Consider the following 57,199-nt stretch of genomic DNA (forward strand, 5'->3'; position numbering starts at 1 on the left):
GGGCCGGGGTGGGGCCGGGCCCGCGTCAGGTGGTCGGCGGGTGGGTGGCCAGCGCCAGCGCAGAGGTGACGAGGTGGTGGCGCACCTGGTCGGGGCTGATCGCGCCGACGGTCGGCACGCCGGGGGCGGCCTCCTCGACGAGGATGCCGAGCCGCGCGAGCTGGAGTGCGCCGAGGCCGCTGGCGTAGAGGGTGTTGGCGAGCAGCGCGGGCTCGTCGACGTGGAAGTCACCGGTCGCGACGCCGTGCTCCAGCGCGCTGCTCAGCTGGCGCAGGCAGGAGGAGATCCCGCGGCCGAGCCGGAAGAGCGCGCTCTCGCTGATCTCGTCGAGCAGCTCCGCGCCGGTGCGGCGCATCAGTGCCTGCGCGCAGTCGACGAACGCGGGGTGGGCCAGGCCGTAGTCGACGAAGGCGGTCACGATCGCGGCCAGGCGCGCGGGCGCCGCCTCCGCGCCGTCGGCGGCGGCCTCGAGCTCGCCGCGCAGCTCGTCGAGGTAGGAGACCAGCGTCAGCGCGAAGATCTCCTCCTTGCCGGAGAAGTGGCGGTAGACGATCGCCCGGTTGATGCCGACCGCCGAGGCGATGTCGTCGATCTGGGCGTCGCGCACGCCGCGCTCGTCGAAGAGCCGGCGGGTGGCGGCGACGATCTCCTGCTCCCGCGCCCGGCGACGGGCGGCGGCAGCGGAGCGCCGGCCGTCGATGCGCTGGGTGGTCATACCCCGATCGTAGCGAGCGTGCAACTCGGAGTTGCACGGCTGTGACGGATCTGGCGCGACCGCGTCCGGGGACCGTCAACCGCCGGCCGGCACGCCCAGCAGCACGGCCAGCAGCACGGCCAGCAGCACGGTCACCGCGGCGGCGCCGGCCACCAGCACCAGCACGCCCAGGTCGTGCCGCCGGCGCCAGCCCCAGCCGGTCGCCAGGAGCGCGAGGACGAGCCCAGGGGCGGTGGTGCCCGCGCCGCCGACGGCGTTGGTCGCCCAGGTCGTGCCCACCCCCACGGCCAGCGCGACGGCCGCAGCAGTCGCGACCGGCGCCGCGGTCGCAGCGGGGCGCGGCCGACCGCGCATCGTGGTGGCCAGCGCCGCGAGGACGAGCGCCACGCCGGCGTACCAGACCAGGTGCCCGACGGCCTCGTCCCACAGGTGCGCGGTCGGGCCGGGGTCGGTGTTGGCGACGGAGTTCGCGGCGAGGTGGATGCCGTGCCCGGAGGCATACGCGACCGCGCCGCACCCGAGCAGCACCCACTGCCGCGGCGTCGCGCGGGCGGCGGCGAGCGTGGCGGCCGCCGGGGCGAGCACCAGCCAGGGCACGGCGAGGTCGAGCCAGTCGGCCCAGCGGGTGCCCGCGGGTGCCGCGCCGAGGCCGTCGGGCAGCAGGCCCAGGTGGTGGAGCACGGCGTAGGACAGCGCCGTCGTCGCCAGCCACCGGGTGTGCACGAGCCGCATCATGGCGGACGGCACGCCGGGCGCGGCGGCCGGCGCGTGGCTCAGGCGTCGACCAGGGAGGGGTCGACCTCCTGCCAGCGGCCCATCGACTCGTCCCAGAAGACCAGCACGCGGGCGCCGTCCTCGGTGTTGGTGCCGCGGTGCAGGTGGCCGGGCGGCAGCGGCTCGTCCTCGATGTCGGCGTTGGCCTCGTAGCCCGAGACCTGCCAGAACTGCACGTTCCTCATGGGTTCGTCCTCACCCGTCCTCCTCCTCGCTGGGCCGGCCCGTGAGCAGGGCGCGCACGCTGCCGATGGTGTCGATCTCGTCGGGCCGCTTGTCGTCGCGGTAGCGCACGACCCGCGCGAAGCGCAGCGCGACGCCGCCGGGGTAGCGGGTCGAGCGTTGCACGCCGTCGATGGCGACCTCGACGACCTGCTCGGGCCGCACCCGGACGGCGTACGGGTCGCGGGAGGTGGCGAGCCCGAGGAACCGCTCGGTCTGCCAGGCGAGCATCTCGTCGGTCATCCCCTTGAACGTCTTGCCCAGCATCACGAGCTCGCCGGTCTCGGGGTCGCGGGCGCCGAGGTGGATGTTGGACAGCCAGCCCTGCCGCCGCCCCGAGCCCCACTCGACGGCGAGCACGACGAGGTCGAGGGTGAGCACCGGCTTCACCTTGACCCACGCGGCGCCGCGGCGGCCGGCGTCGTACGCCGCGGCGAGGTTCTTGACCACGACGCCCTCGTGCCCGGCGGCGAGCACCTGCGCGACGAACCGATCGGCCTCGTCGACGTCGGCGGTGACCAGCCGGGCGACGCGGTAGCGGTCGGGGACGAGCCGCTCGAGCTCGGCGAGCCGCTCGGTGCCGGGGGAGTCGAGGAGGTCGCGGCCGTCGACGTGGAGCAGGTCGAAGAAGTACGGCGTCACCGCGACCCGGCCGTCGGAGGCCTGGGCGGTGCGCGAGGCGGTCTCCTGGAAGGGCCGCGGCCGGCCGTCGGCGTCCAGCGCGATCGCCTCGCCGTCGAGCACGAACCGCTGCGCCGGCAGCGACCGCGCGACCGCGACCACCTCGGGCAGCCGGTCGGTGATGTCGTCGAGCGACCGGGTGGCGACGAGCACCGCGTCGCCGTCGCGGTGGACCTGGATCCGGATCCCGTCGAGCTTGGTGTCGACGGCGACCTCGCCGCCGCCGGCCTTCGCCATCGCCTCCTCGGTCGAGGTCGCCGAGGACGCGAGCATCGGCAGCACCGGGCGGCCGACCTCCAGCCCGAACGCCGCCAGCGCCTCCTCGCCGCCGGTCAGGGCGGCGACGGCCACGGCGACCGTCGACCCGGCGAGCATCGCGGCCCGCCGCACCGAGGCGAGCGGTACGCCGCCGGCGGCCGCGACCGCCTCCTGCACCAGCGCATCGAGGGCACCCTGGCGCACCTCGCCGGTGACGAGCGCACGCAGCCAGGTCTGCTCCTCGGCCGTCGCCCGGCCGAACACCTCGGCGACCGCGGTCGCCCGCGCGGACTGCGACCCGGGCCCGGCGAGCGCCGCGATCGCGTCGAAGGCCTCGTGCACCCCGGCGACGGTCAGCGACGGCTCGGCCGCCGGCGCGGGGAGCGTGGCGAGCGAGCGCCACACGAGACCGGTGCGGCGCTGGCGCAGCGAGCCGGCGACGTACGACACGACGGTCGAGACCTCGTCCGGGTCGGACAGCTCGAGCCGCGCCAGCAGCTCGGCGACCGCCGCGACCTTGGCCTTGCGGGAGCGGGTGGCGGCGACGGCCTGCGAGGTGGCCACGACGTCGGCGAGGAGCACGGGGCCATTCAACCCAGCCACGCAACACGGAATTCACACAGTCGGTGGTTACCGACGCGTATCCCTCGCGCCGCACCGTCGTTCTCCAGGCAACCCCACACCGCCTCGGGCCCCACCGGGTCCAGCACGAACGTCAGGAATGCCGTGGTCCGCTCGCGCACGTCCGTCGCCGCCGTCATCGGCCTGGCGGCGATCGCCGTCCCCACCCTGTCCATCACCGGCTCCGCCGACGCCACCTCGGCGCCGGCCGCCTCCGCTCCCACCACCACCGGCCCCGTCGCCGGCCTCGTCGGCGACCTCCGGTCGCTGGCGTACGACGCCCGCCGGGCGCTCCCCGACCTCGGGCCGACCACGGCCCAGCGAACAGCCGCCCGCTCCCTGGGCGCCTCGGTCGCGTGGAACCCCGCTGGCACGCCGCGCTCGGTCTGGAAGGACGGCGGCACGCTCACCGGCCCCCGCTCCGGCGACGCGGTCACGATCTCGCGCGGCTGGCTGCGGGAGAACACGGCGGTGCTCGGGATCGACGCCGCCGACGTGGACGCGCTCGAGGTGATCCGCGACCACGAGCTGCCCGGGACAGGCGCGCGGGTGGTCAGCTTCGCGCAGGTCTTCGGCGGCGTCGCGGCCGGCTACGGCGGCGTGCTCACCGTGGTGACCGACCGCGCCGGGCGGGTCGTGAGCTACGCGGGCAACCCGGTCCGGCCCAGCCGGTTGGTCGGCTCCTTCGACCTCTCGCCGGCCGAGGCGATCGGCACGGTCCTCGACGCCGTCGCGCCCGCGGTCGACATGGTCGTCGAGGCGCTGGGCCGCAAGCAGGGCGGTTACGACGTGTACGCCGCCGGCCCGCTCGCCGACGTGCTGCGGGTGCGCCGGATCGCGTTCCCGATGGCCGACGGCGCTCGCGCGGCGTACGCCGTGCTGGTCGTGAAGAGCATGCACGAGGCGTACGTCCAGGTCGTCGACGCCGCCACCGGCGAGCCGCTGCTGCGCAAGTCGCTGGTCCAGCACGCCGAGGGCACCGTCTACGAGAACTACCCGGGCGCGCCGAAGGGCGGCAAGCCGGTCACGAAGTCCTTCGACAAGACCCCGCAGTCGCCCCGCGGCTGGGTCGACCCCACGGGCATCCTCGGCACCGGCATCACCACGCTGGGCAACAACGCCGACACCGCGAACGCGTGGACCGTCCCGCTGGTCCCCGTCGACCAGGCGATCCGCCCGGTCTCGCCGACCGGCACGTTCGACTACGACTTCCCCGACGCCTGGCGCGAGACCAAGGGCGCGACCGGCTCGTGGGTGCGCGACGCGAACGCCGCGGCGGTCAACCTCTTCTACCACCACAACCGGATCCACGACGAGTACTACGAGTTCGGCTTCACCGAGACGGCCGGCAACTTCCAGCTCGACAACTTCGGCAAGGGCGGCCTCGGCGGCGACCTGATCCTCGGCGGGGCGCAGTCCGGCGCGACCGGCCTGACCGACCCGGTCCTCGGGCTCGGCCGCAACAACGCCAACATGCTGACGCTGCCCGACGGCATCCCGGGCATCACCAACATGTACCTGTGGAACCCCGTCGACGACGCGTTCGAGGGTCCCTACCGCGACGGCGACTTCGACGCGACGATCATCCAGCACGAGTACAGCCACGGCCTCTCCAACCGGTACGTCGGCGGCGGCGGCCTCGGCGCGCTCGGCGTCGTGCAGGGCGGCTCGATGGGCGAGGGCTGGGGCGACTGGTTCGCGATGAACCACCTCTTCCGCGAGGGCCTCTCGCGGACCGCCGTCACGGCGGCGTACGTCGGCGACAAGCACCGCGGCATCCGCAACTGGAACTACGCCGAGCACCCGACTACGTACGGCGACATCGGCTACGACACCTCCGGCCCCGAGGTCCACTCCGACGGCGAGATCTGGACCGCGACGCTGTGGGACCTGCGCACCGCGATCCTGCGCAGCGTCGGCGGCGACCAGCGCCGGGCGAGCGACATCGCCGAGCACCTGGTCATGGACGCGATGCCGATCTCGGCGCCCGAGCCGTCGTTCCTCGACATGCGGGACGCGATCCTCAAGGCCAGCCAGCTGCGCTACGGCAAGAAGTACGACGACCTGCTCTGGGCCGTCTTCGCCAAGCGAGGCATGGGCGCCTCGGCCCGCACGAAGGGCGAGGCCGACACCGACCCGCGGCCGGGCTTCGACGTCAAGTCGGCCGCCGCCAACGGCCGCTTGGCCCTGCGGGTCCTGAACGCCTCCACCGGACGCCCGGTCAAGGGCGTGCGGGTGCTGCCCGGCGTGTTCGAGGCCCGCACGACGCCGGTCGACACCACCGACAAGTCCGGTCGCGCCGGCGCCGCGATGACGCCGGGCCGCTACACGCTGACCCTGCAGGCGCCGGGCTTCGGCATCCAGCGGTTCCCGGTCACCGTCCAGCGCGGCCGCACGCTCGACAAGACCATCCGCCTCCGGCCGAACCTCCTCTCGGAGCTGTCCGGCGCGAAGGTGACCAAGGTCAGCAGCGAGAACCCCGCGCTACCGGCGGCCGCGATGTTCGACGACACCGAGGCCAGCGCCTACCAGACCGGCCCGCAGGACGTGGCGTACGTCGACGGCAAGAAGGCCTCGGTGGTCGTCCGGCTGCAGAAGTCCTCGGTCGTCGAGACCGTCAACGTCAGCGTGATGAAGCCGCCGACGCTGCCGCGCTTCGCGGCGGCCGACAAGGTCCGCGTGCAGACCTCCACCGACGGCAAGCAGTGGCGCACGGTCACCACGGCGACGTACTCCTTCAAGCAGCCGCGACCCACCGTCGGCGACCAGATGCTCAAGACCTACGACCTGGAGCGGCCGGTCAAGGCCCGCTTCGTCCGGGTCAGCCCGCTGTCCACCTTCGGTGACGGCGCCGAGAACGCCTCGACCGCGATCATCGGTGAGGTCCAGGTCTTCGGGCGGGCCTCCGGGATCACGCCCACCGAGCCGAAGCCCGACAAGCCGGTCACCACCTCCGGCTCGGTCGCCGTTGGCAACCCGGCGCAGGGCTCGCTCCTCGGGCTCGACCCCTACCGCCCCGGCGTCACCGAGCTGTCGTGGGCCGCGAGCTGCCCGGAGCTGCCGCCGGCCAACGGCTCGGACGCCTGGTTCACCAAGCTGCCGGAGGGCTCGGCGGACGGCAAGCACACGCTGACCTACAGCGGCTCCGTGCCGGTCGGTGAGTGGCTGCTCTACTGGTACGGCCCGGACTGCGCCCCGATCGCCGGCGACTTCGGCTACTTCGACGAGGCGGTCACGATCCCGCCGGGAGCGGCGTACGCCGGGTTCCTGCTGATCTACGGCGCGGGCGCGTCCTTCGACGTGACGGTGCGCGAGCCGCGCTGACCGCGTCCCGTCGCGGTCCCGCTCACATCTCGGTGAAGTCGGCCTCGCGGCCCTCGGCGAACGCGCCGAGGGCCTCGAGGTTGGCCGGGCCGCCCATCAGCTCGGCGAAGGCGGCGTTCTCGCGCTCCCGGGCCGCGTCGATGCCCTCCCGCAGGGGCGCCGTCATGGCGCGCTTGACCGCCACGAGCGACGCCACCGGGCGCGAGGCCAGCACCTCGGCGTGCCGCCGCGCCTCGGGGAGCAGGTCGTCGGGCTCGCAGACCCGCCACACCAGCCCCATCTCCAGCGCCTCGGCGGCGGACACCCACTCCGCCGACAGCAGCATCCAGGCGGCGTCCTGCCGCCCGACGAGCCGGGGGAGCAGGTAGGACGACGCGGCCTCGGGGGCGACGCCGAGGGAGGTGAAGGGGCACTTCAGCCGGGCCGTGGAGGACATGAACGCGAGGTCGGCGAAGCCGAGGATGGTCGCGCCGATCCCCAGGCCCACGCCGTTGACCGCCACCACGAGCGGCTTGGGGAGGTCGACGAGGGCGTCGACCAGCCCGGGGAAGCCGTGCCGGCCGCGCTGGAAGGTCGGGTCGGTGGCGATGCGGTGCATCTCCAGCAGGTCGGTCCCGGCGCTGAATCCCCGGCCGTTGCCGGTCAGCAGGACCACGGCCACGTCCGGGTCCTGCGCCGCTGCCAGCAGTGCGTCGGCGAGCGCGTCGTACAGGGCCTCGTTGAAGGCGTTGAGCGCCTCGGGGCGGTCCAGGGTCAGGGTGCGCACGCGGCGCTCGTCGGAGACCTGCAGCATGGGCGGAACCCTAGCGGCGGGAGGTAGAACGTGTTCTCGTCCGTTGCTGCCTGGGCCGCTGTCGGTACGCCGGGTTAGCGTCGTGCCGTGACGTCCTCGACCCGCGTGTGGCACCCGGACTGGCCCTGTGGCCTGGGGCCGATGCGGCTGCTCAAGCGGGGCGGCGGGGACCCGACGTACCGCGTCGACGCGCACGGACGGCACTGGCGCGGCATCCGCACGCCCACCGGCCCGGCGACGCTCGCGCTGCACCTCGCCGCGGGCGAGGGCGCCGTGCACGCCGAGGCCTGGGGGCCTGGCGCGGAGTGGGCGCTGGCCTCGGTGCCGGACCTCCTCGGTGCGGGCGACGACTGGACCGGCTTCGACCCGCGCCACCCGGTCCTGGTCGCGGCCCGACGACAGCACCCGCACGTACGGCTCGGGCGGACCGGCCTGGTGATGGAGGCGCTGGTCCCCGCGATCCTCGAGCAGAAGGTGACCGGGCAGGAGGCGTTCGCGGGGTTCCGCATGCTCGTGCGGAGGTACGGCGAGCGCGCACCCGGCCCCGGCCCGGAGCGCGACCTGTGGGTCCAGCCGACGGCCGAGACGATCCGGCAGGTGCCGTCGTGGGAGTGGCTGCGGATGCACGTCGACCACGCGCGCTCGCGGGCGCTCGTCACCGTCGCCCGGGTCGCCGATGCCATGGAGCGGCTCGTCGTCCTGCCCGGCGACGAGGTCGAGCGACGGCTGTGCGCCATCCCCGGCATCGGGCGCTGGACGGCCGCGGAGGTGCGGCAGCGGGCCCTCGGCGACCCCGACGCGGTGTCCTTCGGCGACTACCACGTGGCCAAGGACGTCGGCTGGGCGCTCACCGGCACCCCCTTCGACGACGCCGCGATGGAGGCCTACCTCGAGCCCTGGCGCCCGCACCGCCAGCGGGTCGTCACGCTGCTCTACCTGGCCGGCCACCGGCGCCCCCGCCACGGCGCGCGGATGGCGCCGCGGACGCACCTGCCGGCGCGGGTCACACGTACCTGATCGCGACCGCCGCCGCCTCCGCGACCGCCGACTCCGGCACCTCGCCGTCGGCGTGCTGGGACCGGACCAGGACGGCCAGCACCCAGGGGTCGCGCCCCGGCGGCCAGAGCACGGCCACGTCGTTGACGGTGCCGTGCCCACCAGTGCCCGTCTTGTCGCCGACCCGCCAGCCGGCCGGCACCGCCGCGCGGATCCGTGCGTCGCCGGTGGTGGCGTCGACCATCAGCCCGGTCAGCAGGTCACGGGCGCCCTCCTCCAGCGCGCCGCCCAGCAGGAGCGCGGCGTAGGTCGACGCGAGCGCGGCCGGCGAGGTCGTGTCCCGCGGGTCGCCGGGCACGTGCTCGTTGAGCGCCGGCTCCCAGCGGTCGAGGCGGGTGATGTCGTCGCCGAGGGCGCGCAGGTACGCCGTCACCGTGGCCGGGCCGCCCAGCTCGGCGAGCAGGGCGTTGGCTGCCTCGTTGTCGCTGTCGCGGACCGCCGCGGTGATCCACGCCCGCATGCGGGGGTCCGGCGCTCCGTCGCGGGCGAGCAGCGCCGCCGCCACGAGGGGCTTGACGGTGGAGCAGAGCGCCAGGCGGGTGTCGGCGCGGTGGGCGAGGAGCAGCCCGGTCGTGTCGGCGGCGGCCAGCCCGACGACGGCGTCGTGCTCGTCCTCGATGCGGCGCAGCTCCTCCCGGCCGGCGCCCAGCGCGGGCGCGCCCACAGGTGGTTCCCGCCGAGGCGACGGCGAGGGCGACGGCGACTTCGACGGCGACTTCGACGGCGACTTCGAGGGCGAGGCGGGGGCCGGGTCGTCGGAGCCGCAGGCGGCGAGCGCGGTCAGGCCGAGACCGAGCAGCGCCGAGCGTCGTGCCAGGAGGGACCTCACGGACCCATCCTCCCGGTGGCCGCTCGGCCCGGTGCTCCCGGGCGACCGGACGGTGCGCCCCTACACTCCGCTGCGTGCCGATCCGCCAGGAGCTCCTCGACCTGCTCGCCCGGCGGGCGCTGACGGAGGACGCGGCGCGTCCCGAGGCCGTCGCCCGGCTGCACGCCCGCGGCGGGCGCACCGCGCGGGAGAACGTCGCCGCGCTCGTCGACCCCGGCAGCTTCGTGGAGTACGGCCGGTTCGTCACCGCCGCCCAGGAGGGACGGCGCGACCTCGACGACCTCCTCGACCGGACCGTCGCGGACGGCATCGTCGGCGGGCTCGCGACCGTCGGTGGACGCCAGTGCGCGGTGCTGTCCTACGACTACCTCGTCATGGCCGGCACCCAGGGCATGCGCGGCCACCGCAAGACCGACCGGCTCCTCGACGTGGTCGAGCGGCTCGAGCTGCCGACCGTCTTCTTCGCCGCCGGAGGTGGTGGCCGGCCCGGCGACTCCGACATCCCGCTGGTGTCCGCGCTCGACGTCACCACCTTCGCCGCGTGGGCGCGGCTCTCGGGACGGGTGGCGCGGATCGCGGTCGTCGACGACAACTGCTTCGCGGGCAACGCCGTCGTCGCCGGGTGCGCCGACCTCGTCGTGGCCACCGAGCGGGCCTCGCTCGGCATGGGCGGGCCGGCCATGATCGCCGGTGGCGGGCTCGGCGACGTCGCCGCCGAGGACGTCGGGCCGATCGACGTGATGACGGCCAACGGCGTCGTGGACGTGGTCGCCGAGGACGACGAGGTGGTCGAGGTCGCGCAGCGGCTGCTCGGCTACTTCCTCGGCCCGGTCGACGAGTGGACCGCCCCCGACCAGGCCCCGCTGCGCGACGCGGTCCCCGACGGCGAGCGGACGGCGTACGACGTCGAGCCGGTCGTGGAGACGTTGTGCGACGTCGACAGCGTGACCGTGCTCCGGCCTTCGTTCGCCCCCGAGCTGCTCACCGCACTCGGTCGCATCGAGGGCCGGACGGTCGGGGTGCTCGCCAACGACACCCGCCACATGGCCGGCGCGATCACCGCGGACGCCGGCGACAAGGCGGCACGCTTCCTGCAGCTGTGCGATGCCCACGGCTTCCCGGTCGTCTCGCTCGTCGACACCCCCGGGATGATGGTCGGACCCGACGCGGAGCGGACCGGGCTCGTGCGGCACACCTCGCGCCTGCTCGTGGTCGGGGCGCAGCTCACGGTGCCGCTCGTCGGCGTGGTGCTGCGGCGTGCGTACGGGCTCGGCGCCCAGGCGATGCTCGGCGGCAGCACCCACGAGCCGCTGCTGACCCTCGCCTGGCCCGGCGCGCACCTGGGCGCCATGGGCCTCGAGGGCGCCGTGCGGCTCGCCATGCGACGCGAGCTGGAGGCGATCGAGGACGACGCCGAGCGCGAGCGGACCGTGCAGGAGCTGACCGCCTTCGCACGCAAGCGGTCCTCGGCGCTCAACGTGGCCCGCCACTTCGAGATCGACGACGTCATCGACCCGGCCGAGACGCGGCACCTCCTCGCCCGCGTCATCGACGCCGCCGCCCGCGACGACCGGCTGGTCGGCTCCCGGCGGTCCGTCGACACCTGGTAGGCCCGCGTTCCGCCGGTCCTGTGGATGGCCGGCTGCGCCTGTCCGCGGCTCGTCCTAGGGTCACCGGCGTGCCCGAGCCGACGCCTCCCGACGCCGGGATGCTGCGCGCCTCGACCATCGACGGCGTCCGCGCCGCGCTGTCCGCCGCGCTCGATGCACCGTCCGGACTGGATGACGCCGAACGGGTGGACTCCATCACCGCCCTGGAGGACCTGGTCCGGGTCGCGACCGCCGCCCAGGCGGCCCTGGCCCGCGAGCTGGACGCCTCGCAACGCGCCGCGCAGGCCGGGGCCGGGGTGCCTCCCGCCCGCCGCGGCCGTGGGGTCGCCGCGCAGGTGGGCCTGGCCCGCAAGGAGTCCCACCACCGCGGCCAGCGCCACCTCGGACTGGCGAAGGTCGTGGCCGCCGAGATGCCGCTGCTGTGGGCGGCGTGGCGGCAGGGGAAGGTCACCGAGTACGGCGCCACCCTGGCCGCCCGCGAGACCGCCTGCCTGGAGCTGGAGGACCGGCGCGAGGTCGACCGGCTCCTGGCGTCCGACCCCGAGGCGCTGGACCGGATGAACGATCGCGACATCGCCTCGGCGTGCCGACGGCACGCAGCGCGCCTGGACGCCGCCGCGGTCGTGCGCAGGCAGCGGCAGGCGACGGCGGACCGACGCGTGACGATCCGACCCGCGCCGGACGCCATGGTCTACCTGACCGCCCTGCTGCCCGCGGCGGAGGGAGTCGCGGCGTACGCAGCGCTCGTCAAGGCCGCCGACCGCGCCCGGGCGGACGGCGCGGACGACCGCGGCAAGGGCCAAGTCATGGCCGACACCCTGGTGAGCAACGTGCTCGGTGGTCACGAGGCCAACGGCGGTCCGAGGATCGAGCTCGGTCTCGTGATGTCGGACCAGGTGGTGTTCGGGGAGTCCGACGAGCCGGCCCACGTCGACGGCTTCGGGTGGGTTCCCGCCGAGCTGGGCCTGGAGGTCCTGGCAGGCGCGCTCAGCAGGGGCGACGAGGTCTGGCTGCGGCGGCTGTACGCCGGCCCGCAGACCGGCGAGCTCGTCGCGATGGACTCCCGGGCCCGGAGGTTCCCCCGGGCGCTCGCCCGCCTCATCCGCCTCCGCGACCAGGTGTGTCGCACCCCGTGGTGCGGTGCACCGATCCGGCACCAGGACCACGCCCGGTCCGTCGCCGATGGCGGGGAGACGACCGGCCGGAACGGACAGGGCCTGTGCCAGGCCTGCAACCACGCGAAGCAGGCACCGGGATGGGAGGCCGAGCCGTCCGACGACGGTGTCGAGACCACCACGCCGACCGGGCACCGACATCACAGCCGGCCCCCCACCCTGGTGACCGTCCGCCGGGGGCCACCGATCCGCCTCGAGTTCGTCCTGGCCACCTGACCCGGCGAGGGCCCCTCGTGGGTCAGCCCCGGCGACGGTCCGGCTGGACGCGCAGCGCGCCCAGGGTCGTCGCGAGCATCTCGTAGTGACCGACCAGCATCAGCAGCTCGATGCAGGTCGGCTCGTCGAGCTCGGCACGCAGCTCGGTCCACGTCGCGTCCGAGAGGTCGCGGGTCGTGTGGAGCTCGTCGGTCGCCCGCAGGAGCAGCCGTTCGCGAGGCGACCACCCCGGGGCTTCCGGCCCGTCCGAGACCCGGTCGATCTCGTCGTCGCCGAGCCCGGCACGACGCCCGAGCCCGCGGTGCTGCGTCGCCTCGTACTCGCTGCCGGTCAGGTGCGCGACCCGCAGGATGACCAGCTCGGTCTCGCGACGGGGGAGCCGGCCGCCGGGCATCATCCGGCCCGCGAAGTGCAGCCAGCCCCGGAACAGCCGGCGGTGCCGCCCAAGGGTCAGGAACACGGCCGGCGGTTCCGTGCCGGAGACCCGACCGGCGAGGTGGGCGAAGGCCCAGGTTGCCAAGCCGACGTCGCGTCGGGTGCCGGGCGTGATCCGCGCGCTCATGCCGCCTGCTCCGACCGGTGCGCCTGCTCGACGGGCGGCGGCGCCGTCGTGACATCTGGGCTCATGATCCGCATGAGCATCCGGTACCCCGCCCGCGTCGGCGCGGCAGGTCCGCGCAGGCGGTCGGCGCCCTCGCGCGGCGCGCCGCACCGCCGGTGTCGCGCCGAGGTGCGGACGTGGTAGCCAGGGCTCGTGACCGCGACCCTCCTGGACAAGCTCCGCACCGCCGACCGGGCCACGGCCGACCGGTTCTTCGCCGAGACACCCGCCGAGGAGCTCGTCGCCGCGGTAGCCGCAGCCGATGACGACCAGCTGCTGCAGCTGATCGGCCAGGAGGAGGTCCGCGCCGCGGCGGTGCCCGGCATCCTCCGGCGGATGGAGGAGTACGCCGACGCCGACCGCCTCGCGGCGGTGTCCGGCATGGTGCGCTTCGACCTGCGGCGCAACGGCCGGTTGCTGGAGAGCCACGCGATCCGGCTCGACCACGGCACGGTCGGGCTGGTGGTCGACCCGGAGGCCGCAGCCGGCGCAGACGTCGTGCTGACCACGAGCCTGCTGCGTTTCGTGCGGCTCGTCTCGGGCCAGCGCAACGCGGGGCTGGAGTACCTCTGCGGCGGGCTCGACGTCGAGGGCGACGCGCTGCTGGCGCTCTCCGTCGGAGCGGTGTTCCGCGTGCCGGGCCACACCGGCGCCGCGGTCGACCCGACCGCCCTGGACCCCGACGCGGTGGCGCGAGCCGTGGGCGAGGCGAGCACCGACCACCTGCGTCGCGTGATGGCCGGTGGTTTCCGTCCGATCGTGCTCGAGGAGGTCTTCCGCCGGCTGCCGTCGTTCGTCGACGGTCGCAGGGCGGCGCGGCTCGACCTGACGGTGGGCTTCCGGCTCGGCGGCGGCCCGGGGGAGCCGGACCGCTACGTCGTCGCGCTTCGCGAGGGCGCGGCCGTCGTCACGCGCGGCGACGAGGGCCACCGCGACGCGACGATCGTCTGCGAGGCCCACGACTTCCTGCGCCTGGCCACCGGCCACCTCGGCGCCGTCGCCGGCGTGCTGAAGGGTCGGCTGGGGGTCAAGGGGGACAAGTCCAAGGCGCTGCAGCTCGCCTCGGTGATCCAGTTCCCCGCCGGCGCGGACGCCTGAGCGGCCGGGCGAGCAGGAGGAGAGCCGGTCAGAGCAGGGGGCGCAGCGGGCGCAGCAGCGACTCGGTGAACCGGCGGTGCAGGTCGCGTGCCTCCCACTCGCCGCTGGTCAGCTCGATGGAGTTCGACTCGTCGACGAGGTGGATCTCCTCGAGCGTCCGGGCGAGGGCGCCGTCGATGATCTCGACGTTGATCTCGTAGTTGCCCTGCAGGCTGAGCCGGTCGATGTTCGCGGTGCCGACCGTCGACCAGGTGCCGTCGACGGTGGCGGTCTTGGCGTGCACCATCGCGTCCTTGAACCGGAAGATCCGCACGCCCGCGTCGAGCAGCTGGGAGAAGTAGCCGCGCGAGATCCAGTCGGCGACGACGTGGTTGGACTTCAGCGGCACCAGCAGCCGGACGTCGACCCCGCGGCGCGCAGCGTCCTTGAGCGCGTCGACCAGCTGCTGGTCGGGCAGGAAGTAGGCCTGGGTGATCCAGATGTTGCGGCTGGCGCGGTTGAACGCCTCGAGGTACATGCCCCGGATGGGGAACATCCACAGCCGGGGGATGTTGCGCTGGAACCGGATCATCGGCTCCCACGTCGACGCGGTCTCCAGCAGCAGCGGCCGCTCGCTGTGCCCGATCCTGCGGCGGCGGTGCAGGTTCCAGAAGTCGGCGAAGGCGCGCTTGAGGTCCCAGACGCCGGGTCCGGTGATCCGGACGTGGGTGTCGCGCCACTCGGTCTCGTACGCCGCACCGACGTTGTAGCCCCCGACGAACCCGACCGCGTCGTCGACGACGAGCACCTTGCGGTGGTCGCGCCCGTAGCGGCCGAGGTCGAAGAAGCGCCAGCCGGCGCCGTACACCGGGTAGCGCAGCACCTTCAGCGACGGCGGGAACCGCTTGAACCTGGGCGAGACCACCAGGTTCGCGAAGCCGTCGTAGATGCAGTAGACGTCGACGCCACGCGCCGCCGCGTCGACGAGCGCCTGCTTGAACCGCTCGCCGACCGCGTCGCCCTTCCAGATGTAGGTCTCGAAGAGCACCTGTCGCTTGGCGCCGGCGATCGCGGCGAGCATGTCCTCGTAGAGGTCCTTGCCGTAGGTGTAGACGGTGACCTCGCCCTCGCCGACCGCGACCGGCGACGGCGGGGTGACGGGGAACGGCTTGGGCTTCTTGCCGCGGCGGCGGTAGGAGTCGACCAGTGACATGCCGATGGCGAGCGCCAGCTGGACGCCGAAGACGGTCATCAAGGTGACGCGGAGGTACCGGAGCAGCCGCTCGATCACGAGCTGGCGGCGGACGGTCACGAGGCCCAATCTAGGGCACCGGCGCCCGGTCCGCGTCGGCGGGAGCGGCGCCGGGCCGGCACTGTCGGCGGGCCCGCGTACGCTCGAAGCCATGCGTCCAGTGACCGATCTCGAGCGCCGTGTCGCCCCGTTCCAGGTGGTCTCCGACTACCAGCCCTCGGGGGACCAGCCGGCCGCGATCAAGGAGATCACGAAGCGGATCAAGGCCGGCGAGGAGGACGTCGTGCTGCTCGGCGCCACCGGCACCGGCAAGACCGCGACGGTCGCCTGGGTCGCCGAGCAGGTGCAGCGGCCGATGCTGGTCATGCAGCCCAACAAGACGCTGGCCGCGCAGTTCGCCAACGAGCTGCGGCAGCTGTTCCCCGACAACGCGGTCGAGTACTTCGTCTCCTACTACGACTACTACCAGCCCGAGGCGTACGTCCCGCAGACCGACACCTACATCGAGAAGGACTCCTCGATCAACGAGGAGGTCGAGCGACTGCGGCACTCCGCGACCAACAGCCTGCTGACCCGCCGCGACGTCATCGTGGTCAGCACGGTCTCCTGCATCTACGGCCTCGGCACGCCGCAGGAGTACGTGGACCGGATGATCCGCCTCAAGGTCGGCGAGGAGCACGACCGCGACTCGATCCTGCGCCGGCTGGTGGAGATCCAGTACACCCGCAACGACATGTCCTTCACCCGCGGCACCTTCCGCGTCCGCGGCGACACCCTCGAGATCTTCCCGGTCTACGAGGAGCACGCGGTCCGCATCGAGTTCTTCGGCGACGAGATCGAGCGGCTGATGACGCTGCACGCGGTCACCGGCGAGGTGCTCACCGAGGACGAGGAGCTCTACGTCTTCCCCGCGACCCACTACGTCGCCGGCCCCGAGCGGATGGAGCGCGCGATCAAGGGGATCGAGCTCGAGCTGGAGGACCAGCTGGCGAAGTTCGAGCGCGAGGGCAAGATGCTGGAGGCCCAGCGGCTGCGGATGCGCACGACGTACGACATCGAGATGATGCGGCAGGTCGGCTCCTGCTCGGGGATCGAGAACTACTCGATGCACATCGACGGCCGCCCGCGCGGCTCGGCGCCCAACTGCCTGCTCGACTACTTCCCCGAGGACTTCATGCTCGTGGTGGACGAGTCGCACGTGGCGGTGCCGCAGATCGGCGGCATGTACGAGGGCGACATGTCGCGCAAGCGCAACCTCGTCGACCACGGGTTCCGGCTGCCCAGCGCGATGGACAACCGCCCGCTGCGGTGGGAGGAGTTCCTCGACCGGATCGGCCAGACGATCTACCTCTCCGCGACGCCGGGCGACTACGAGCTGGACAAGGTCGGCGGCGACGTCGTCGAGCAGATCATCCGCCCGACCGGGTTGGTCGATCCCGAGGTCGTGGTGAAGCCGACGAAGGGCCAGATCGACGACCTCATCCACGAGATCCGGCTGCGCGTGGACCGCAACGAGCGTGTCCTGGTCACCACGCTGACCAAGAAGATGTCCGAGGACCTCACCGACTACCTCCTCGACGCCGGCATCCGCACCCGCTACCTCCACTCCGAGGTCGACACCCTCAAGCGGATCGAGCTGCTGCGCGACCTCCGGCTGGGGGAGTACGACGTGCTCGTCGGCATCAACCTGCTGCGCGAGGGCCTGGACCTGCCCGAGGTCTCGCTGGTCTCGATCCTCGACGCCGACAAGGAGGGCTTCCTCCGGTCGGACAAGTCGCTGATCCAGACGATCGGCCGCGCGGCGCGCAACGTGTCGGGCCAGGTGCACATGTACGCCGACAAGATCACCCCGTCGATGGAGAACGCCATCGACGAGACCAACCGCCGTCGCGCCATGCAGATCGCCTACAACACCGAGCACGGGATCAACCCGACCCCGCTGCGCAAGAAGATCGCCGACATCACCGAGATGCTCGCCCGCGAGGACGAGAGCACCCAGGCGCTCCTGGAGACCTGGGCCGGCACCGAGGCCAAGGGCCGCGCCGGCGGCGTCAAGACCAAGCAGCCCGTCCCGGCGCTGGGCAAGGAGTCGGCGGGCAAGCACGCCAAGGACCTCGCCGGCATGCCGAGCTCGGACCTCGCCCAGCTCATCCAGGACCTCACCGACCAGATGCGCACGGCGGCGGCCGAGCTGCAGTTCGAGCTGGCCGCGCGCCTGCGCGACGAGATCTCGGAGCTGAAGAAGGAGCTGCGGCAGATGATGGAGGCAACGAGGTAGTGGAGGAGCCGCGCCTGCGCACCTCGGTCCTTGTCTGGGGCGTCGGCCTCCTGGTCTACCTGCTGGCGGTCTTCCACCGCTCCTCGCTGGCCGTGGCCGGCCTGGCGGCCTCGGAGCGCTTCGACATCTCCGCCTCGCAGCTGGCGACGTTCACCATGCTCCAGCTGCTGGTGTACGCCGGCATGCAGGTGCCCGTCGGACTGCTCGTCGACCGCTGGGGCTCGCGCAGCGTGCTGCTGACCGGGCTGGTCACCATGACGCTGGCCCAGGTGGGGTTCGCCCTCGCCACGACGTACCCCCTCGCCCTCGCGGCCCGGGCGCTCGTCGGCGTCGGCGACGCGCTCACCTTCATCTGCGTGCTGCGCCTGGTGACCAGCTGGTTCCCGCTGCGGCACATCCCGCTGGTCAGCCAGCTCACCGGCACGTTGGGCCAGCTCGGCGCGGTGATCTCCGCGGTGCCGATGACCTGGGCCCTGCGCGACCTCGGCTGGACGACGGCGTACCTCGGCGCGGCCGCGCTGGGCCCGGTGCTCATGGTGGCGCTGCTGCTCGTCCTGCGCGACACCCCCACCCGGCGCAACCTGCGTGGCGAGCCGATGTCGCTGGCGGCGGTCCGGCGCAGCCTGGCCGCGTCGTGGTCGGAGCCGGGCACCCGGCTGGGGTTCTGGATGCACTTCTCCACCCCGTTCAGCGGCAACGTGCTGGGCCTGCTGTGGGGCTACCCGTTCTTCGTCCGCGGCGAGGGCCTGTCGCCGGCGGTCGCGAGCACGCTGCTGACCGTGGTCGTGGTGGCCGTGATGGCCTCGGGCCCGGTGCTCGGCTGGCTCGTCGGCGTCCACCCGTGGCACCGGTCCTCGATGGTGCTCGGCATCGTGGGCGCGATCGCCACGGCGTGGACCGTCGTGCTGGCCTGGCCGGGGGAGGCACCCCTGCCGGTGCTGGTCGTGCTCGCGCTGGTCGTCGGCGTCGGCGGGCCGGCGTCGATGGTCGGCTTCGACGTCGGCCGCACGTCGAACCCACCGGAGCGGCTCGCCAGCTCCAGCGGCCTGATCAACCAGGGCGGCTTCATCGCGAGCCTGGTTCTCGTCGTCGCGGTCGGCGTCGTCCTGGACTGGCGGACCCCGACCGGCTCGGACTACACGCCCGAGGCGTTCCGGTGGGCGATGAGCACGCAGTACGTCCTGTGGGCGCTGGGCGCCTCGCAGGTCTGGCGCTACCGCCGGCTGGCGCGGCTCACCACCACCCGTGAGGCGCTGACCGCCTCGGTCCGGGGCCGTCCCTGACCACCTGCCTACAAGGTATAGGGTGAAACCTATGTCAGTTAGGAAGGGCCTCAGTGCCGACCGCGTGGTCGTCGCAGCCGCCGAGCTCGCCGACGACGTCGGCCTGGCCGAGGTGACGTTGTCGACGCTCGCGCGTCGCTTCGAGGTGAAGCCGGCCAGCCTGTACTCCCACGTCGCGGGCTCCGACGACCTGCGGACCCGCGTGGCGCTGCTGGCGCTGGCCGAGCTCGCCGACCACGCGGCGGACGCCGTCGCGGGACGGGCCGGCGGGGACGCGCTGCGCGCGATCGCCGACGTCCACCGGGAGTACGCCGCCACCCACCCCGGCCGGTACGACGCCGCCCGCCTGCGCCTGGACGCCGCGACGGCCGCGTCGAGCGCCGGACCGCGGCTGGCCGCGATGATGCGGGCGGCGCTGGCGGGCTACCGCCTCGGCGAGCCGGACGAGACCCACGCGGTCCGGCTCGTCGGCAGCGTGGTGCACGGCTTCGTCGACCTCGAGCGGTCCGGCGGCTTCGACCACAGCGCACCCACCAGCGAGGAGACGTGGCACCGGGTGCTGGACAGCCTGGACGCCACGTTCGCCGGCTGGAGCGCCTCGTGAGGCCGGTGACCGAGCGCGAGGTCCGCGCGTCGTTCGTCAACGCCAGCCGGGGCGAGGCCAGCCGCCTGCGGCTGCCTGACCTGGCCGACCAGCCCTGGGACGACCTGGACTTCCTCGGCTGGGTCGACGAGCGAGCGCCCCTCCAGTGCTACGTGGTGCTCGCGCCCGAGGACGGCGAGGCGGTCGGCATCCAGCTGCGCCGCTCGCAGGGCGGTGCGGGGCCGCGGCGGGCGCGGATGTGCTCGCTGTGCCTGACCACGCACCCTGGCCAGGGCGCTGCGCTGCTCGTCGCGCCGCGGGCCGGCCGGTCCGGCCGGGACGGCAACTCCGTCGGTATCGACGCCTGCGTCGACCTGGCCTGCTCGGCGTACGTCCGGGGGCTCAGGCCACTGCCGGCGCTCATGCGGGTGCCCGAGACGCTCTCGACCGAGGAGCGCGCCGCGCGGCTGCGGCGCAACCTCGAGACGTTCGTGGCGCGGGTGCGGGCGTCGGCCTGAGCCCCTAGGGTCGCGGGCGTGGACGTCGAGCGGATCCAGGCCCACTGCCTGGCCAAGCCCGGTGCCTGGCCCGACGACCCCTGGGGCCACGAGCACCCGGTGATCAAGGTCGGGTCGGCCGACCGCGCGAAGATCTTCGCGTTCCTGCGCGAGGACGGCGTCGGCGTCAAGGCGGGCACCCGCGAGGTCGCCGACGAGTGGCTGGACCGGCACCCGGGCCACGCCCGGGTGATGGCCTACATCGGGCGCAGCGGCTGGAACGACCTGTCCTTCGAGATCCCCGACGACGAGCTGCTCGAGGCCGTCGACGAGTCCTACCGGCTCGTCGTCGAGGGCCTGCCGCGCAAGCACCGCCCCGACGGCTGGGACGCCTGACCGACGCGCCCACCCGACGGCGCACCAGCACCGGGCCGGCACCGGCCGGCCCCGGGCTGGCACAGGCCCGGCTACCGGGGGATGACGGAGAACAGGAACTTCCTCCGCACCATCAACCAGATCGCCAGCATGACGACGGTGTGCACGAGCGTGCCCTGCCAGACGCTGCCCCGGTCGAGGCCGGGGATGTTGCCGACGGCCAGCGCGAAGAACACGTGGACGATGAAGACGTAGAGGCTCGCGGCGCCGAGCGGGATCCACAGCCAGCCGACCACCTTGTCGATCGGCTTCCAGCAGGTCGTCAGCACCGCGTGGGCCACCACGACCATGAGCGCGAGGTCGACCAGGCGTCCGGGCTGCAGGAAGATCCGCGTGTAGGCGTGGTCGTAGAGCCACCCGTAGGAGCCGTCGGGGAACGGTGTCGCGGCGAGCCCGAAGCGGTGCCCGGCCCACAGCCACACCAGCGCGGCGGCGTACCCCACGACGAGCACGCCGCAGCCGACCTTGCCCGGCCGGGTGGTCAGCGCGCGGGTGATCTGTCGCCGGTAGTGGCCCACGACGAGACCGTGGGCGAACGGCAGCTGCCAGGTCAGCAGCGGGAAGACGTCCTCGAACTGCGAGGGGAACCAGTGCGGCTCCTCGATCGCGCCGTAGACGAACGCCGCCCAGGACAGCGCCAGCAGCACCCACCACAGGCCGCGCCGGACCAGCCACATCATCGCGGGGAGCAGCAGGCTCAGCACGACGAAGAGCCCCATGATGTTGAAGACCCACGGCCCCATCTCCAGCAGCAGGAGCTGCTTGACGGCGTACCACGGCGGTGGGTAGTCGAAGAGCCGCGCGGCGTTGGCGTAGAGGTCGTAGACCTGCCCCTGGACGGCCGTGCCGTCCTCGCCGGTGCCGCGGTCGGTGAAGGTCGTGATGTCCGTGGCGTCCACGAACGGCAGCAGCCCGAGCAGGTAGACGACGAGCACGACGACCAGGGCGACGAGGTACTGCTTGCGGGCGCGCTTGAGCATCGTCACCGCGGTCGCCCACTCGCCGAACCGGCGCACCGTCGGCGCGTAGATCATGCCGAGCACGATCCCCGACAGGAGCACGAACATCTCCGCGCCGGTGATCGCGCCGATCGCGTTGAGGCTGACGTAGGAGTACGGGCTGGCGACCTCGATGTGGGTGAAGACGACGGTGAGGATGATCCAGCCGCGGAACAGGTCGAGCCGCCGGTCGCGGGGGTCGTGCTCGTCGGGGTAGCGCCACGACGGCACGTAGCGGCCGACGAGGCCGGCCACGAGGAAGGCGACGGCGAGCAGCGCCGCGCAGAAGACGATCCAGCCCATCTCCTCGCCGACGTCGTCGGCGTCGACCTGGCGGCCCTGGGCGGTCGCGGCGTTGCCCGCGTCCTGGTCGAGCACCCGGGTGACCGGTCCGGTGTCGACCCCGGAGCCGGCGAGGTCCCGCCGCAGCGCCGCGGAGAGCCGGTCGGTGCGCGTCCCGCGCCAGTCGACCACGCGCTCGTCGACCTCCGCCTCGGGTCGCCGCTGCTCCAACCAGGAGATGCCGGCGATCAACGGGTGGTCCTCGACGGCGGCGAAGACCTGCCGCCACCAGGTCCGCTTGATCTCCAGCTCGGGGTCGCCGTCGCCGTCGGGCTCCCACAGGGCCGCGGTCTCCACGAGGAAGGGCTTGTCGTGACGCGCGGCGAACCGGTCGTAGAACGGCCGGCCCCCGGTCCCTCGCGCGTAGCCGAAGCGCTCCTCCAGCCGCTCGACGAAGGCGCCGGGCGCCGGGGCGACGTCGACCTCGAAGCCCTCGCTGGACTCCAGGTCCCCGGTCTCGCCGCCCTCGACGGGGTCGAGGTCGTTGTCGACGCGGCCGCGGTCGACGCCGAAGTGGTAGAGCGTCAGGCCGACCCAGTCGACGGCATCAGCGCCGGGCCAGTACGGCGCGTAGGGGTCGTCGCGCCCGTCGAGCCGCTCGTTGCCGTCGGTGTCCAGCGCCCGCACGTCCGCGACCCGGTCCGGGTCCACGTCGCCGTACGCCGCCCCGAAGGGGTAGCCCGCGCCGTACACCGGCGACCACACCATCGCCGCGTGGTCGGTCGCGTCGTGGACGGCGTCGGCGACGGTGCGGAACGCCTCGACGTACGCCTCGGGCTGCTGGCCCCACTGGTACCAGGTGCCGTTCATCTCGGGCGCGAAGCGGACGAGGAAGAACGTGTCGAGCTCGCGGTGCAGCCCGGCGAGCTCGTCGGCGAGGTCGGCGGCGTGGTCGGCGGTGAGGTCGCCGAGCGGCGCCAGCGGCTCGAGGGTCACCGTGGCGACGGCGCCCTGGGCGGCGGCCTGCTCGACGAACTGCCGCAGGTAGGTCCGGTCGTCCTCCGACAGCGGGTAGTTGACCCGCTGGGAGTACAACGCCGGGGTGGTCCCGAGCCGGTCGGCGTAGTCGGCGGCGAGGTCCTCGGTCCAGTCCAGGCCGGGGCCGAACCAGGGGCTCCCGGTCCGCGGCTGCGGCACCGGGTCGGGGGAGGGATCGCCCTCGGCGGCGGTCGCCGGCGCGGCCAGCAGGAACGGCGCCAGGAACGGCGCGAGGACGGCGAGCAGGAGCAGCAGCGTCCGCGGGCGCCCCGCCGAGCGTCGCCCGGGGACGGTCAGGAGTGGCGCAGGCACACCAGTCTCCACAGGTTGCGCCCGTCCTCTCGTCGGTACTCCAGCTCGTCGACGGTCGCCAGGGTCAGGGCGAGGCCGCGCCCGGACTCGGCGTCCTCGCCCGGCATGCTCACCCGGCTCAGGTCCAGCTCGGCCCGGACGCCGTCGTCGTGCAGGACCGCCACCAGCCGGTCGACCTCGACGGCCAGGTCGAGCTCCACGCCCCGCGCACCGTGGGCGTCGTCGTGCTCCTCGCCGTACGCGTGCTCGACGATGTTGGCGAGCACCTCGACGACCGCGAGCTCGAACCGCATCCGGTCCAGGTCTCCGACCTGCGGCGTCTCGGCCCACAGCAGCTCGAGCTCGTGGTGGGCCAGGTCGACGGTGTCGGGCACGGCCGGCGCCGACAGGTGGCGGTGCGCCGTGCCGGGAGGGCGCTCCTCAGTCATCGAACGCGGTGTCCACGTCGTCGCGGGGGCGCAGGACCTTGTCCATGTTGGTGAGCTGGAAGACGGTGAGCACCGTCGCGGTGGGCCGGGCGATCCGCAGGTCGCCGCCGGCCTGGCGGGCCGACTTGAGCCCGGCGATGATCGCGCCGAGGCCCGAGGAGTCCAGGAACGTCGTCTCCGCCAGGTCGACCACCACCCGGGTGGCGCCGGAGGACACCAGCTCGCCGAGCAGCTCCTTGAGCTGCCGCGCCGACACCATGTTCAGCCGGCCCTTGGGCACGACCACGCCGATCCCGCCCTCACGGCGGTCGACCTCGATCTCGATCATGACGATGCTCCTCCTCGAGCGACTTCGGGGACGTCGGCCGCATCTCCGAACCCGCGGTAGCGGACGGCCTGGATGATCACGGAGAAGATGACCAGGTCGAAGACGACCCAGACGATGTTGAAGACGGTGCCGAGCCAGGTGGCCTGGCCGACGGCGAGGCGTACGACGCCGATGACCGCGCCCGCGGCGAGCAGGCCCATCGCCCACAGCTGCGGCCGGACCAGGTCCCACCGCAGGCTCTCGTCCGCGCGCTTGGTCTTCGGCGTGACCGCGAAGTCGAGGCTGCGGCCGAGGAACACGTTGCCGAACGCCGAGGTGAAGGACTTGATCCAGACCGGGAACAGCGCGAGGGAGTACTGCTGCCCGCGCCAGGTGGGTCTCCCAGCGGCCACGACGAAGAACAGCAGCTGGTTCACCACGAGGAACGGGACCAGCCGGATGAAGAACTCCGTGCTGATCGCCTGCACCGGCAGGACCCCGATGGTGAGGTACACGACCGGGGCGGCGATGTAGACGATCGCGGCGAAGCCGGAGAGGTAGCTCCACATCGTCGCGAAGTACATGAGCCGCTGGGCCCAGGAGAGCCGCTTCTGGGTGAGCGGGTTCTCCCGGAACAGCACCTGCACCGTGCCCTGCGCCCAGCGCAGCCGCTGGGTGAGCATCGTCTGCAGGTCCTCGGGCGCGAGACCGACCGCGAGCACCTCGTCGTGGTACGCCGTGCGCCAGCCCAGCCCGTGCAGGCGCATGCAGGTGGCCATGTCCTCGGTGACCGAGATGGTTGCCAGCGGCATGATCGGCTGCGCCTCGCCGCCCCGGTCGACGTCGACGGCGTTCACCAGCGCCTGGACCGTCTCGACCGCGCCGAGCGGCGACCAGTCGCGGTGGGCCATCTGGTCCAGCGCCTCGTCGCTGATGGTCGCGAGCGAGTCGCCGCCCTCGCCGCCGAGGACGCCGAGCTCGGCGACCACGGCGAGGTCGGCCTGCACGGCCTCGAGGTCGGCGCGGACCAGCTCGCGGCGGATGCCGGTGAGCCGCTGCTGGAAGCGGTAGGTGACGTCGAAGAGCGCCTCGCCCTCGGCGAGCTCCTTCCGGGCCCGCCCGATGTCGAGCAGGATCGCGTCGAGCGCGTCGCGCACGAGCGTCTCGTCGGGGGAGAGCTGCTTGCGCGCCTCGCGGATGACCTTCTTGGCCGTCCGCAGCGCCTTGTGGACGCCGATCTCGACCTCCGAGGCGTACCGCGAGACACCGAGCTGCATGAGCGCCTCGCGCCGGATGACGGCGTTGGAGCCGCAGAAGAACGCCGCGTTCCAGCCGTCCTTGCCCTGCTGGATCGGTCCGTAGAACAGCGGCGCCTGGCTGCCCAGCGGGTCGCTCTCGGGGACGTTGACGAACCACTGCGGGGTCTGCACGAGCGCCATCTGCTCGTCGGTGAAGTAGCCCAGGGTGCGGTCGAGGATCTCCGGCTTCGGGATCTGGTCGGCGTCGAGGATCAGCAGGAACTCGCCCTCGGTCGCGAGCAGGGCGTTGTTGAGGTTGCCCGCCTTGGCGTGCCGCGGCATGCCCACCCAGTCCGCGGAGCGGGTGATGATCCCGATCCCCTCGGCCTCCGCGGCGGCCCGCATCTCGGGGCGGTTGCCGTCGTCGAGGATCCAGGTCCGGTGGGGGTAGCGGATCTCCTTGGCGGCCCGGGCGGTGGTCATCACCAGCTCGATCGGCTCGTTGTACGTCGTGATGAAGACGTCCACCGTCCGGCCCTCGGGCGCCGGGGGCGGGTCGCCGCGCTCCTTGAGGCGCCACATCCCCAGGCCGAAGAGCAGGGAGTCGATGAGGCTGTAGGTCTCGGCGATGACCAGGGGCACCGCGATCCACCACGCCGGCCAGTTCACCGAGAACAGCCAGCGCCAGACGATGTAGTTGAGACCCAGGATCGTCGTGAGGAGGACGATCGTCCGGATCAGCAGGAGGCGTCGGGTCATGCGGAGTCCCGGAAGACCGCCACCACGGTCACGTCGTCCAGGGCGGTGCGGTGCAGGGCCAGGCGGCGGATCGAGCGCAGGAGCGAGACGCCGTCGGGCGCCGCGGAGACGAGGTCCGCGACGGGCGGGACCCAGTCGACCGGGTCGTCGAGCAGGTCGAGCAGGCCGTCGCTGAAGAGCACCAGCCGGTCCCCGGGTCCGATCTGCTCGCTGTGCTCGGTCCAGTGGTCGTCGGGGAGCACGCCGAAGGGCCGGTCGTCGCTGCCGAGCGCGACCGGCGTCCCGTCGGCGCGCACGAGCAGCGCGAGGCCGGCGCCCGCGTCGACGTACCGCAGGTAGCCGTCGTCGAGCTCGACCGCCGCCTCGAGCAGGGTCACGAACGTCTCGGACCGCTCCAGGTCCGGCAGCAGGCTGCGCGCGACCTGCGTGGCGGTGATCCCGAGGTCAACGCCGGCGGTGACGGCCGCGTGCGTCCCGCGGAGGGCCGCGCGGACGCCGGCTCCGACCAGGGCGGCGCCCGTGCCCTTGCCCATCACGTCGCCGAGGCCCAGGTGCAGGACGTCCTGGGCGACGCCGTAGTCGTAGAAGTCACCCCCGACCGCGAGCGCCGGGACGCACAGGCCGTCGACGGACCAGCCGTCCACCCGGATCGGGCGCGACGGGAGCAGGGAGGCCTGGACCCGCCCGGCCTGGGTCATCTCGGTGGTCGCGACCAGCTCCAGCTCGGCCCAGGCCGCGAGGTCCTCGAAGGTGGTCTGCTCGTCGGCGTCGAACGTGCGGGCCTCGCTGTCGTAGACGCAGAAGGTGCCGACGACGTTGCCGGTGTGGTCGCGCAGCGGGTGCCCGGCGTAGAACCGGATGCCCCCCTCGACCACGACGGGCAGGTGCTTGAAGCGGTCGTCGACGGTCGCGTCCGGGACGACGAGCGTGTCGCCGTCGCTGTGGGTGCGGTCGCAGAAGGTCTGGTCGCGAGGCAGCTCGGTGAGCTCGATCCCCGACACGCTCGGGAACCAGGCACGCTCGCCGTCGATGACGGTCACCGTCGAGATCGGCACGCCCAGCGCCGTGCGGGCCAGGCGCGTGATCCGGTCGAGCCGGTCGTGCGAGCGCGTCTCGTCGAGGGCCAGGCTCTCGACGGCGCGCTGGCGCCGCTCCTCCGTGGAGGTCCCCATGTCTGTGCTTCGCCCTTCACCTTCGTCGGACCAGGGCCCCCCAGCGTCCTGTGGCGACGCCCGTACCCCTGGCAGACCGCCCCGCAAACCCCGGGTGGACGCCCGGGACCGGCAAGGTACCCGACGAACCGGGTCGGGCTAGGGTCGTTCGCGTGGAGCGCAGTCATCAGGGTCAGCGGGCCGTGGTCGTGGATGACGACGAGGACATCCGGCTGCTCGTGCAGCACGTCCTCCAGCAGATCGGCCTGGAGGTGGTCACCGCCGCGACCGGCGAGGAGGGCGTCGAGGCCGTCCGCCGCACCGACCCGGACCTGGTCACGCTGGACCTCTCGCTGCCCGACGTCGACGGCGTCGAGGTCTGCCGCCGGCTGCGCGAGTTCAGCAACGCGTACGTCGTCATGGTGACCGGCCGCGTCGAGGAGTCCGACCGGCTCGTCGGCCTCGAGGTCGGCGCGGACGACTACCTCTCCAAGCCGTTCTCGCCCCGCGAGCTGCACGCCCGCGCCGCCGCGCTGCTGCGCCGCCCCCGCGCGCCCATGGCCGGCGGCGAGGCGCCGGCGGGCCCGTCGAACGCTGCTCCGGCCGCCGCCCCGCCGGTCGACGCCGGCGGCGGGCTGGTGCTCGTGCCGGTGGACCACGTCGCGCTCCTCGACGGCCTGCCGCTGCCGTTGACGCCCGCCGAGGTGTCCCTGCTGGCCGCCTTCGCCGCCCACCCCGGACGCACCTGGGAGCGCGGCGACCTGGTGCGCGAGGTCTGGGAGGGGGAGTTCATCGAGTCCGACTTCCTCGTCGACGTCCACGTCGCGTCGCTGCGCCGCAAGCTGCGCAAGGCGGGCCGCTCGGACCACGAGTGGATCCGCACCGTGGGCGGGGTCGGCTACGCCTTCCAGACGCCGGCCTGACGGGCGGCGCGACCGCCCGGGGGCTCCGGCTCAGTCCTGGGACCGGTCGCCGGCCCGCAGGTCGGCGGCCGCCTGCCGGCTGACGATGAGGCCCACCAGGCGGGCGACCACGAGCGCGACGTACAGCACGCCGGCGACCATCTCGACCATGACCAGCGACCGGGCGTGCGGCTCGACCGGCACGACGTCGGAGAGCCCGACGCTGGTGAGGACCGAGAACGACAGGTAGAGCAGCTCGAACCAGCTGCGGTCGTCCCCGGAGGTCGTGCCGATGAACGCGCCGTCGACGAGCACCTGGGTGGCGGCGTACAGGTAGGCGAACCCCCAGGCCACGACGGTGAACGCCGCGCCGGTGGCGTAGAGCTCGTCGGTGGTGACCCGGTCGTCGTGGAAGAGGTACCGGATCATCGCGTAGGAGACGTAGAAGTAGAACGGCGCGTGCAGCAGCGCGGAGACCAGGACGATCCAGTCGGTGTCGGGGGAGAGCGCCTCGAGCACGGTGAAGACGACGGCCGGGGCGCCGAGCAGCGCCGCGGACCAGCTCAGCGCGGGGGTGCGGCGCACCGCCCACACCGCGATCGTCACGACGGCGATCTGCGCGACGCCGATGAACGCGCGCCCGACGGCCGAGCCCTGCAGGAACGGGTAGGCGAGGACGGCGACCAGCTGGACGCCGAGCAGCACGGCCGAGGGGTGGCGCCCGAGGACCCCGTGGACGCGCTGGTGCTCCGCGGCGGTCACGGGCGGCGCCCCCGGCCGCGCAGCGCCTTGGCCTGGCGCCGCTGGAGCCGCTCGAGCTCGTTGGCCACGAGCTCCTCGCGCGCGACCAGCGTGCGGACCAGGTGGAAGCCGGTCGCCGCCATCACGATGAGCGGCCACGGGAAGGTGGGGTCGAAGGCGCCGTCGCCGAAGGAGGTGGCCAGCCACACCGCCCAGCAGATGAGCGTGGGACCGATGAACGCCAGCACCGCCGAGCGGCGGTCGGACTCCCACTCGCGCACGGCCATCCGGCGCAGGTCGTCCGGCCCCGCCTGCACGAGCGCGCCGTGCCGGCTCGGCGCGTCGGCGGTGGTGGGCACGAGGTCACCGATCAGCGGCGAGAGGTCCCCGAGCGTGCGCGCCTCGACCACGCCGGCGGAGCGCTCGTCGTGCTCCTCGCGGGTCAGCCGGCCGTCGGCGTACGCCTCGGCCAGCACGCTGCGCACGACCTCGCGGTCGTGGTCGGCCGCGCGCAGGGCGCGGTTGGCCTTGGTGCGCGGGTCGTGGGTGAACGACGCCCAGGTGGCGGCGGGGTCGGACGGGCTGGGCACGAGCGCATCCTAGGCGCGCCCGGCGCTCCGACGCGCCCAGCCGGCGGACGACCGTTGCTGTGAACGAGAACACGTTCTACTGCGTGGGCGCCGTCATCGATCTGGGGAGGTGGGGGATGGCGTTCTCTGCTGTGTCCGTCATCCGCGGACCCGGTGAGCTGACCGCGATGGTCGTCGACGTCACCAAGCGCGTCTTCACCACGCCGTTCCAGCTGCGCGAGTTCATCGAGCAGGCCTGGTTCATCACCAGCGTCACCCTGATGCCGACGATTCTCGTCTCGGTGCCCTTCGGCGCGGTCATCTCCCTGCAGGTCGGCAACCTCACCGGCCAGCTCGGCGCCCAGTCCTTCGCCGGCGCCTCCGCCGTCCTGGCGGTGGTCCGCGAGGCGGCGCCGATCGCGGCCGCGCTGATCATCGCCGGCGCCGCGGGCTCGGCGATCTGCTCCGACATGGGCGCCCGCAGGATCCGCGAGGAGATCGACGCGATGGAGGTGCTGGGCGTCGACCCGCTCGCCCGGCTCGTGGTGCCCCGCGTGATGGCCACGGTGTTCGTGGCGCTGATGATCAACGGCCTGGTGATCTCCGCCGGCATCGGCGGCGGCTACTTCTTCACCGTCATCATCCAGGACGGCTCGGCCGGTGCGTTCCTGTCCTCGTTCACCGCGCTCGCCAGCCTGCCCGACCTCTACATCTCGATGGTGAAGGCCGCCGTCTTCGGCTACCTCGCCGCGATCGTGGGGGCCTACAAGGGCCTCAATGCCGGCGGCGGGCCGAGCGGCGTGGGCCGCGCGGTCAACGAGTCGGTGATCGTCGCCTTCATGCTCCTGTTCTTCCTCAACGCGATCATCACGGCGATCTACTTCCAGGTCGTCCCCCAGCAGGGGCTCTGAGATGGCGGCGATCACGGACGTGGGGGCGAGCCTGCTCAAGGAGCGCCGCGCGCGCCTGGAGGAGTACGGCGACCAGCTGCTGTTCTACGTCAAGGCGCTGGCCTGGACGCCGCGCGCGATCCGCCGCTACCCGCGCGAGATCGCCAACACCCTCGCCGAGGTCTCCTTCGGCGTCGGCGGCCTCTCGGTCATCGCCGGCACCGTCGGCGTCATCGCGTTCCTGGCGTTCTTCGCCGGCACCGAGGTCGGCATCCAGGGCTACGCCTCGCTGAGCCAGCTGGGCGTCTCGAAGTTCACCGCCTTCATCTCCGCCTACTTCAACACCCGCGAGGTCGCGCCGCTGATCTCCGCGATCGCGCTGGCCGCCACGGTGGGCTGCGGCTACACCGCGCGGCTCGGCGCCATGCGGATCAGCGAGGAGATCGACGCGCTCGAGGTCATGGGGATCCCGTCGCTGCCGTTCCTGGTGACGACCCGCATGGTCGCGGCGTTCATCGCGGTCATCCCGTTGTACGTCGTGGCGCTGAGCGCCTCGTACCTCTCGCCGCGCCTGATCACCACGATGATCTACGGCCAGTCCGCCGGCACCTACGACCACTACTTCCTGCAGTTCCTGCCGCCGATCGACATGCTGTGGTCGTTCTTCAAGCTGATCTTCCTGGCGGTCGCGATCATCCTGATCCACTGCTACTACGGCTACACCGCCTCGGGCGGCCCGGCCGGCGTCGGCATGGCGGTCGGCAAGGCGATCCGCACGAGCATCGTGACCACCGTGGTCGCGGACTTCTTCCTCAGCTTCGCGATCTGGGGCTCCACCACGACCGTCCGGATCACGGGGTAGCGCGGCGTGCTGGTCAACGTCCACCACGGCACCCCCGCCGAGCACCGCAGGCTGCTCGTCTCCGGGGTCGTCTTCCTGACCGTCATCGGGCTGCTGCTGTGGCTCTCGGTGGCGATCTACAACAAGGAGTTCGAGCGCTCGACGACGGTCACGCTCGAGGCCGACCAGGCCGGCCTGCAGCTCGCGGTCAACGGCGACGTGCGCTTCCACGGCGTGCTGGTCGGCCGGGTGGACACCATCGGACAGGACGGCGAGCAGGCGGTCATCGACCTCGCGCTGCAGCCCGACGCCGCCCGCGACATCCCGCGCAACGTGCGCGTGGAGATCCTGCCGACGACGTTGTTCGGGCAGAAGTTCGTCTCCCTCGTCGAGCCCGAGGAGCCCTCCGCGGAGCCGGTCTCCGACGGCGACGTCGTGCCGGCCGACCGGGTCGAGACCAACGTCGAGCTGAGCCGGATCCTCGCGAACCTCTTCCCGCTGCTGCGCTCGGTGCGGCCCGCGCAGCTCAACAGCACCCTCTACGCGTTGGCCTCGGCGCTGGCCGGTCGCGGCGAGGACATCGGTGCGCTGCTCGAGGAGCTCGACGGCTACACCGGGCGCCTCGCCGACCGGCTGCCCACCCTCGAGCGCGACCTCGAGCTCATCGCCGACGTCTCCGCGACCTACGAGCAGGCCACCCCCGACGTGCTGCGGCTGCTGCGCAACGCCACGGTCTCCGCCCGCACGCTGGTCGACCAGGAGGCGCAGCTGTCGTCGTTCATCGGTGACGTGACCGGCATGGCGGAGACGACGACGCGCGTGCTGGCCGAGAACGAGGACGGCATCATCCGCCTCGGCGAGCTGTCCCGGCCGCTGCTGCGGCTGCTGGACACCTACGCGCCGCAGTACCCCTGCCTGCTCGAGGGCCTGGACTCCTACACCGCCAAGCTCGCCGAGATCTTCAAGAACGACCGGGTCAACCAGGTCCTCGAGCTCGGCTCGGTGCAGAAGCCGGCGTACGACGCCAACGACCGACCGGTCTACGGCGAGGTCGGCCACGGCCCGTGGTGCGCGGGCCTCCCGAGCCCCGACGGGCCCAACAGCACGCCGCTCCGCGACGGCAGCGACCAGGACGAGATCGTCGGGTCGACGCTGCCGTTCCGGTCCGTCGACCCGGCGTCGTACCGCAACCCCACCAAGGGGTACGCCGGCACGGTGCCCGAGCAGCGGCTCGTCAACGTCCTGCTGGCCTCCGAGGCGGGGCTGTCCTACCGCGACCTCGGCTCGCTCTCGGCGCTCCTCTACGGACCGCAGCTGCGCGGGACGGTGGTGCAGCGATGAGCAGCCGCAACACCACGACGATCGTCGCGGGCGTCAAGCTCGGCATCTTCACCGTGGTCTCGATCCTCGTGACCGGCCTGCTCGCGGTGATCATGGGCAACATCGGCTTCGGCGACAAGCGCACCGTGCACGCCGAGTTCACCAGCGCGAGCATGCTGCAGGAGGGCGACGACGTCCGGATCGCCGGCATCCCGGTCGGCGAGGTCACCTCCATCGAGCTGCACCAGCGCAGCCGCGCGAAGGTGAGCTTCACCGTCGCCGCCGACGTGCCGCTGACGACCAACAGCCGCGCGGAGATCCGCTACCTCAACGTCGTCGGCGACCGGTACCTCGCGCTCGAGGAAGGCCCCGAGGGCGGCAAGCGGCTCGGTGACGACGCCACGATGCCGGTCACCAGGACCGAGCCCGCGCTCGACCTCACCGCGCTCTACAACGGCTTCCAGCCGCTGTTCTCCGCGCTCGACCCCGAGGCCGTCAACGAGCTGTCGCAGAACATCATCGACGTGCTGCAGGGCGAGTCCGGCACCGTCCAGAGCCTGCTGGCCCGGACCGCGTCGCTCACCACCACGCTCGCGGACCGCGACGAGCTGATCGGCGAGGTGATCACCAACCTCGACCGGCTGCTCGGCACCGTCGACCGCCGCCGCACCCAGCTCTCCGAGCTCGTCCTCGGGCTCGAGGAGTGGATGGGCAACCTGGCCGAGGACCGTGACGTCATCGGCACCTCGGTGCAGAACCTCTCCGAGCTCACCGACACCGTCGCGGACCTGCTCACCCGGGCCCGGCCGCTGCTCGCCGAGGACGTGCGCGGGCTGCGCACGCTGATGAGGACGCTGGCCAAGCAGGAGAACCTCGACGTCCTGACCGGGCTGCTCGAGCGCCTGCCCGAGGCGATGACCGACCAGACCCGGATCGGCACCTACGGCTCCTGGTACAACTACTACCTCTGCGACTTCGAGGGCAGCATCAAGCTCCCCAAGATCCTCGGCATCGACCTCGGCTGGCTCGAGGACGCGCTCAACGACCTGTCCTTCCACAGCACCGCTCCGAGGTGCCAGTGATGACACCGGCGACGGGAGGGCGCTGAGATGGGCGCCCGCGGACGGAGCGACCGCCAGGTCCTGCGCTTCGGCGTGGTGGCCCTGGTGGTGCTGCTCGTGGTGATGGCGGCGGCGTTCAACCTGCAGAAGTTCCCCGGCTTCCGGGGGATCGGCTACCGGGCCGAGCTGACCGACGCGAGCGGGCTGCGTCCCGGCCACATGGTGCAGATCGCCGGCAAGCGGGTCGGCCGCGTCAACGGCATGACGGTCGAGGACGGCCTGGTGGTCGTCGACTTCGAGCTCGACGCCGGCACCGAGCTCGGCCCGGACAGCCGGGCCTCGGTCGAGGTGCTCAACCTGCTGGGCGAGAAGTACCTCGAGGTGGTCCCGAGCGACGAGGGCCAGCTCGAGGAGGGCGCGACGATCCCGGTGGAGAACACCCGCTCGGCGTACGACATCGTCGACGTCCTCGGCGACCTCACCACCACCACCGAGGCGATCGACGACGAGCAGCTGACCGAGGCGCTCGACGTCATCTCCGAGACCCTCGACGGAGCCGCGCCGGAGATCCAGGAGAGCTTCACCGGTCTCTCGCGGCTCTCCCGCACCATCGCCACCCGCGACGAGGACCTCGCGGGGCTGCTCGACCGAGCCGAGTCGGTCACCGGCCTGCTCGCCGACCGCCGCGGCGACCTCGTGGACCTGATGGCCAGCAGCAGCCAGGTCTTCGACGAGCTCGACCGGCGCGAGGAGGCCATCCACCGGCTGCTGGTCAACGCCCGCACGCTCGCGGTCGAGCTGGAGGGCCTCGCCGAGGACAACGAGGACGACATCGGCCCCGCGCTGCGCGACCTGCGCACCGTGACGACGATGCTGCGCGACCGGCGCGAGGAGCTGCGCAAGACCGCGAACGCCGTCGGGCCCTACGCCGACATCCTCGGCCACATCGTCGGCACCGGACCGTGGTTCGACGCCTACCTCGTCAACCTGCTCGGCCTCGCCGGCGAGTTCGTCCCCGGACGGAGGAACTGACCGTGCCCCGCTTCTCGTTCAAGGCCGCCGGCGCGCTGGTCGCCGCCCTGCTGCTCGTCGGTGCCGTGCTCGTCCTCGTCGACGGGGGCGGTGGCCAGAAGAAGGTGACCGCCCACTTCGAGCGGGCCGTCAGCGTCTACGTCGGCACCGAGGTCCGCATCCTCGGGGTGCCCGTCGGCGAGGTGACCGCCGTGGTCCCGGAGGGGAAGTCGGTGCGCGTCGACATGGTGTACGACGACACCTACGACGTGCCCGCCGACGCCCGGGCCGTCATCGTCACCCCGACGCTGGTGGCGGACCGGTTCATCCAGCTCACCCCCGTGCACACCGAGGGCCCGGTCATGGCCGACGGCGCCGACATCCCGCTCGCGGAGACCGCGAGCCCGGTCGAGCTGGACCGGATCTACGAGAGCCTCTCCACCCTCGCCAACGCGCTCGGACCGGAGGGCGCCAACCGCAACGGCTCGCTCGACACGCTGCTGGCCTCCGGCGCCGAGGCGCTCGGCGGGCAGGGCCGCACCGCGAACCAGCTGATCCGCGACCTGTCGGCGGCCGCGACCACCTTCGGCGACAACAGCGGGGACCTGTTCGGCACGGTCCGGCAGCTCGACGCCTTCACCCGGACCCTGGCCCGCAACGACGGGCTCGTGGACGAGTTCATGGGCGACCTGGCGCGGGCCACCGACCAGCTCTCCGGCGAGCGGCAGGAGCTCGCGCGGGCGCTGGAGGCGCTCGCCGGCGCCGTCGGCACCGTCGAGGCCTTCGTCAAGGACAACCGCAAGGCGTTGGTCGGCGAGGTCGAGGACCTCACCGACGTCCTGGACGTGCTCGTGGCCGAGCGGGAGTCGCTGACCACCGCCATCGAGAAGGGCCCGCTCGGCCTGGGCAACCTCGCGCTGGGCTTCGACACCAAGACCGGCTCGCAGAACGCCCGGATCCAGGTCGGCCCCAACGTCGAGGACCTCGACGGGTTCCTCTGCGCGGTCGTCACCAACGCCGGCGTCCCGGCCGCGGGCACCGTGTGCAAGCTGCTGAAGTCGCTGCTCGAGCCGCTCGGGCTCGCGCTCCCGCGGGGCCCGGCACGCGCCGACGCCCCCGACACACGGGTGCCCGGCGAGGCCGTCCCGGCCAGGGACCTGCGCGAGCTGCTCGGAGGTGGTCCCCGATGACCCGCACCCGCACCCGCACGCGCACCCGGGCCAGCAGGGGCGTGGTCGGCCTGGTCGCGCTCGCGGTCGCCGTCCCGCTGCTCGGTGCGTGCGACTTCGACGGCGCCTACGACCTGCCGCTCCCGGGCAGCCCGGTCAGCGGCGAGGAGACGTTCACGGTGACCGCGGAGTTCGGCGACGTGCTCAACGTCGTGCCGCGCTCGCCGGTGATGGTGAGCGACGTCGTGGTCGGCGAGGTGGACGAGGTCGAGCGCGACGGGTGGAACGCCGTCGTACGTCTCAAGATCCGCAGCGACATCGAGCTGCCCGACAACGCCGTGGCCGAGATCCGCCAGACCAGCCTGCTGGGGGAGAAGTACGTCGCGCTCGAGGAGCCCACCGGTCGCGCCCGGGGCCGGCTCGAGGACGGCGACCGCCTCGACCTCGCCGACACCGGCCGGAACCCGGAGGTCGAGGAGGTCCTCGGTGCGCTGTCGTTCCTGCTCAGCGGCGGCGGCGTCGGCCAGATCAAGCAGATCAGCGACGAGGTCAACGACATGCTCTCCGGGCGCACCGATGACGTCCGCTCGCTCTTCGGCCAGCTCGAGCAGCTCGTCGGCGGCCTCGACGAGCAGAAGGACGACATCATCTCCGCGATGGAGTCGCTCGACCGGCTGGCCACGACGCTCAACCGCGAGTCCGAGACGATCACCGACGCGATCGAGGCGACCGGGCCCGCGCTGGAGGTGCTCAACCAGCAGCACGAGCAGCTCGTCTCGATGCTCCGCCAGCTCGACGAGCTCGGCGAGGTCGGCACCCGCGTCATCAACGGCACCAAGGAGAACCTCCTGGCCGACCTCGACCACCTGCGGCCGATCCTGCGCCGGCTCAACGAGACCGGCGACTCGCTGCCGCGCGGCCTCTCGCTGCTGATCAGCTTCCCGTTCCCCGAGCAGGCCAGCGAGATCGTCAAGGGCGACTACGCCAACGCCAAGTTCGCCCTCGACGTCTCCCTCGAGGGCCTCACCCAGCTCATCGAGCAGCCCGGGAACGGCCCGACCATCCCGCTCCCGGACATCCCCGGCCTGCCGGACCTGCCCGACATCCCGCTGCCCGACATCCCGGGCCTGCCCACGCTCCCGGGCCTGGGCCGGGCCGGCACGGACGGCTACACGCGCGACGCGTCGGTGGGCACCGGCGGCGGCCTGCTCGCAGGAGGACTGGGCTGATGGGGACTGGGCTGACGGGGGCTGAGCCGATGGGGGCTGGGCCGATGCGAGGCGTGCGATGACCCGCGGGGTGAAGGTCCGGCTGGTGCTGTTCGTGGCGCTCGCGGCGATCGGGATCGTCTACGTCACCGGCACCTACCTCGGCCTCGTGGACCGCCTGCTCGGGCGCGGCCTGACCATCTCGGCGACCCTCCCGGACTCCGGCGGCCTCTTCGTGGGCAGCGAGGTGACCTACCGCGGGGTCAAGGTCGGCAAGGTCGCCGCGATGGACGTCACCCGCACGGGGCTGTCGGCCGAGCTGGCCCTCGAGGAGGGCACGCGGATCCCCGTCGACGCGGAGGTCGAGGTGCACAACCTCTCCGCGGTCGGCGAGCAGTACCTCGACATCGTGCCGGGCAACGGCGGCGGCCCGTACGCCGAGGACGGCGACGTGCTCGCCGGGGACGCCGACAGCCTGCCCGTGGGCGAGGACGAGCTGCTCATCGACCTCGACGAGCTGGTCTCCTCGGTCGACCAGGACAACCTCTCCACGGTCATCGACGAGCTCGGCCTGGCCTTCGCGGACACCGCCGGGCCGCTCGAGCGGATGGTCGACAGCGGCTCGCGGTTCGTCGAGGCGGCGCTGGCCAACGAGGAGTCGACGTTCCGCCTGCTCGACAACGGCCGCACCGTCCTGCAGACCCAGCAGCGGCACCGCCAGGACATCCGCACCTTCGCCCGGTCGCTGGCCGACCTGACGGCCACGCTGCGCGGCAAGGACCCCGAGCTGCGCGACGTGCTCGAGGGCGGCGCCAGCGCCGTGCGCGAGGTCGAGCGCCTCATGGCCGGCCTGGCGCCGACGATGCCGGTCTTCATCGGCAACCTGGTCACGCTCAACCAGATCGTGACGACCCGGCTGCCCGCGGTCGAGCAGCTGCTCGTGACGTTCCCGAAGATCGTCGCCAACGGCTTCACCGGCACGCCGGGCGACGGCTACGGCCACATCAACCTGCAGCTCGCCCAGAACCCCGGGCCGTGCCGCGAGGGCTTCAAGCCGAGCGACCAGTGGCGGCCGTCCTCCGACCTCACCGACGCCCCCATCTACCCGGCCACCTGCCTGTCGGGACCGCCGTACAACCAGCGTGGTCCGAAGTACGCGCCGCGCTTCGGTGGCAGCACCAACCGGGTCGCGCCGGGCGCTACCCTCGCCGACGAGCCGGCCGTGACGGTCGGCAGCCGCGGCGGGCTCCAGGACGTGTTCGGGGACGACTCGTGGCGCTGGATGCTCATCGGCCCCCAGGAAGGGATGTGAGACCGACCGTGCGCTCGAGGTGGGGTCTGCTGACGGCCGTGCTGGCCGTGCTGGCCGTCGGGCTGGCCGCCGCGATCGCCGTGACCGCCCTCCGCTCCGACGAGGGCCGCCAGGCGCTGACCCGTGCGGTCGGTGGCAGCGCCGACCGGGGCGACGAGGAGCTGACCGCCGCGCACCGCGAGGTGGCCGAGGCGGCGCGCGAGCTGACAGTGGCGTTCCTCGAGGTCGACCACGAGGACATGGGGCCGCTGACCGACGCAGTGCTGGCGCGCGCGACCGGCGAGTTCGCGGAGCAGTACGCCGCGAACGTCGACCAGCTCGTCGAGGCCGCGAAGCGCAACAAGTCGGTGAGCACCGGCGAGGTCGTCGCGCTCGGCGTCGGCGACCTCGACGCCGACTCCGCGCTCGTGTACGTCGCCGCCGACAGCGAGGTCGCCAACGTCACCACCGACGGGACCAAGCAGCCGCGCTACTACCGGCTCCAGCTCGACATGGTCCGCGAGGACGGCGAGTGGCTGGCCTCCAACGTGCAGTTCGTGGGATGAGATGAACGACGACACCAAGACCTGCCCGTTCTGCGCCGAGACCATCAAGGCCGCCGCCATCCGCTGCCGCTACTGCGGCTCCGACCTCGAATCCCCACCGGCCGAGCAGCCCCCGCCGGTCGAGCAGCCCCCGCCGGTCGAGCAGCGAGCGCCCGAGCCCCCGCCGGTCGAGCAGCGAGCGCCAGCGAGCGTCGTCGAGACCCCGCGAGCCGACGACGCACCGCCACCACCGCCGGTCCCGTCCGACCGTGCGCCCGACCGCTCGCCTCGCCGCTGGCCGGCCGCGGTGCTGGGGCTGGTGGTGCTCGCGCTGGCGATCGTCTTCGTCCGCATGCTGGTGGTCGACGAGCCCGAGGGCGACGTGCCGTCGGGCACGACGCCGCTCGCCGAGGGCGTGGTCTTCGCCTCCGAGGGCGCGAAGTCGGCCGGGCTGAGCGCGGCGACCGAGGCAGCGGAGAAGGTGCTGTCGTACTCCGCGGCGACGCTCGAGGCGGACATGGAGGCGGCGCTGCCGCTGCTCGCGCCGAAGATGCAGACGGAGTACCGCGAGACGCTCGAGGCGATCCGCGAGGACACCGAGCGCAACGAGGCGAAGGTCGAGGCGACCGTCGTGGCGGCCTCGGCGATCTCCGCGAGCGAGCACGACGTCAAGGCGCTGCTGTTCGTCAACCAGGCGACCACCGGCAAGGACTCCGAGCGGCCGAGGGCCGACCTCAACCGGGTCGTGGTGACGCTCCACCGCGACGCGGGGGACTGGGTCGTGACGGACCTCGACGCGCTCTGATAGAACTGTCCCCGACCGGACCTAGAACACGTTCTAGTAGACCACCTCGGGCGGGAGGAGCAGGATCGCCGCCGTGACCGCGACCGCCACCCCGACGTCCGACGCGACCCTGCTCGAGACCGACCTGCTCGTCGTCGGCGCAGGCCCCACGGGCCTGTTCGCCACCTACTACGCGGGCTTCCGCGGCCACCGCGTCACGGTCGTCGACTCGCTGCCGGAGCTCGGCGGCCAGGTGACCGCGATGTACCCGGAGAAGCTCATCCTCGACGTCGCCGGGTTCCCCGCGGTCAAGGGCCGCGACCTGGTGTCCGGCCTCGTCGAGCAGGCCGCGACCGCCGAGCCGACGTACCTCCTGGACCGCACCGCGAGCACCCTCGAGCACGGCGACGACCGCGTGGTCGTGGGCCTCGACGACGGCACCCGGGTCGCTGCCGCGGCCGTGCTGGTCACCGCGGGGATCGGCAAGTTCAGCCCACGGCCGCTGCCGGCCGGCGACGGCTGGCTGGGCCGGGGCCTGGAGTTCTTCGTCCCGAGCTTCGAGCCGTACGCCGGCAAGGACGTCGTCATCGTCGGCGGCGGGGACAGCGCGTTCGACTGGGCGCTCCACCTCGAGCCCGTCGCCCGGTCCGTGCGTCTGGTGCACCGCCGCGACGCCTTCCGCGCCCACGAGCGGACCGTCCAGCAGGTGCGCGACTCCTCGGTCGAGATCATCACCCGCGCGGAGGTCACCGCGCTGCGCGGCGAGGAGACCCTCGCGTCGGTCGAGGTCACCGTCGACGGCGAGCCCACGGCGTACCCCGCCCAGGCGGTGGTCGCCGCGCTCGGGTTCATCGCCGACCTCGGCCCGCTGCAGCAGTGGGGGATCGAGGTGCACAAGCGGCACGTCGTCGTCGACTCCGCCATGCGCACGAACCTGCCCCGGGTCTTCGCCGCCGGCGACATCACCGACTACCCCGGCAAGGTGCGGCTGATCGCCGTCGGCTTCGGCGAGGCCGCGACCGCCGTCAACAACGCGACCGTGGCGATCGACCCGACCGCCCACGTCTTCCCCGGCCATTCCAGTGAAGGGAGCTAGTCATGAGCAGGATCAAGGTCGACTTCGACCTCTGCGAGTCCAACGCGCTGTGCGAGGCGATGGCACCGGAGGTCTTCGAGCTGGACGACGACGACTACCTCCAGGTCAAGGCCGACGAGACCACGCCCGAGAACGAGGGCGACGTCAAGCGGGCCGTGTCGGCCTGCCCGCGCGCCGCCATCACCCTGGAGGACTGACCGGATGAGCAGCACCACCACCGAGGACCTCTCGCTCGACGGCCGCGTCGCCGTCGTCACCGGCGCCGGCGCCGGGCTCGGGCGCGCCGAGGCGCTGGCCCTGGCCTCGGCCGGGGCCCGGGTCGTGCTCAACGACCTGCCGGGTGCCGCCGACGACGCGGTCGAGGAGATCCGCTCCCGCGGCGGCGAGGCGACCGTCGTCGAGGGCGACGTCTCCGAGCGGTCGACGGCCGACGCGATGGTCGCCGCCGCCGTGGACGGCTTCGGCTCACTCGACATCGTCGTCAACAACGCCGGCATGACCCGCGACCGGATGTTGTTCAACATGTCCGACGACGAGTGGGACGCGGTCATCGGTGTCCACCTGCGCGGCCACTTCCTGCTCTCGCGCAACGCCGCGGCGTACTGGCGGGGGAAGTCGAAGGAGCTCGACGGACCCGTCTACGGCCGGGTCGTCAACACCGCGAGCGAGGCGTTCCTGGGCGGCTCGCCGGGCCAGCCGAACTACGCCGCCGCCAAGGCCGGCATCGCCGCGCTGACCCTCTCGACCGCCCGCGGGCTCGGGCGGATCGGCGTGCGCGCGAACGCGATCTGCCCCCGCGCCCGCACGGCGATGACCGCGCAGGTCTTCGGGGAGGACACCTCCGGCGAGGAGGTCGACCCGTACTCACCCGACCACGTCGCACCGCTCGTCGCCTACCTCGCCTCGCCCGCCGCGGAGTCGATCACCGGCCAGGTGTTCGTCGTGTACGGCGGGATGGTGGCGCTCGTCGCCGCGCCGGTCGTCGAGCAGCGCTTCGACGCCTCCGGCTCGGTGTGGGACCTCGAAGACCTCGCCAAGCAGGTCGGCGGCTACTTCGAGGGCCGCGACCCCGCGGTCGGCTTCGCCGCCGACTCGATCATGCAGCTCACGGTCTGAAGGAGGACTGGTCATGGGACGTCTCGCCGGGAAGGTCGCCATCGTCACCGGTGGTGCGATGGGCCAGGGCGCCGCGATCAGCCGCGCGTACGTCGCCGAGGGCGCGTCGGTCGTGGTCGCCGACATCGCCAAGGAGGCCGGGCAGGCGCTCGCCGACCTGCTGGCCTCGGAGTCCGACGGCCGGGCGCACTTCGCGCACCACGACGTCAGCGACGCCGCCTCGTGGGCGGCGCTCGTCGACGACACCAACCAGCGGTTCGGGCCCGTGTCGGTGCTGGCCAACAACGCCGGCCTGCTGCGCTTCGGCGAGATCGGCACCATGCCGCAGGACGAGGTCGAGCTGCTGTTCCGGGTCAACCAGCTCGGCTGCTTCCTGGGCATGCAGGCCGTCACCGCGACCATGCGCGCCCACGGCGGCGGTTCGATCGTCAACGCCTCCTCGGTCGAGGGCCTGGCCGGCATGCCCGGCTGCACGGCGTACGCCGCCACGAAGTGGGCCATCCGCGGCATGACCAAGTGCGCCGCCATGGAGCTCGGCCCCCACCGGATCCGGGTCAACTCGGTGCACCCGGGGATGATCGACACCCCGATGACGCGCGTGCACGGCGGCGACGCCGCGATGGAGTACGGCGCCTCCAAGGTGCCGCTGCGCCGGGTCGGCCACCCCGAGGACATCGCCCCGCTGTACGTCTACCTCGCCTCCGACGAGTCGGCGTACGTCAACGGCGCCGAGATCGCCATCGACGGCGGCGTGACCTCCACGCACGCCTTCGGTGGCTGAGCACTAGGTTCACGCCATGGCCAACCAGCGCTCACAGGTCGTGATGTCCTCCGACGAGGTCGACGCCTTCCTCACCCAGCAGCGGAGCTCCACCGTCGCGACGATCGGGCCAAACGGCCAGGTGCACCTCGTGGCGATGTGGTACGCGTGGCTCGACGGCCACGTGTGGCTGGAGACCAAGGCGAAGTCGCAGAAGGTCGTCAACCTCCGCCGCGACCCGCGGATGAGCTTCCTCGTCGAGGCCGGCCACACCTACGACCAGCTCCGCGGTGTCTCGCTGGAGGGCTCCGGCGTCGTGGTCGAGGACGAGCAGACCGTCTGGGACGTCTGCGTCAACGTCTTCGAGCGCTACAACGCGCCGTACACCGAGGAGCTCCGCCCGTTCGTCGAGCTGATGGCCAAGAACCGCGTCGTCGTGCGCCTCGACGTCGACCGCGTCCGCAGCTGGGACCACCGCAAGCTCGGCATGGACCCGATGGAGCTCGGCGGCTCCACCGCCGAGTTCCTCGACTGACCCCGCCCCGCCTGGTTGGTGGGTCCGGGCCGCCGCACGCTTCATCGGCCGGCCGATGAAGGTGTCGGTGGGACGATGAAACTTCATCGGCCAACCGGGAGTTTCATCGGCCGGCCGACAAAGCTCTCGGTGGGACGATGAAACTTCATCGGCCAACCGGGAGTTCCAGCGGCCGGCCGACGAAACGTAATTCAGTCGCGGAGGATGAGGTGGACCGCGCGCTCGATCTGGGCGCCGGTCTCGGCGGCGGTCATCCGGCCGGTGACCCAGCCGACGAGGGCGGAGAGCCAGACGTCGCCGATGACGCGGGCGATGGCGACGTCGTCCTCGGAGGGCTCGAGCTGACCGGGGTGCATGGCGCGGGTGAGCATCGAGCTCAGCAGCATGCCGACCTGGTGGATCTCGGCCTGGACCGAGGCGTCGGCGAACATGAACGCGCGGGTGAGCGCCTCGGTCAGGTGCGGGCTGCTCTGCAGGCCGCGGGTGGTGCCCTTGAGGACGTTGATGACCCGCTCGGAGGCGGTGTCGCCGGGGATGTCGACGTCGCGGCGGGCCGCCGCGGTGCGCTCGAACTCCCGACCGAGGGCGCTGACGAGCAGGTGGATCTTGGAAGGGAAGTAGCGGTACAGCGTGCCGAGGGCGACCTCGGCCTGGTCGGCGACGGCGCGCATCTGCACGGCGTCGAAGCCGCCCTTGGAGGCCAGGTCGATCGTGGCGTCGAGGATCCGCTTGCGGCGGTCCCGCTGCGCGGCGGAGCCGAGGTCCTCCACGCTCAGGGAGTTGGTGGCGCTCATCGATGCTGTCCTCGGGTGCTCGTCGCGGTCATGACGCCCCGGTGTCCTGCGTCATGCGATCCGATGCGGATCCGGCACCTGACCGCCGGTATGTGGCACTAGGCTACCGCCACGTGGTCCATGATAGGAACACGTTCCAGTTCGTCCGGCCCGGCGTGTCACGCATCCGGAGTGTGTCCGGATGTCGGCAACGGCACAGTCGAGAAAGGTCGTGACGCGTGCGGATCGCGATGCTGTCCTACCGCAGCGCCCCCCACACCGGTGGGCAGGGCATCTACCTGCGGCACCTGACCCGCGAGCTGGCCAACCTCGGCCACGAGGTGGAGGTGTTCTCCGGGCAGCCCTACCCCGAGCTCGACCACCCCGACGTGCGCCTGACCAAGGTGCCCAGCCTGGACCTCTACCGCCAGCCCGACCCGTTCCGGGTCCCGAAGCTGCGCGAGTTCCGCGACCGCATCGACGTCGAGGAGTTCCTCACGATGTGCGCGGCCGGCTTCCCCGAGCCGAAGACGTTCAGCTCGCGGGTCGCGCGCGTGCTGCGGGACCGCGTCGAGGACTTCGACATCGTCCACGACAACCAGGTGCTCGGCTACGGCATGCTCGAGATCGAGAAGATGGGGCTGCCGCTCATCACGACGCTGCACCACCCGATCACCTTCGACCGGCGCATCGACATCGCCCAGACCCGCAACCCGTGGCGCAAGTTCACGCTGTGGCGCTGGTACGGCTTCCTGCGGATGCAGGCGAAGGTCGCCCGCGCCGCGCGCAAGATCCTCACGCCGTCCGAGGCCTCCAAGCGCGACATCGCGCAGGACTTCGGCGTCGACCCGGCCCGGATGCAGGTGATCCTCCTCGGCGTCGAGGACACCTTCAAGCCGCCGACCAAGCCGCGCGTGCCGGGCCGGATCCTCGCCATGGCCAGCGCGGACGCGCCCATGAAGGGCATCGCGACGCTGCTCGAGGCGTTCGCGAAGCTGCGCACCGAGCGCGACGTCGAGCTGGTGCTCATCACCAAGCCGCGCCCGGGCGGGACGACCGAGAAGCTCATCGACAAGTACGCCATCGGCGACTGCGTCCGGTTCGTCAGCGGCGTGAGCGACGCCGAGCTGGTCGACCTGATGGGCTCGGCCGAGGTCGCCTGCGTGCCGTCGCTCTACGAGGGCTTCTCGCTGCCGACCGCCGAGCTGATGGCCTGCGCCACGCCGCTGGTGGTCTCGCGCGCCGGCGCCATCCCCGAGGTGACCGGGCCCGACGGGGAGGCCGCCGACCTGGTCACCCCCGGCGACGTCGGCGAGCTCACGCAGGCGCTCGGTGCGCTGCTGGACGACCCCGAGCGTCGCGCCCGGATGGGTGTCGCGGGTCGCCGGCGGGTCGAGGAGATGTTCAGCTGGCGTGCCGTGGCGGTCAAGGTCGCCGCGGCGTACGAGGAAGTGATCGAGGACCACCGTCGCGAGCGCGGCGCCGGTCCGTCGGACGAGAGGAACGACCGTGCTCACCGTTGACTTCGACCGCCTGGGGCTGCGCCCGGGCGACCGCGTGCTGGACATGGGCTGCGGAGCCGGACGACACGCCTTCGAGATGTACCGCCGCGGCGGCGACGTGGTCGCCTTCGACATGGACGCCGACGAGCTGGCCAAGGTCCGCGACCTCTTCACCGCGATGAAGGAGGCCGGCGAGGTGCCCGAGGGTGCCGAGGCCGACGTCAAGGAGGGCGACGCGCTGCAGCTGCCGTTCGCCGACGGCGAGTTCGACCGGATCGTCGCCGCCGAGGTGCTCGAGCACATCTGGGCCGACGTCGACGCGATCAAGGAGCTCGTCCGCGTCCTGCGCCCGGGCGGCACCCTGGCGATCTCGGTGCCGCGCTGGCTCCCCGAGGTCGTCAACTGGAAGCTCTCCTCGGACTACCACAACGCCGAGGGCGGCCACATCCGGATCTACACCGACCACGAGCTGGTCGACAAGGTCACCAAGGCCGGCCGCCCGAACGACGGGACGCCCGGCGACGCCATGGTCTTCGAGGGCAAGGACTACGCCCACGGCCTGCACACGCCGTACTGGTGGATCAAGTGCGCGGTGGGCGTCACCAACGACGAGCACCCGCTCGCGAAGGCGTACCACAAGCTGCTGGTCTGGGAGATCATGAAGCAGCCCACCGCGCTCAAGGTCGCCGGCAAGGTGCTCGACCCGCTCATCGGCAAGAGCATGGTGCTGTACTTCCGCAAGCCCGAGACCGCCGACTCCCGGGCTGCCGGTGCCGATGTCTGAGCTCCTGCCGTACGTCGAGGGCGTGCTGAGCGCCTCGCAGGTCGCCGACACCGCCGCCTCGATCGCCGCGATGCAGGAGCCCTCGGGCGCCGTGCCGTGGACGACCGGCGAGCACGTCGACATCTGGAACCACGTCGAGGCCGCGATGGCGATGCTCGTCGGCGGACAGGTCGAGGCCGCCGAACGCGCCTACGCCTGGGTGCCGACGCTGCAGCGCGAGGACGGCTCGTGGCCGATGAAGATCGTCGGCGGCGAGGTCGAGGACGAGCGCGGCGAGGTCAACATGTCGGCGTACTTCGCCGTCGGCCTCTGGCACCACTGGCTGGTCCGCCGCGACCACGCGTTCGTGGAGCGGTTCTGGCCGAGCGTGCGCGCGGGCCTGGACTGGGTCGTCAGCCAGCAGCTGCCCTTCGGCGGCATCCGGTGGACGCCGACCGAGGAGGGGGCCCTGCTCGCCGGCTCCTCGAGCATCTACCAGTCGCTGCGGGCCGGCGTCGCGCTCGCGGACCTGCTCGACGACCCGCAGCCGGAGTGGGAGCTGGCCGGCGGCCGGCTGGGCCACGCGGTGCGCGAGCACCGCGACCTGTTCCTGGACAAGGCGACGTACTCGATGGACTGGTACTACCCGGTCCTCGGCGGTGCGGTCCGCGGCGAGGCGGCCTCCGAGCTGCTCGCGACGCGGTGGGACGACTTCGTCGTGCCGGGCCTCGGCATCCGGTGCGTCGACACCAACCCGTGGGTCACCGGCGCGGAGACCTGCGAGCTGGTGATGGCGCTCGACGCGATCGGCGACCACCGCCGCGCGCTGCAGCTGCTGGCCGACATGCAGCACCTGCGTGCCGAGGACGGCCGCTACTGGACCGGCTGGGTCTTCGGCGACGACGTCAACTGGCCGCACGAGTGGACGACCTACACCGCCGCCGCCGTGGTCCTGGCCGTCGACGCCCTCGGTGAGGTCGCCGGCCACGCCAGCGCCGGCTCGGGGATCATGCGCGGGACCTCGCTGGCCCCGCACTTCGCCGAGCTGGCCCTGGAGTGCGGCTGCGACTCAGCCGACGAGCTCGCCCGGAGCGCCGGCCGTCCGTCGTAGCACCCGCATGGAGCCCAGCGCCTCGACCTCCTCGAAGGCGCCGGACTCCAGCGCCCGCAGGAAGACGTGGTACGGCGCCTGGCCGCCGTCCTCGGGGTGCTGGAAGACGTCGTGGACCACCAGCAGCCCACCGACCTCGAGCCAGCGGGCCCAGCCGGTGTAGTCGTTCTGCGCGTGCTCCTCGGCGTGCCCGCCGTCGATGAACAGCATCGACAGCGGGGTGCGCCAGTGGGCGCTGACGGTCGTGCTCCGCCCGACCACGGCCACGACGAGCTCCTCGAGCCCGGCGCGCTTGAGCGTGCGGCGGAACGTCGGCAGCGTGTCCATCTGCCCGAACTCGGCGTCGACGAGGCTCGCGTCGTGGTGCTCCCAGCCGGCCTGGTTCTCCTCCGACCCGCGGTGGTGGTCGACGGTGAAGACGACCGCCTGCGGCCCGCCGACCTCGCGCGCGGCGGCGGCGAGGTAGATGGCCGACTTGCCGCAGTAGGTCCCCACCTCGAGGGCCGGCCCGTGGGGGAGGCGCTCGAGCGCCACCCGGTGCAGGAGCATCCCCTCGTCCTCGGGCATGAAGCCCTTGGCCGCGAGGGCGTGGCCGAGCCAGTCCGTCGGCTGGTCGGGCGCGTGGTCGGCCGTGTTCGTCACGGCGCCAGACTAGTAGGGTTGTAACACGTTCTAGTTCCTCCCCCTGGGAGTCGCGGCAGCCTGGAAGGACACGTCCCCATGTCGATCGGGATCTCCGACGAGCACGTCGAGCTGGCCGACAGCCTGCGCAAGTGGGCGGCCAGCCTGGACGGCCCCGCGGTCGTCCGCGCCGCCGAGGGCGAGGCCGCCGAGCCGTTCGCCGCCACCTGGCAGGCCGTCACCGAGATGGGCGTGGCGACGATCGGCCTGCCCGAGGCCGCCGGCGGCGGGGGCGGCTCCGTGCTCGACCAGGCCGTCGCGCTCGAGGCCTGCGCCCGCGAGCTCGTGCCGGGGCCGCTGCTGGGGCCGGTGGTCGCCCAGGCGCTGCTGGGGGAGTCGGAGGTCGCGGCCGCGATCGGCGAGGGTGCGGTCGTCGCCGTCGGCCTCTCCGACCTCGTGTGGGACGTGCCGTCGGCGACGTACGTCCTGGTCGAGCTGGACGGTGGCTGGCGCGTGCTCCCCGTCGAGGCCGTCACCGTCACCCCCGGGTCCGGGCTGGACCTCGGACGCCGCTACGGCACGGTCACGGTCGACGACCCGGCCGCGGGCGTCGCCGTGCCGCACCTGACCCGCGAGCTGCTGCACCGCACGGCGGTCACGTACGCCGCGGCAGAGGCCGCGGGCCTCGCGCGGTGGTGCCTGGACACCGCGGTGGAGTACGCCAAAGTGCGCGAGCAGTTCGGCCAGAAGATCGGCGCCTTCCAGGCGGTCAAGCACCTGTGCGCGCAGATGCTCGAGACCGCCGAGGCGGTCACGGGCGCGGCGTGGGACGTCGCCAGCGCAGCCTTCGGCGACGACGACCAGTGGGCGTTCGCCGCCGACGTGGCCGCGGTGACGTGCTTCGACGGCGCGGTGGAGGTCGCGAAGAGCTGCATCCAGGTCCTCGGCGGGATCGGCTTCACCTTCGAGCACGACGCCCACCTCTACCTCCGGCGCGCGGTCGCCCTGCGCAGCCTGCTCGGCAGCAGCGACGAGGCCGCGCGGCGGCTCACCGGCCGAGCGGTGGCCGGCACGCGGCGGCGGCTGGAGGTCGACCTCGAGGGGCGGGACGAGGCGGTGCGGGCGGAGGTCCGGACGAGGGTCGAGGCGATCGCGGGGCGGGCCGAGGACGAGCGACGGGCCGCCCTGGTGGAGGCCGGCTACCTCATGCCGCACTGGCCGGCGCCGTACGGCACCGGCGCGGACGCCGTGACCCAGATCGTCATCGACCAGGAGCTCGCGCGGGCCGGGGTCTCCCGGCCGGACATCGTCATCGCCGGGTGGGCGCTGCCGACGATCCTCGAGCACGGCACGGACGCCCAGCGCGAGCGGTTCGTCGAGCCGTCGCTGCGCGGCGACCTCGTGTGGTGCCAGCTGTTCTCCGAGCCCGGCTCCGGCTCGGACCTCGCCTCCCTGCGCACCCGTGCGGAGAAGGTCGACGGCGGCTGGCGGCTGACCGGGCAGAAGGTGTGGACCTCGGTCGCCGACCGCGCCGACTGGGGCATCTGCCTGGCCCGCACCGACCCCGACGCGCCGCAGCACAAGGGGATCTCCTACTTCCTCGTCGACATGCGATCGGAGGGCATCGACGTCCGGCCGCTGCGCGAGATCACGGGCGAGGCGCTCTTCAACGAGGTCTTCCTCGACGAGGTCTTCGTGCCCGACGACATGCTGGTCGCCGAGCCCGGCGACGGCTGGCGGCTCGCGCGCACGACGCTGGCCAACGAGCGGGTGGCGATGGCGAGCAGCCGGCTCTCGAAGAGCACCGAGCGCGCCGTCGAGCTGGCGGCCTCCGGCCTCACCGCCGCCGAGGAGGTCCGGGTGGGCCAGGCGGTCGCGCTGTCGACGGTCTGCTCCCTTCTCGGCGTCCGCTCCACGCTCCGGTCGCTGGCCGGCCAGGGACCCGGGCCCGAGTCGAGCGTGGCCAAGCTGCTGGGCGTCCGCAACCGCCAGGACGGCTCGGAGCTGGTCGTCTCGCTGCTCGGCGACCGGGCGCTGACCGACGCCGAGGAGGTGCGCGGCGACGTGTGGGAGATGCTCAACACGCGCTGTCTCTCGATCGCCGGAGGCACCACCCAGGTGCTGCGGAACGTGGCCGGCGAACGCATCCTCGGGCTCCCGCGATAGCGCAGGTCAGGCAGGGTTTTCGAGGGGTCCGCGCCGGATTCTGCGACCGTCGGGTCGACCCGTACGATCCTCCGGTGCTCGACGCCTCCATCCTCGCCTACTTCGCCGACGACACCACCCGCACCTACCAGCTCGTGCAGTGGCTGCCGGTGCTCGAGCTGTTGCACGAGCAGCACCCGGTGGGCGTCGTGGCGCGGGACGCCGAGGCGGCCGAGCTGCTGCGCACCCGCACGAACCTGCCGGTCGAGCTTGCCGCGTCGTTCCCCGAGCTGACCGAGCTGTACGCCGCGGTCGACCCCAAGGTCGTCCTCTACGTCAACAACTCCATGCTCAACTTCCAGTCGCTGCTCCACGGGCGGGCGCTGCACGTCCACGTCAACCACGGCGAGAGCGACAAGCAGAGCATGGCCAGCAACAACGCCAAGGCCTACGACCGGGTCTTCGTCGCCGGCGAGGCGGCCGTGCAGCGGTACGTCGCCGAGCTGCTCGAGCTCGACACCTCCCGCCTCGTGCGCACCGGCCGCCCGCAGCTCGACCTGCGCCGCGAGGCGCTGCTCGAGCCGACCGACCGGCGCACGGTGCTCTACGCGCCGACGTGGGAGGGCGACGCGGAGTACAACGACTACACCTCCGTCGACACGATCGGACCCGACGTCGTGCGCGCCGCCCTGGCCGTGCCCGACGTGCGCCTGGTCTACAAGCCGCACCCGAAGGTCGTCACCAGCACCACCCCGGCCGTGCGCGAGGGGCACCGGGCGATCCTCGCGCTGCTCGACGAGGCCGCCCGCAGCGAGCCGGCCGCCGGGCACGTGGCGATCCTCGCCGGCGACATCCTCGCCGTGATGCCGGACTGCGACGCGATGGTCACCGACGTCTCCTCGGTGGGGCTCGACTGGCTCTACCTGCGCACCGAGCGGCCCATCTTCATCACCGACCGCCACCACGACGCCGAGCGCCTGCGCCAGGAGGTCCCGGTCAGCCGGTGCGCCGACGTCATCGACGACGTCGACGTGCTCACGCTCACCGGGCTCCTCGCCGCGCGCCTCGACCACGACGAGCACCACCTGGCCCGGGTCGCCATGCGCCACCACTACTTCGACGACCTCCAGGTCGGCGACAGCACGGTCCGCTTCCTCGACGCGGTCGGCGAGCTCGCCGCCCGCCGCGACGCGCTCCTCGGCGAGACCGACCTCGGCGCGGCGATCACCGCCTGATCCGCTGGTCGAGCAGGTGGCTGGCGCTCGCTGCTCGACCAGCAGGGAGCGTCAGCCCGCGACGCGGCCCTGCTCGCGGCGGTACTGGTTCCAGTGCCAGTGCAGGTAGCGGTCGATCGCGCGGACGACGTGCGAGCTGCGGATCGAGGGGAAGACGTCGAAGGCGTGCTGGGCGCCCGGCAGCTCGGCGTACACCACCGAGCGCTTGGAGATCCGCCGCAGCTTCTCCACGAACGCCCTCGCCTGGGAGACCGGCACGAGGGTGTCGTAGGCGCCGTGGAGGACGAAGAAGTCCGGGGCGTCGGGGGTGATCCGGAGGATCGGCGAGGCGTCCTCGAAGACCTGCGGCTCCTTCTCCCACGTCGTGCCCAGCACGCGCGGGCCGAGGAAGAGGTCGCGCAGCAGCTCGGCCGCCCGCGTGCCGGTGGCGCCGGCGAAGTCGTAGACGCCGTAGTGCGGCACCGCGACCTGCACGGAGGTGTCGGTGTCCTCGAAGCCCGGCTGGTACGCCGCGTTGCCGGGCGTGAGGGCGGCGAGCGCGACGAGGTGGCCACCCGCCGAACCGCCGGTGATCGCGATGTAGTCGGGGTCGCCGCCGTGCTCGGCGACGTGGGCCTTGATCCAGGCGATCGCCTTCTTGACGTCGACGACGTGGGCGGGCCACTCCGCGCGGGGCGAGAGCCGGTAGTTGATCGCCACGCAGACCCAGCCCTTGGCGGCCAGGTGCTGCATGAGCGGGATGCCCTGCTGGTCCTTGTTGCCGATGGTCCACCCGCCGCCGTGGACCTGGAGCAGCACCGGTGCACCGCCGTCGGGCACGCCGTCGGCGGGGGAGTAGACGTCGAGCAGTCCGCGCTTGCCGATGGCGGGGTCGTAGGAGATGTTCTTCTCCACCCGGACCCGCGCGTCGCGCATCCGGAACGGGTAGACCAGGCGCCGCCACGGCACCGCGAGGTCCGCCGGGGTCGGCTTGGCGTCCAGCTGCTCGAGGTAGTCGGCCCCGAGCGCCTCGACGAGGCTGTCCTCGGCCCGCTGCTGGACCTGCCGCGCCTGGAGCACGAGGTAGGACAGGCCTGCGGCGCTGGCGGCGGCGAGGGCCAGGCCCCGCGGGTCCCGTCGCGGTCCGCGCGCGTGGACCGCGGCGTCGGCGACGGTGAGCGCCAGCGCGTGCGGGGCCAGCTCCCCGACCAGCCAGCCCGCCATGAAAGCGGGGATGCCCGGCCGGAAGCCGGGCAGGGGCCGCAGCGCGTTCGCGGTCAGCGCAGCGGTCACGATCTGTCGGCGCAGGAACGACATGGCGACGAGGGTAGTCCGCAATTGACGTGGGTCACGCGGACCGGCCGTGACGTCGGCGCCCCCCGCCCGTTGCACACTGGAACACGTTCTAGGAAGGGGACGTCCGTGGTGGACCGGCTGTCGGGGCTCGATGCGAGCTTCCTGTACCTCGAGACGCCGTCGCAGCTGATGCACGTCTGCGGCGTGATCCTGCTCGACCCCTCGACGATGCCGGAGCCGTACTCCTTCGCCGGGCTGCAGGCGACGATCGACGAGCGGGTCCGCGACACCCCGGCGTTCACGCGCAAGCTGCGACGCGTGCCGATGGGGCTGGACCACCCGATCTGGGTCCGCGACAAGCAGTTCGACATCGAGCGCCACGTGCACCGGCTCGCGCTCCCGCGGCCCGGCGGACTCGCGGAGCTCACCGAGCTGACCGGGCACCTCGCCGGCCTGCCCCTGGACCGCTCGCGCCCGCTGTGGGAGATGTGGGTGATCGAGGGGTACGACGGCGGGCTGGGCCACGACCTGGTCGCGGTGTTCATGAAGATGCACCACGCCACGGTCGACGGCGTCTCGGGCGCCAACCTGGTCTCCCACCTGTGCAGCCTGGAGCCGGAGGCCGAGCCGCTCGGGACCGCCGACGACCAGACGTACGGCCGGGACCCCGACCAGCTGGAGCTCCTCGGGCGGGCGGTGCTCTCCAACGTCACCAAGCCGGTGCACGCCGCGCGGCTGCTCAACCCGTCCGCGCAGCTGGTGGCCCGGACCATCGGGCGGGCCCGAGCCGGGACCGCGATGGCCGCGCCGCTGACCGCGCCGCGCACGTCGTTCAACGGCACGATCACCGGCCACCGCACGATCGCGCTGGCCGACATGTCGCTGGACGAGGTGCGCGAGGTCAAGGCGGCGACCGGCACGACCGTCAACGACGTGGTGCTGACCGTCGCGGGCGGTGCGTTGCGGTCCTACCTCGAGGAGCGCGGCGAGCTGCCCGACGACTCGCTGCTCGCGACGGTCCCGGTCTCGGTCCACGGCACCTCGAAGCGGTCCAGCGGCGTCAACAAGGTCTCGGCGCTCTTCGCCAAGCTCGGCACCGACGAGGAGGACCCGCTGGTCCGGCTCGAGGAGATGGCGACCCGCAACAAGCACGCGAAGGAGCACCACAACGCGATCAGCGCTGACGCGCTGCAGGACTGGGCGGAGTTCGCGGCGCCGCGGACCTTCGGGCTGGCGATGCGGACCTACGCCGGGCTGCGGCTGGCCGAGCGGCACCCGGTCGTGCACAACCTGGTCATCTCCAACGTGCCGGGCCCGCCGGTGCCGCTCTACTTCTGCGGGGCCGAGGTGCTCGGGCTCTACCCGCTGGGGCCGGTCTTCCACGGCGCGGGGCTCAACGTCACGGTGATGTCCAACCACGGCCACCTGCACGTCGGCGTGATCGCCTGCCGCGAGTCGGTGCCGCACCCCGAGGAGCTCGTGCGCCGGTTCCCGGCGGAGCTCTCCGCCCTGCGCGCGGCGGTGGCCGCCCGCGACGAGGCCTGAGCCCCGACGAGGTCGCTCAGCTGATCTCGGGCAGCTCCTGCGCGGCGCCGAGCAGCCCGCGGAACGGGTCACCGTGCTCGGCGATCCGCTCCAGCGCCGTGCGGATCGTCCAGCGGTCCGGCCGCAGGTCGGGGTCGTCGAGCTCCTCCCAGCGGATCGGCACCGACACCGGCGCACCGGGAGCCGGCCGCGGCGACCAGGGCCCGACGAGGGTCTTGTTGACGGCGTTCTGGGTGTAGTCCAGCCGCGCGAGCCCGCCGCGCGCCCTGACTTCCCACTTCCAGCTCACCAGCTCCGGCACGACCTTGCCGACGGTGCGCGAGAGCCGCTCGACCCACGCCCGGGTGTCGCTGAAGGTGTAGCCCGCCACCACCGGGATCCAGACCTGGATGCCGCGCCGCCCGGTCACCTTCGGCAGCGCGGTCACCCCGAGGTGCTCCAGTGCCGTGCGGTGCAGCCGGGCCAGCACGAGCAGCTCCTCCCACGACGTGCGCTCACCGGGGTCGAGGTCGACCAGGGCGTACGTCGGCTCGTGCATCGCCTCGGTGCGCGAGGTCCACGGGTGCCACTCCAGCGCCCCGAAGTTGGCCATCCACACGAGGGTGGCCGGCTCGTCGGCGACGACGTACGCCGTGGTCTCACCCTCGTCGGCCTCGGGATTACCCCAGCACCCGACCCAGGCCGGCGCGTGGCCGGGCCGCTGCTTGTGCCAGAAACCGGCCTCGTCGGCGCCCTCGGGGTAGCGGTGCAGGTTGACCGCCCGGCCCTCGAGGTAGGGCAGCGCGACGGGGGCGACCTGGGCGGCGTAGGCCAGGAGCTCGCGCTTGGTCACCGGTCCGCGGTCCGCGTCCTGCGGGTGGCCGGGGAAGAGCACCTTGTCGAGGTTGGTGACCTTCACGCCCCGGCCGTGGACCTCCCAGGTGCCGCCGCTGCCCGGCAGCGCGGCGAGCGCGTCGATCGCCCCGTCGGGGACGGCGGCCGGAGGCGTGGGCGGCACGCCGGCCACGACGTCGTCGTTGGTGCGCCCGCTCAGCACCGACCGGGGGTGCTCCTCGGGGTCCCAACCGTCGACGGCGTGCTCGTCGCGCTTGTGCAGGAGCATCCACTCCTCCTTGCCGCCGGCCTCGGAGCGCCGCAGGAGCACCAGCCGGCCACGCAGCTTCCGGCCGTGCACCTCGACGTGCAGCTCGCCGTCGGCGACGGCCGCGACCGGGTCGTCGGTGCGGACCGCCTCGAAGGTGCCGGTGTCCCACACGATGACGTCCCCGCCGCCGTACTCACGACCGGGGATGGTGCCCTCGAAGTGCAGGTAGTCGACCGGGTGGTCCTCCACGTGCACCGCCAGGCGACGGGCGGCCGGGTCGAGGGTCGGCCCCTTCGGGACCGCCCAGCTGACCAGCACGCCGCCGATCTCGAAGCGCAGGTCGTAGTGGAGGTGGCTCGCGCGGTGCCGCTGCACCACGAACCGCGGCGCGCCGGAGGCGGCCGTCCGCGCCGAGGCCTCGCCGGCCGTGTCGCCGGAGGGCTCGGGCGTCCGGGCGAAGTCGCGCTTGGCGCGGTACGCCGCCAGCTGGTCGCTCATCCGACCCGGCGGTCAGGCGGGGTCGTCGGTGACGTGGTCGCCCTGCTCGAGGACGTCGGCCTCGTTCGCCTCGTCCGGGCCCACCTCGGCGGGTGTCACCGTCCCCGACCCGTCCATGCCCTGCTGCTGCTCGGCCAGGTCGGCCTCGTCCGCCTGCGGTCCGTCGAAGCCTGCGCTCTCGCTCATGGGCGGCCGGTACCCACGCCGCCCGGTGTGGCCCCGCGTGCCATCGTGGCCGGCATGAGCCAGACACCTGCAGACGTCCCTGTCGTGGTCGTGACCGGTGCGAACGGGTTCGTCGGGGCCACCACCTGCGCGGCCCTGGTCGAGCGCGGGGCACGGGTCCGCGCGGTCGTGCGCCGTGCCGGGACCGCGCCCGCCGGGACCGAGGAGCACGTCGGGGAGTTCTCCGACGCCGGGTTCGCCGCCTCGGTCGTCGACGGTGCGACGGCGCTCGTGACGACCGTCCACCCGATGGGGTCGGACCGCGAGACCCAGCACCGCGTCGGCGTCGAGGGCACGACGACGATCGCGCGGGCCGCCCGGGACGCCGGCGTACGCCGCCTGGTGCACGTGTCGACGGCCGGCGTCTACGACCGCTCGCCCGACACGGGCGACGTCGACGAGGGCTCGGCGCTGGTGGGCGAGGACGGCGGCGACTACGGGATCACCAAGCGCGACACCGACGCGTCGCTGGCCCGGGTCGACGCGATCACCCGGGTGCTCGTCCGGCCGCCGGCGATCCTCGGGCCGGGGGAGACCTCGGTCTGGAACACGCTGCGCCCCGCCGCCGTCCGCGACGAGCCGGCCGCCCGGCGCACCGCTCCGGACAAGACGTTCGCGTGGGTGCACGTGGCCGACCTCGCGGTGTTCCTCGCCGACGTCGCGACCGGCCGCGTCGCGGAGGCCGACGACCCTGAGCGCGGCCCGGTCGCGGGGGAGTGCACGGCCGTGAACCTGGCCGCCGAGCCGGCGCGGACCCGCGATTACCACGAGACGGTCACGACCGCGGTCGGCGTCGAGCCGGAGTGGGTCGAGGAGCCGTCGTGGACGGGCCGGATCGTCGCCGACCGAGCCCGCGCCTGGGGCTGGACCCCCGCGGTCGACCTCGGGCAGGCGCTCCGCGAGCTCGCGGACGGGCTGCGCTGAGCCACCTCCGGTCCGCCGGCCCGCGACCCGTCGCGGGAGCCGGCCTGTGCGGTACGTCGAGGTCAGCCAGCGGCGCCGACGTACCGCACCGTCACCCGAGCCAGTCGGCGTAGAAGATCCCGAGGCCGGTGACGACGCTGAGCCCGGCGATGATCCAGAAGCGGATGACCACGGTCACCTCGTCCCACCCGAGGTGCTCGAAGTGGTGGTGGATGGGGGCGATCCGGAAGATGCGGCGGCCGGTGCCCGTGAGCCGCCTCGTCAGCTTGAAGTAGCCGACCTGCAGGAGCACCGAGAGCGTCTCGAGCACGAACAGGCCGCCGATGACGGCCATGAGCAGCTCGGTCCGGGACATGATCGCCAGCCCTGCGAGGGCGCCGCCGATGGCGAGGGAGCCGACGTCGCCCATGATGATCTGGGCCGGCTTGGCGTTCCACCACAGGAAGCCGATGCACGCGGCCGCGATCGCCGCGGAGAGCACGGCGAGGTCCAGCGGGTCGCGCACCTCGTAGCACTGGGACGCGCTCGCGGCGACGTCGGCGGACCCGCACCGGTGGCTGTTCTGCCAGAAGCACACGACCGCGTAGGCGCCGAACACCATCGCCGAGGTCCCGGCGAGCAGGCCGTCGGCGCCGTCCGCGAGGTTGGCGCCGTTCGACGTCGCGGTCACGATGAACCAGATCAGCAGGAGCACGACGACCAGCGGCAGCTTGATGCCCCAGTCGTGCGTGGTGGACAGGTGCTGCGAGGCGGGCCTCACGCCGCGCTCGTCGGCGAAGAGCTGGGTCGCCAGGACGCCGAACGTCAGCGCGGTGAGCGTCTGCCCGGCCATCTTGGCGCGGCTGGTCAGGCCCTGGTTGTTCTGC

54 protein-coding genes (1 of these 54 only partly in view) are annotated in these 57,199 nt (G+C 72.9%); 33 read left to right on the forward strand and 21 right to left on the reverse strand.

Annotated elements, in window-relative coordinates; all coding sequences use genetic code 11:
- Nucleotides 1–25 precede the first annotated feature (25 nt).
- The 4 genes from QWY28_RS20215 to QWY28_RS20230 all read right to left on the reverse strand — a co-directional run bounded on the left by QWY28_RS20215 (nt 26) and on the right by QWY28_RS20230 (nt 3,232).
- Entirely contained in the window at nt 26–715 is a 690-nt protein-coding gene (locus QWY28_RS20215; RefSeq protein ID WP_300954518.1) for a TetR/AcrR family transcriptional regulator, read from the reverse strand.
- 75 nt (nt 716–790) lie between these two features.
- Entirely contained in the window at nt 791–1,438 is a 648-nt protein-coding gene (locus QWY28_RS20220) for a hypothetical protein (protein ID WP_300954521.1), read from the reverse strand.
- A gap of 50 nt (nt 1,439–1,488) precedes the next feature.
- Nucleotides 1,489–1,674 (reverse strand): hypothetical protein, encoded by a 186-nt coding sequence (locus QWY28_RS20225; RefSeq protein ID WP_300954523.1) that lies wholly within the window; start codon nt 1,672–1,674, stop codon nt 1,489–1,491.
- Nucleotides 1,675–1,684: 10 nt separating this feature from the next.
- Complete coding sequence (locus tag QWY28_RS20230; RefSeq protein ID WP_300954526.1) at nt 1,685–3,232, reverse strand: ATP-dependent DNA ligase; 1,548 nt, start codon at nt 3,230–3,232, stop codon at nt 1,685–1,687.
- Nucleotides 3,233–3,376: 144 nt separating this feature from the next.
- Between QWY28_RS20230 and QWY28_RS20235 the strand changes: the two genes are divergently transcribed.
- Nucleotides 3,377–6,595 (forward strand): M36 family metallopeptidase, encoded by a 3,219-nt coding sequence (locus QWY28_RS20235; RefSeq protein ID WP_300954528.1) that lies wholly within the window; start codon nt 3,377–3,379, stop codon nt 6,593–6,595.
- 22 nt (nt 6,596–6,617) lie between these two features.
- Here QWY28_RS20235 and QWY28_RS20240 read toward each other — a convergent pair whose 3' ends face one another.
- Nucleotides 6,618–7,388, reverse strand: a complete 771-nt coding sequence (locus QWY28_RS20240; protein ID WP_300954530.1) for an enoyl-CoA hydratase/isomerase family protein — start codon at nt 7,386–7,388, stop codon at nt 6,618–6,620.
- Nucleotides 7,389–7,475: 87 nt separating this feature from the next.
- Between QWY28_RS20240 and QWY28_RS20245 the strand changes: the two genes are divergently transcribed.
- Nucleotides 7,476–8,405 carry a DNA-3-methyladenine glycosylase family protein gene (locus tag QWY28_RS20245; RefSeq protein WP_300954532.1) on the forward strand — a complete coding sequence of 310 codons (930 nt, stop codon included), beginning with the start codon at nt 7,476–7,478 and terminating at the stop codon, nt 8,403–8,405.
- Here QWY28_RS20245 and bla read toward each other — a convergent pair.
- Entirely contained in the window at nt 8,392–9,273 is an 882-nt protein-coding gene (gene bla / locus QWY28_RS20250) for a class A beta-lactamase (protein WP_300954534.1), read from the reverse strand. The two genes, QWY28_RS20245 and bla, sit on opposite strands and share 14 nt — an antisense overlap.
- Nucleotides 9,274–9,347: 74 nt before the next feature.
- Between bla and QWY28_RS20255 the strand changes: the two genes are divergently transcribed.
- Nucleotides 9,348–10,883 carry an acyl-CoA carboxylase subunit beta gene (locus QWY28_RS20255; RefSeq protein ID WP_300954537.1) on the forward strand — a complete coding sequence of 512 codons (1,536 nt, stop codon included), beginning with the start codon at nt 9,348–9,350 and terminating at the stop codon, nt 10,881–10,883.
- 68 nt (nt 10,884–10,951) lie between these two features.
- Entirely contained in the window at nt 10,952–12,274 is a 1,323-nt protein-coding gene (locus QWY28_RS20260) for an HNH endonuclease (protein ID WP_300954540.1), read from the forward strand.
- A 22-nt stretch (nt 12,275–12,296) separates the two neighbouring features.
- Here QWY28_RS20260 and QWY28_RS20265 read toward each other — a convergent pair whose 3' ends face one another.
- Entirely contained in the window at nt 12,297–12,836 is a 540-nt protein-coding gene (locus QWY28_RS20265) for a carboxymuconolactone decarboxylase family protein (protein ID WP_300954542.1), read from the reverse strand.
- Between the two features lie 192 nt (nt 12,837–13,028).
- On the opposite strand from QWY28_RS20265, the gene QWY28_RS20270 reads away from it, so the two are divergent.
- Nucleotides 13,029–13,973, forward strand: a complete 945-nt coding sequence (locus QWY28_RS20270) for an SCP2 sterol-binding domain-containing protein (RefSeq protein ID WP_300954544.1) — start codon at nt 13,029–13,031, stop codon at nt 13,971–13,973.
- Between the two features lie 28 nt (nt 13,974–14,001).
- Here the strand turns inward: QWY28_RS20270 and QWY28_RS20275 are convergent, their stop codons facing one another.
- Entirely contained in the window at nt 14,002–15,204 is a 1,203-nt protein-coding gene (locus QWY28_RS20275) for a phospholipase D-like domain-containing protein (RefSeq protein ID WP_300954627.1), read from the reverse strand.
- Nucleotides 15,205–15,355: 151 nt separating this feature from the next.
- Between QWY28_RS20275 and uvrB the strand changes: the two genes are divergently transcribed.
- Genes uvrB through QWY28_RS20300 form a run of 5 tightly spaced genes read left to right on the forward strand, consistent with a single transcriptional unit; the run spans nt 15,356 to nt 20,241 of the window.
- Entirely contained in the window at nt 15,356–17,482 is a 2,127-nt protein-coding gene (gene uvrB / locus QWY28_RS20280; protein WP_300954546.1) for an excinuclease ABC subunit UvrB, read from the forward strand.
- Nucleotides 17,482–18,765, forward strand: a complete 1,284-nt coding sequence (locus tag QWY28_RS20285; RefSeq protein WP_300954548.1) for an MFS transporter — start codon at nt 17,482–17,484, stop codon at nt 18,763–18,765. The genes uvrB and QWY28_RS20285 overlap by 1 nt, the downstream gene beginning before the upstream one ends.
- A gap of 31 nt (nt 18,766–18,796) precedes the next feature.
- On the forward strand, nt 18,797–19,369 hold the full coding sequence (locus QWY28_RS20290) for a TetR/AcrR family transcriptional regulator (protein ID WP_300954550.1): 573 nt from the start codon (nt 18,797–18,799) through the stop codon (nt 19,367–19,369).
- Nucleotides 19,366–19,866 (forward strand): FBP domain-containing protein, encoded by a 501-nt coding sequence (locus QWY28_RS20295; protein WP_300954552.1) that lies wholly within the window; start codon nt 19,366–19,368, stop codon nt 19,864–19,866. The genes QWY28_RS20290 and QWY28_RS20295 overlap by 4 nt, the downstream gene beginning before the upstream one ends.
- 18 nt (nt 19,867–19,884) lie before the next feature.
- On the forward strand, nt 19,885–20,241 hold the full coding sequence (locus QWY28_RS20300) for an MmcQ/YjbR family DNA-binding protein (RefSeq protein WP_300954555.1): 357 nt from the start codon (nt 19,885–19,887) through the stop codon (nt 20,239–20,241).
- 71 nt (nt 20,242–20,312) lie between these two features.
- On the opposite strand, the gene opgC is transcribed toward QWY28_RS20300, so the two are convergent.
- From opgC to QWY28_RS20325, 5 genes are read right to left on the reverse strand one after another with little or no spacing between them, the layout of a single operon-like run.
- Nucleotides 20,313–22,910 (reverse strand): OpgC domain-containing protein, encoded by a 2,598-nt coding sequence (opgC, locus tag QWY28_RS20305; protein WP_300954557.1) that lies wholly within the window; start codon nt 22,908–22,910, stop codon nt 20,313–20,315.
- A complete protein-coding gene (locus QWY28_RS20310; RefSeq protein WP_300954560.1) occupies nt 22,892–23,338 on the reverse strand; it encodes an ATP-binding protein in 447 nt (148 codons plus the stop codon). The genes opgC and QWY28_RS20310 overlap by 19 nt, the downstream gene beginning before the upstream one ends.
- A complete protein-coding gene (locus tag QWY28_RS20315; protein WP_300954563.1) occupies nt 23,331–23,666 on the reverse strand; it encodes an STAS domain-containing protein in 336 nt (111 codons plus the stop codon). The genes QWY28_RS20310 and QWY28_RS20315 overlap by 8 nt, the downstream gene beginning before the upstream one ends.
- On the reverse strand, nt 23,663–25,642 hold the full coding sequence (locus tag QWY28_RS20320) for a glycosyltransferase (RefSeq protein ID WP_300954565.1): 1,980 nt from the start codon (nt 25,640–25,642) through the stop codon (nt 23,663–23,665). Before QWY28_RS20320 ends, QWY28_RS20315 begins: the two co-directional genes overlap by 4 nt.
- Nucleotides 25,639–26,814 (reverse strand): PP2C family protein-serine/threonine phosphatase, encoded by a 1,176-nt coding sequence (locus QWY28_RS20325; RefSeq protein WP_300954567.1) that lies wholly within the window; start codon nt 26,812–26,814, stop codon nt 25,639–25,641. The genes QWY28_RS20320 and QWY28_RS20325 overlap by 4 nt, the downstream gene beginning before the upstream one ends.
- A 152-nt stretch (nt 26,815–26,966) precedes the next feature.
- Between QWY28_RS20325 and QWY28_RS20330 the strand changes: the two genes are divergently transcribed.
- Complete coding sequence (locus QWY28_RS20330; RefSeq protein WP_300954570.1) at nt 26,967–27,716, forward strand: response regulator transcription factor; 750 nt, start codon at nt 26,967–26,969, stop codon at nt 27,714–27,716.
- A 30-nt stretch (nt 27,717–27,746) separates the two neighbouring features.
- Here QWY28_RS20330 and QWY28_RS20335 read toward each other — a convergent pair whose 3' ends face one another.
- Nucleotides 27,747–28,457 carry an ion channel gene (locus tag QWY28_RS20335; RefSeq protein ID WP_300954574.1) on the reverse strand — a complete coding sequence of 237 codons (711 nt, stop codon included), beginning with the start codon at nt 28,455–28,457 and terminating at the stop codon, nt 27,747–27,749.
- Nucleotides 28,454–29,026, reverse strand: a complete 573-nt coding sequence (locus QWY28_RS20340) for a DUF1707 SHOCT-like domain-containing protein (protein ID WP_300954576.1) — start codon at nt 29,024–29,026, stop codon at nt 28,454–28,456. The genes QWY28_RS20335 and QWY28_RS20340 overlap by 4 nt, the downstream gene beginning before the upstream one ends.
- Before the next feature lie 116 nt (nt 29,027–29,142).
- Here QWY28_RS20340 and QWY28_RS20345 point away from each other — a divergent pair, with 116 nt between their 5' ends.
- The 15 genes from QWY28_RS20345 (at nt 29,143) to QWY28_RS20415 (ending at nt 42,632) form a co-directional block, all read left to right on the forward strand.
- Nucleotides 29,143–29,916, forward strand: coding sequence for an MlaE family ABC transporter permease (locus QWY28_RS20345; protein WP_300954628.1), 774 nt, complete (start codon nt 29,143–29,145; stop codon nt 29,914–29,916).
- Between the two features lies 1 nt (nt 29,917).
- Nucleotides 29,918–30,757, forward strand: a complete 840-nt coding sequence (locus QWY28_RS20350) for an MlaE family ABC transporter permease (RefSeq protein ID WP_300954578.1) — start codon at nt 29,918–29,920, stop codon at nt 30,755–30,757.
- A 6-nt stretch (nt 30,758–30,763) separates the two neighbouring features.
- Nucleotides 30,764–32,077 (forward strand): MCE family protein, encoded by a 1,314-nt coding sequence (locus QWY28_RS20355; RefSeq protein ID WP_300954579.1) that lies wholly within the window; start codon nt 30,764–30,766, stop codon nt 32,075–32,077.
- The gene (locus tag QWY28_RS20360; protein ID WP_300954581.1) at nt 32,074–33,138 is read left to right on the forward strand and encodes an MCE family protein; all 1,065 of its coding nucleotides are present in this window, start codon (nt 32,074–32,076) and stop codon (nt 33,136–33,138) included. The genes QWY28_RS20355 and QWY28_RS20360 overlap by 4 nt, the downstream gene beginning before the upstream one ends.
- 27 nt (nt 33,139–33,165) lie before the next feature.
- Nucleotides 33,166–34,149, forward strand: a complete 984-nt coding sequence (locus QWY28_RS20365; protein WP_300954582.1) for an MCE family protein — start codon at nt 33,166–33,168, stop codon at nt 34,147–34,149.
- 2 nt (nt 34,150–34,151) lie between these two features.
- Nucleotides 34,152–35,318 carry an MCE family protein gene (locus tag QWY28_RS20370; protein WP_300954583.1) on the forward strand — a complete coding sequence of 389 codons (1,167 nt, stop codon included), beginning with the start codon at nt 34,152–34,154 and terminating at the stop codon, nt 35,316–35,318.
- Nucleotides 35,315–36,526 (forward strand): MCE family protein, encoded by a 1,212-nt coding sequence (locus QWY28_RS20375; protein ID WP_300954585.1) that lies wholly within the window; start codon nt 35,315–35,317, stop codon nt 36,524–36,526. Before QWY28_RS20370 ends, QWY28_RS20375 begins: the two co-directional genes overlap by 4 nt.
- A gap of 58 nt (nt 36,527–36,584) precedes the next feature.
- Nucleotides 36,585–37,817 carry an MlaD family protein gene (locus QWY28_RS20380; protein ID WP_300954586.1) on the forward strand — a complete coding sequence of 411 codons (1,233 nt, stop codon included), beginning with the start codon at nt 36,585–36,587 and terminating at the stop codon, nt 37,815–37,817.
- Entirely contained in the window at nt 37,814–38,362 is a 549-nt protein-coding gene (locus QWY28_RS20385) for an Rv1363c family protein (protein WP_300954588.1), read from the forward strand. Before QWY28_RS20380 ends, QWY28_RS20385 begins: the two co-directional genes overlap by 4 nt.
- Nucleotide 38,363: 1 nt before the next feature.
- Nucleotides 38,364–39,146 carry a hypothetical protein gene (locus QWY28_RS20390; RefSeq protein WP_300954589.1) on the forward strand — a complete coding sequence of 261 codons (783 nt, stop codon included), beginning with the start codon at nt 38,364–38,366 and terminating at the stop codon, nt 39,144–39,146.
- Nucleotides 39,147–39,219: 73 nt separating this feature from the next.
- Nucleotides 39,220–40,221, forward strand: coding sequence for an NAD(P)/FAD-dependent oxidoreductase (locus tag QWY28_RS20395; protein ID WP_300954590.1), 1,002 nt, complete (start codon nt 39,220–39,222; stop codon nt 40,219–40,221).
- A 2-nt stretch (nt 40,222–40,223) separates the two neighbouring features.
- On the forward strand, nt 40,224–40,418 hold the full coding sequence (locus QWY28_RS20400; RefSeq protein WP_300954591.1) for a ferredoxin: 195 nt from the start codon (nt 40,224–40,226) through the stop codon (nt 40,416–40,418).
- Nucleotides 40,419–40,422: 4 nt separating this feature from the next.
- A complete protein-coding gene (locus tag QWY28_RS20405) occupies nt 40,423–41,337 on the forward strand; it encodes a 3-oxoacyl-ACP reductase (RefSeq protein WP_300954592.1) in 915 nt (304 codons plus the stop codon).
- A 13-nt stretch (nt 41,338–41,350) separates the two neighbouring features.
- Nucleotides 41,351–42,118: an SDR family NAD(P)-dependent oxidoreductase gene (locus QWY28_RS20410; protein WP_300954595.1), complete on the forward strand. Its 768-nt coding sequence runs from the start codon at nt 41,351–41,353 to the stop codon at nt 42,116–42,118.
- 16 nt (nt 42,119–42,134) lie between these two features.
- Entirely contained in the window at nt 42,135–42,632 is a 498-nt protein-coding gene (locus QWY28_RS20415) for a TIGR03618 family F420-dependent PPOX class oxidoreductase (protein WP_300954597.1), read from the forward strand.
- Between the two features lie 191 nt (nt 42,633–42,823).
- Here the strand turns inward: QWY28_RS20415 and QWY28_RS20420 are convergent, their stop codons facing one another.
- Nucleotides 42,824–43,426: a TetR family transcriptional regulator gene (locus QWY28_RS20420; protein WP_300954598.1), complete on the reverse strand. Its 603-nt coding sequence runs from the start codon at nt 43,424–43,426 to the stop codon at nt 42,824–42,826.
- Between the two features lie 218 nt (nt 43,427–43,644).
- On the opposite strand from QWY28_RS20420, the gene QWY28_RS20425 reads away from it, so the two are divergent.
- The 3 genes from QWY28_RS20425 to QWY28_RS20435 are packed head-to-tail and all read left to right on the forward strand — an operon-like array spanning nt 43,645 to nt 46,781.
- Complete coding sequence (locus QWY28_RS20425) at nt 43,645–44,928, forward strand: glycosyltransferase family 4 protein (protein WP_300954599.1); 1,284 nt, start codon at nt 43,645–43,647, stop codon at nt 44,926–44,928.
- Nucleotides 44,915–45,691: a class I SAM-dependent methyltransferase gene (locus tag QWY28_RS20430; protein WP_300954601.1), complete on the forward strand. Its 777-nt coding sequence runs from the start codon at nt 44,915–44,917 to the stop codon at nt 45,689–45,691. Before QWY28_RS20425 ends, QWY28_RS20430 begins: the two co-directional genes overlap by 14 nt.
- Entirely contained in the window at nt 45,684–46,781 is a 1,098-nt protein-coding gene (locus QWY28_RS20435) for a prenyltransferase/squalene oxidase repeat-containing protein (protein WP_300954602.1), read from the forward strand. Before QWY28_RS20430 ends, QWY28_RS20435 begins: the two co-directional genes overlap by 8 nt.
- Here the strand turns inward: QWY28_RS20435 and QWY28_RS20440 are convergent.
- Entirely contained in the window at nt 46,740–47,423 is a 684-nt protein-coding gene (locus tag QWY28_RS20440; RefSeq protein ID WP_300954603.1) for a class I SAM-dependent methyltransferase, read from the reverse strand. The genes QWY28_RS20435 and QWY28_RS20440 overlap by 42 nt on opposite strands.
- 78 nt (nt 47,424–47,501) lie before the next feature.
- On the opposite strand from QWY28_RS20440, the gene QWY28_RS20445 reads away from it, so the two are divergent.
- The gene (locus QWY28_RS20445) at nt 47,502–49,568 is read left to right on the forward strand and encodes an acyl-CoA dehydrogenase family protein (RefSeq protein WP_300954604.1); all 2,067 of its coding nucleotides are present in this window, start codon (nt 47,502–47,504) and stop codon (nt 49,566–49,568) included.
- 74 nt (nt 49,569–49,642) lie between these two features.
- Nucleotides 49,643–50,782 carry a CDP-glycerol glycerophosphotransferase family protein gene (locus QWY28_RS20450; RefSeq protein ID WP_300954605.1) on the forward strand — a complete coding sequence of 380 codons (1,140 nt, stop codon included), beginning with the start codon at nt 49,643–49,645 and terminating at the stop codon, nt 50,780–50,782.
- Nucleotides 50,783–50,833: 51 nt separating this feature from the next.
- On the opposite strand, the gene QWY28_RS20455 is transcribed toward QWY28_RS20450, so the two are convergent.
- Complete coding sequence (locus QWY28_RS20455) at nt 50,834–52,078, reverse strand: alpha/beta hydrolase (RefSeq protein ID WP_300954607.1); 1,245 nt, start codon at nt 52,076–52,078, stop codon at nt 50,834–50,836.
- A 105-nt stretch (nt 52,079–52,183) separates the two neighbouring features.
- Here QWY28_RS20455 and QWY28_RS20460 point away from each other — a divergent pair, with 105 nt between their 5' ends.
- Nucleotides 52,184–53,602 (forward strand): WS/DGAT/MGAT family O-acyltransferase, encoded by a 1,419-nt coding sequence (locus tag QWY28_RS20460; RefSeq protein ID WP_300954610.1) that lies wholly within the window; start codon nt 52,184–52,186, stop codon nt 53,600–53,602.
- Nucleotides 53,603–53,618: 16 nt separating this feature from the next.
- Here QWY28_RS20460 and QWY28_RS20465 read toward each other — a convergent pair whose 3' ends face one another.
- Both QWY28_RS20465 and QWY28_RS20470 read right to left on the reverse strand, forming a co-directional pair.
- Nucleotides 53,619–55,184, reverse strand: coding sequence for a non-homologous end-joining DNA ligase LigD (locus QWY28_RS20465; RefSeq protein ID WP_300954611.1), 1,566 nt, complete (start codon nt 55,182–55,184; stop codon nt 53,619–53,621).
- Between the two features lie 12 nt (nt 55,185–55,196).
- Nucleotides 55,197–55,370 (reverse strand): hypothetical protein, encoded by a 174-nt coding sequence (locus QWY28_RS20470; protein WP_300954613.1) that lies wholly within the window; start codon nt 55,368–55,370, stop codon nt 55,197–55,199.
- A gap of 54 nt (nt 55,371–55,424) precedes the next feature.
- On the opposite strand from QWY28_RS20470, the gene QWY28_RS20475 reads away from it, so the two are divergent.
- A complete protein-coding gene (locus QWY28_RS20475; RefSeq protein ID WP_300954614.1) occupies nt 55,425–56,333 on the forward strand; it encodes an NAD-dependent epimerase/dehydratase family protein in 909 nt (302 codons plus the stop codon).
- 91 nt (nt 56,334–56,424) lie between these two features.
- Here the strand turns inward: QWY28_RS20475 and mraY are convergent, their stop codons facing one another.
- A protein-coding gene (mraY, locus tag QWY28_RS20480; protein WP_300954616.1) for a phospho-N-acetylmuramoyl-pentapeptide-transferase crosses the window boundary here: on the reverse strand, nt 56,425–57,199 show its 3' portion. It continues 311 nt past the right edge of the window; the window shows 775 of its 1,086 coding nt (coding positions 312–1,086); the start codon falls outside the window, past its right edge; it ends in the stop codon at nt 56,425–56,427.

The organism is Nocardioides oceani, assembly GCF_030412965.1.
GTDB classification, from domain to species: domain Bacteria; phylum Actinomycetota; class Actinomycetes; order Propionibacteriales; family Nocardioidaceae; genus Nocardioides; species Nocardioides oceani.

Coding starts and splice junctions, on each gene's coding strand:
- QWY28_RS20215 (WP_300954518.1), bottom strand. CDS start 715: ATGACCACCCAGCGCATCGACGGCCGGCGCTCCGCTGCCGCCGCCCGT.
- QWY28_RS20225 (WP_300954523.1), bottom strand. CDS start 1,674: ATGAGGAACGTGCAGTTCTGGCAGGTCTCGGGCTACGAGGCCAACGCC.
- QWY28_RS20240 (WP_300954530.1), bottom strand. CDS start 7,388: ATGCTGCAGGTCTCCGACGAGCGCCGCGTGCGCACCCTGACCCTGGAC.
- QWY28_RS20265 (WP_300954542.1), bottom strand. CDS start 12,836: ATGAGCGCGCGGATCACGCCCGGCACCCGACGCGACGTCGGCTTGGCA.
- QWY28_RS20275 (WP_300954627.1), bottom strand. CDS start 15,204: ATGACCGTCTTCGGCGTCCAGCTGGCGCTCGCCATCGGCATGTCACTG.
- uvrB (WP_300954546.1), top strand. CDS start 15,356: ATGCGTCCAGTGACCGATCTCGAGCGCCGTGTCGCCCCGTTCCAGGTG.
- QWY28_RS20290 (WP_300954550.1), top strand. CDS start 18,797: ATGTCAGTTAGGAAGGGCCTCAGTGCCGACCGCGTGGTCGTCGCAGCC.
- QWY28_RS20310 (WP_300954560.1), bottom strand. CDS start 23,338: ATGACTGAGGAGCGCCCTCCCGGCACGGCGCACCGCCACCTGTCGGCG.
- QWY28_RS20315 (WP_300954563.1), bottom strand. CDS start 23,666: ATGATCGAGATCGAGGTCGACCGCCGTGAGGGCGGGATCGGCGTGGTC.
- QWY28_RS20320 (WP_300954565.1), bottom strand. CDS start 25,642: ATGACCCGACGCCTCCTGCTGATCCGGACGATCGTCCTCCTCACGACG.
- QWY28_RS20325 (WP_300954567.1), bottom strand. CDS start 26,814: ATGGGGACCTCCACGGAGGAGCGGCGCCAGCGCGCCGTCGAGAGCCTG.
- QWY28_RS20345 (WP_300954628.1), top strand. CDS start 29,143: ATGGCGTTCTCTGCTGTGTCCGTCATCCGCGGACCCGGTGAGCTGACC.
- QWY28_RS20350 (WP_300954578.1), top strand. CDS start 29,918: ATGGCGGCGATCACGGACGTGGGGGCGAGCCTGCTCAAGGAGCGCCGC.
- QWY28_RS20360 (WP_300954581.1), top strand. CDS start 32,074: ATGAGCAGCCGCAACACCACGACGATCGTCGCGGGCGTCAAGCTCGGC.
- QWY28_RS20365 (WP_300954582.1), top strand. CDS start 33,166: ATGGGCGCCCGCGGACGGAGCGACCGCCAGGTCCTGCGCTTCGGCGTG.
- QWY28_RS20375 (WP_300954585.1), top strand. CDS start 35,315: ATGACCCGCACCCGCACCCGCACGCGCACCCGGGCCAGCAGGGGCGTG.
- QWY28_RS20380 (WP_300954586.1), top strand. CDS start 36,585: ATGACCCGCGGGGTGAAGGTCCGGCTGGTGCTGTTCGTGGCGCTCGCG.
- QWY28_RS20390 (WP_300954589.1), top strand. CDS start 38,364: ATGAACGACGACACCAAGACCTGCCCGTTCTGCGCCGAGACCATCAAG.
- QWY28_RS20400 (WP_300954591.1), top strand. CDS start 40,224: ATGAGCAGGATCAAGGTCGACTTCGACCTCTGCGAGTCCAACGCGCTG.
- QWY28_RS20405 (WP_300954592.1), top strand. CDS start 40,423: ATGAGCAGCACCACCACCGAGGACCTCTCGCTCGACGGCCGCGTCGCC.
- QWY28_RS20410 (WP_300954595.1), top strand. CDS start 41,351: ATGGGACGTCTCGCCGGGAAGGTCGCCATCGTCACCGGTGGTGCGATG.
- QWY28_RS20415 (WP_300954597.1), top strand. CDS start 42,135: ATGGCCAACCAGCGCTCACAGGTCGTGATGTCCTCCGACGAGGTCGAC.
- QWY28_RS20420 (WP_300954598.1), bottom strand. CDS start 43,426: ATGAGCGCCACCAACTCCCTGAGCGTGGAGGACCTCGGCTCCGCCGCG.
- QWY28_RS20435 (WP_300954602.1), top strand. CDS start 45,684: ATGTCTGAGCTCCTGCCGTACGTCGAGGGCGTGCTGAGCGCCTCGCAG.
- QWY28_RS20445 (WP_300954604.1), top strand. CDS start 47,502: ATGTCGATCGGGATCTCCGACGAGCACGTCGAGCTGGCCGACAGCCTG.
- QWY28_RS20455 (WP_300954607.1), bottom strand. CDS start 52,078: ATGTCGTTCCTGCGCCGACAGATCGTGACCGCTGCGCTGACCGCGAAC.
- QWY28_RS20465 (WP_300954611.1), bottom strand. CDS start 55,184: ATGAGCGACCAGCTGGCGGCGTACCGCGCCAAGCGCGACTTCGCCCGG.
- QWY28_RS20470 (WP_300954613.1), bottom strand. CDS start 55,370: ATGAGCGAGAGCGCAGGCTTCGACGGACCGCAGGCGGACGAGGCCGAC.
- QWY28_RS20475 (WP_300954614.1), top strand. CDS start 55,425: ATGAGCCAGACACCTGCAGACGTCCCTGTCGTGGTCGTGACCGGTGCG.